Below are 42,026 nucleotides of genomic sequence, written 5' to 3' on the forward strand. Positions count from 1 at the left end.
CAGCAGTTCGGGAGCGGCTCGGCATCCCGGTCGGAAACACCGTCGTGCTGTACGCGCCGACCCGCCGGGAGTACGTCCGGGGCGGGCATGTCGACCGGCTGGATCTGGCCCGGTTCGCCGAGGATCTCGGACCGGAGCACACGCTCGTCGTACGGCTGCATCCGTCTCTCGCGACCGGTCCCGCGCGGGGGATGGGGCTCGCGGATCTGCATCGGCGTGGGGTGCTGATCGACGCGACCGATGAACTCGCCGTGGAGCATGTGATGGTGGCGTCCGATGCTCTGGTCACTGACTACTCGGCCCTGATGTTCGACTACGCCAATCTCGACCGGCCGATCGTGCTGCACGCCGATGACCGGGAGGCTTACGCGGCCAGCCGGGGAACGTATTTCGACGTCACCGCCGCGCCACCGGGTCATGTATCCGGTTCCTACCGGGAGTTGGCGTGGCTGTTCGCATCGGGTGCCTGGCGGGACGACGACTCGACGCGGCTGCGGGGTGAATTCCGGGCGCGGTACTGCGAGTTCGACGACGGGATGGCCGCCGAGAGGGTCGTACGGACGCTGCTTCTGGGGGAGGCCGACTGGCTTCCGCAGACCGGGGCCGGTGCGCGGGTCCCCTCTCCGGTCAGTGGTCACGACCAGTTGGCGTCCTCATGAGGCCGCGTACGTGGGTGTTGGTGCTGGCCGCGGTGTTCGCGGTGCTCCAACTCGCCAATGTCACCGGGCGGGCGACTCCCGACACGAAGAACTACCTGTCGTACGCGATGAGTCTGCGTGGTGCGAGCGAGCGGGAGTCGGCGGCTGTCGCCATCGACTACAGCTGTGCGAGCCAGGGGGCGAACGCGCGGCGCGAACAGAGCGTGAATCCGCTGAACTTCCATGGGAAGGACCCCGCCGCGCGGGTCGCGAAGAAGTGCCGGGACGCGGAGTGGCGGGGGGTGAACGCGCGGCTGCGGGCCGGGCAGACGGGTGGGTTCATCGCGCCGTTCACGTCGGAACGGTTCATGCGGATCTTCGAAGTGCGGCCCGGATACCCGGTGTTCCTGGTGCCGTTCGTGACGTTGCTCGGGCCGGTCTGGGGGATGTGGTCGGCGAGTGTCGTTCTCACGGTTCTGGGTGGGATTCTTGTTTTCCTGATCCTGCGCACCCTGTCCGTGTCGGTGCCGTTCGCGTTGACCGGGCAGGCGCTGTACTACGTGCTGCCGTGTGGGACGACCTCGATGCGGCCCATGACCGAGGGGCTGATGACTGCCCTGACGCTGGCTGCGGTGTGGGGGTGCGCGCTGGTGCTCAAGGGGCGGCGTACCCGGGCCGGACTCGCCCTGGTGGGTGGCTCGTTGGCGCTTCTCTTCACCGTCAAGCACTCGCAGTCCCTGTTCCTGGGGCTGTGTCTGGCCGGGGCGGGTGCGGTGGTCGTCGTAGGGCGGATGCGGCGTGGGCGGGCTCCGGGGCGGGGGTTGGTCGTGGTGGCCGCTTTGGGGGCAACTGCCGCGCTGGGTACGTTGGTTCTGGCGAGTGCGCTGCACTATCCGTCGCAGACCGACAGTCTTCAGGATCTACTCACCGATCACTATGCCCGGCCCGACCGCACGCGGCTGTGGCCCGAATTCCTGCACCTGGAAGCGAACTTCTGGGTGGAGTGGACTCGGCAGCAGTTGTGGCAGCCGATGCTCGTGGCTGCGCTGGGTGCGGGGGTGTGGGGGGCGGTGCGGCGGCCGGCGTTCGGGGTGTTTCTGATCGGGGCCGCGTTCACCGGGGTTCTTACGCAGGCCGCGCATCCCGATATCAGTGTGTGGGGTGGGCGGTTGATCGTGTTGGTGTGGCTACTGCCGGTGGTGGGGGTGCCGTTGTTGTTGGAGAGTGTCGTGCGGGGGAAGGTGGCTGGGGCCATGGCGGCGCCAACGCCGGTTCCTGGGCAGGGAGTTGGGCCTGGGCTTGGGGAGCACGCTCCGTCGGTGAGGTGACTTCCGGTACTGGGGCAGGTGACTTCCGGTACGACGAGATGGCCGGCGGCTTGTATGCCGCCGGCCATCTCTGTGCCGGGTCACGGGAGCGTCGTAGGGAGCAACGGGAGCGTCGTAGGGACTACTCGACGACGAGGTCGACCTCGATGTTGCCGCGGGTCGCGTTCGAGTAGGGGCAGACCTGGTGGGCGGTCTCGACCAGCTTGCGGCCGGTCGCCTCGTCCACGGTGTCGGGGAGCTCGATGCGCAGGGTCACCTTGAGGCCGAAGCCCTCGCCCTGCTTGCCGATGCCGACCTCGGCGGTCACGGCCGCGTCGGTGACGTCGACCTTCGCCTGGCGGCCGACGAGGCCGAGGGCGCTGCCGAAACAGGCGGCGTAACCGGCGGCGAAGAGCTGCTCAGGGTTGGTGCCCTGGCCGTTGCCGCCCATCTCTACCGGAATGCCGAGCTGAAGGTCGATCTTGCCGTCGTTGCTGACCGCGCGGCCGTCGCGGCCGTGGGTGGCGGTGGCTACGGCGGTGTAGATCGCGTCCATTGGAAACCATCCCTCTCGGAAGTCTTGGTGGGGGTGACCGGTCCGGGTGTCCGGGCCGCCTCACGACGACAAGTAGAGCACACAATTCAATTGCCCACAACTAAATCGTCTGCTCGCGCTATCCTGGGGGTATGACCACCACTCCCGCCGCCGCTCCCAGCACCGACTGGCTCCGCCTCGACCAGCAGATCTGCTTCTCCCTGAACGCCGCGTCGCGTGCCTTCGGCGGTGTCTACCGGGTGATCCTCAAGGATCTCGGGCTCACGTATCCGCAGTACCTGGTGATGCTGGTGCTGTGGGAGCACGGGGAGCTGCCCGTCAAGAAGCTCGGCGAGCACCTGCGGCTCGACTCCGGCACGCTGTCCCCGCTGCTCAAGCGGCTGGAGACGGCGGGTCTGGTACGGCGTGAGCGCAGCGTCCGTGACGAGCGGTCCGTGGAGGTGCGGCTCACGGATGAGGGGGTCGCGCTGCGCGAGCGGGCGGTCGAGGTGCCTCGGCGGATTCTTGGGGCGACCGGCTTTGACATCGATGAGATTCGGGCGCTGCGGGAGCGGCTTGATCAGCTCACGGGGGCGTTGGACTCGGCGACGCTGGACGAGGCATAGGCGCCAGCCGCATCGGCTGTGGGGGCATCCGGCGGATGTAGAGGGCCAGCTTCACTCGCCCTCCTACGTACTGCTGTCTTCGCGCGAACTCCCCGTCCACGACGTCCAGTTTGACCCGGTCGGTCGCGTCGCCGGGTACCCAGCGCGAGGGCAGCAGGTTCGACTGCGCGACGATCCAGACCCGGTCCACGCCTGCCAGCCGCGCCCGCAACTCCCCCGGCCCCACCTCACGCCCACTGAGCGTCCCCGACCTCGCGCCCGACTCCCCCAGCGCGAGATCCCGGGCCCCTACGAACGGCCTCGGATACGCCAGCGCCGTCACCCGCCAGAACGACGGCAGGAACAACACCGGGTCACCGGGGCGTAGTTCACGTCCGGCGAGGGTGGAGACCGCGGCGAGATTCTCGGGGCGGCGGGCCGCGTCACGGTCGTTCCGGTAGTCGGGGAGGCCGTGGAGGAAGGGGATGGTTACGGCTAGGGCGCCGGCGAGGGTGATGAGGTTGGCTCGGGCGAGAGATGGGCGGCTTGTGGCTGCCGTCGCGGTTCGGTTCCCGCCTCCAGCTGCGGCTTCGCCTCCGCCTCCGGCTCTCTCTCCGGCTCCGACTGCGGCTGCGGCTCGGACCTCGGCTCGGATCCCGGCTGCGGCTCCGTCTCGGGTTCCGACTGTGGCTGCGGCTCGGATTCCGCCTCCGGCTGCGGCTTCGCCTCCGCCTCCGGCTTTCTGTGCGGCTTCGTCTCGGGTTCCGAGTGTGGCTGCGGCTGTGGTCCTGTCTTCCGGTTCAGTTCTACGGTCGTTTCGCAGCCGGTGACTGGTCCCGCTCGGCGCGCCCACCAACTCGCGATGTCTCCCCGCCCTGGCTACGACCCGCTCGGCCTCCGCCCGCCGACCACTCGGCGCGCCCTGCCCCTCCAGCCACAGCCACCTCAGCGCCCCCACCAACCGGTCCGCCCCCGCCGCCACCAGCAGCGGTGCCCCGGCCAGCGCATACAGCACGTACCGCTCGTGGAACAAGGGCCGGAATTGAGACACCGTCAGCAGGAGTACCGGCGGTACCAGGAGCAACGGCAGGGCGACCGATGCGAGGCGGCCGGCGCCTAGGCCGAGCAGGATCAGGAGGAGGGAGGTCCAGAAGACGATGCCGGTCGGGGTGACGGCGAGGAAGTCGCGGGCGAGGCGTTCTGTCGTGTCCCAGTCCGGGATTCTCAGCCAGGCCACCTGGGCGGACTGGCGTTGGGAGATCCAGGCCAGGGGCAACAGGGTGCCCATCGCCACGCCCGTCGCACGGGCCCAGCCGAGCCATGTCGCCCTGGGGACCCGCGCCGCCGCCAGCGTCAGTGCGTGCGCGCAGAGCACCAGGACCGCGAACTCGTGCAGCAGAAAGGTCACGGCGAGGACTGCGCCGTACGGCCACCAGGGCCGGCCTTCCAGTGCCCGCACCAGGAGCAGCGTCGCCCCGGCCACACCGGCCGCGACGAGGGCGTAGGAGCGGCCCTCCTGGGCGTAGTGGCCGGTCAGTGGGGTGATCGCGTAGAGAAGGCCGGCCCAGAGGCCGACACGGGGGCGGGCCAGGCGGACGCCGAGGGCCGCGACGAGGCCCGCGGTCGCCGCCGCGCCGCAGACGGACGGCAGGCGGAGGGTCACCTCGCCGGGGTGGACGGTGAGGACGGCGTGCATGAGGAGGTAGTACAGGCCGTGCACCGCGTCGACGCCGTGCAGCAGGTGCCAGATCTGCGGCACCGTGCGCCTCCCGACCAGGAACGTGACGCCCTCGTCGCCCCACATACCGCCGCGATCGAGACCCCAGAGCCCCAGCGCGAGCATGACGGCCACCGGCACGACCACGGCCACGGTCCCCGTCCTGGTCCACCGGAATCGCCGCTTGTTCTCGTCCTCACCCTGGGTGTCCACCTGGCTGATTTTGTACTGTTAGCAAGCTCTTACCGACGATTGACGGTGTATTAGCATTCCTGCGGCATTCACCCGGCTTACGATCCGGCGTGATGAACGCCGTCCGCAAACACCGCTTCCTCGCCCTGACCCTCGCCTGGCTCGCCACCCGCGCGGGGATGCTGCTGCTCCTCGCGTACAACGGCCTCCCCCTGCTCGGCCACGGCGGGGTCGCCCGGGAGGTGTGGCGCCTGTACCGCCATTGGTACGGCGTCCTGTCTCACGGCGCGTTCCCGGCGCACGATCCGCTGTGGCAGTACCCGCCGGGCGCCGGTCCCGTCCTCCTGGCGCCCGCGCTGCTGCCGGACCTGACCTACTTCCAGGCGTTCGTCGTCCTCACCCTCGCGACCGACGCCGTGATCACCGTGGTCCTGGCCCGCGCGGGCACCCGCCCGGGCCACAGCCTGCGCGGCGCCGCGTACTGGATCGCCTGCCTCCCTCTCCTCCTGCACATGCCCCTCGTCCGCTACGACGTGCAGGTCACGGCGTTCGCCGTCATCTCCCTGTTGACGTTGTCGCGCTCCACGCGTGCGTGCGGCGCGTTCGCGGCACTGGGCGCGCTGGTGAAGGTGTGGCCGGCGCTGGTGCTGCTGGGGATGCCGAGGGGGCGGACGACGCGGTCGGTGTGGTCGTGGGCGGTGGGGACGGGGGTCTTGTCGCTCATGTCTCTCGTGGTCTTGTTCAACAATCCTTTTGCCTTCTTGCGTCAACAGGGCGGCCGGGGGGTCCAGATCGAGTCCCTCGGGGGTACCGCCCTCGGCCTGGCGACCCACGTCGGCTGGCCAGGCCAGGTGCACTACCGGTACGGCGCGATGGAGTTCACGGGGCGGTACGTCTCCGCCGTCGCCGATGTGTCCCTGGCGCTCACGGCGGTCGCCTTCGGGCTTCTGCTGCTGTGGCGGATCCGGGCCCGCCGCTGGACCGACGCGACGCCGTACGACGCCGCGTTGAGCGCCGTGCTGCTGTTCACCGTGACCAGCCGGGTGATCAGCCCCCAGTACATGATCTGGCTGCTCGGCCTCGCCGCCGTCTGCCTCACCTCGCGGCACACGACCCAGCGCGCGGTGGCCGCGCTGATCGTGGCGGCGAGCGCGGTCAGCTCCGTCGAGTTCCCCGTCCTGTACGTCGACGTCATCCACAGCACGTGGACGGGCTGCGCCCTGATGGTCGTACGCAATGGTCTGCTGGCCGCCGCGGCCGTCCTCTCGTTCGTCCGGCTGTGGCGGTCGTCGAGGCCGCTCCCGGCGACGACGCACACGCGCGTGCAGTCGCCCGGCCCCTACGGGGAGTCCCAGCAGTTGACCTCGGCGCACTCCGGCGCCTGATTGACTGAGGGCCGCGACGCGCGGGGGACGCAGCACCCGCGCGGGTCGAACGACATCCAGTGACGGAGGGGACGGCCGCACATGACCTGGCTGATCACCGGCGGCGCCGGCTACATCGGGGCGCACGTCGTAAGGGCGATGACCGAGGCGGGCGAACAGGCGGTCGTCTACGACGACCTGTCCACCGGCATCGCCGAGCGCGTGCCCGACGGCGTGCCCCTGGTGGTGGGTTCGACCCTGGACGCGGAACGGGTCGCCCGCACCCTCGCCGACCAGGACGTCACCGGAGTCGTCCACCTGGCGGCGAAGAAGCAGGTCGGCGAGTCGGTCGACCTGCCGTTGCACTACTACAGGGAGAACGTCGAGGGCCTGCGCGTCCTCCTGGAGGCGGTCACCACGGCCGGCGTCCCGTCGTTCGTCTTCTCGTCCTCGGCCGCCGTCTACGGCATGCCGGACGTGGAGCTGGTGACCGAGGAGACGCCCTGCGTCCCGATGTCTCCGTACGGCGAGACCAAGCTGGCGGGCGAGTGGCTGGTCCGCGCGACGGGCAGGGCGACGGGCCTGTCCACGGCCTCCCTGCGCTACTTCAACGTGGCCGGCGCCGGCGCCCCCGAACTCGCCGACACCGGCGTCTTCAACATCGTCCCCATGGTCTTCGAGAAGCTCACCGAGAACGCGCCCCCGCGCATCTTCGGCGACGACTACGCCACCCCGGACGGCACTTGCGTCCGCGACTACATCCACGTCGTCGACCTGGCCGAGGCCCACGTCGCCGCCGCCCGCGCCCTCCAGGCCTCCCCCGGCCGCGCCCTCACCCTCAACATCGGCCGCGGGGAAGGCGTTTCGGTCCGCGAGATGATCGACCGCATCAACGCGATCACCGGCTACGACCGCCCCCCGACCGTCCACCCCCGCCGCCCCGGCGACCCGGCCCGCGTCGTCGCCTCCGCCGACCGCATCACCACCGAACTGGGCTGGAAGGCCAAGCACGACGTCGACGACATGATCACGTCGGCTTGGGAGGGGTGGGTGCGGTTGCATCCGGGGGCGGCTCGGGCGTGATGAGTGCGATCCGATGAACTCCGGTCTGATGAACTCCGGCCCGGCGGGCAGCTGTTGATGAACTCCGGCCCGGCGGGCGGCCGTTGATGAACTCCGGCCCTGTGGGCGGCTGTTCCCGATCGGAGCGTGCCGTGGGCGCCGTCCTCGGCTCCGCCGTCGGCGACGCTCTCGGCGCGCCCTTCGAGTTCGGTCCCGAGGGCGCGCTCTCCGCCCGGTTTCCGGTGGCCGGTCACGGCGGCGAGATGTGCGGGGGCGGCGGCTGGGACCCGGGCGAGGCGACCGACGACACGCAGATGGCCGTACTCGTCGCGGAGTCGCTGTTGGAGTGCGGCGGGCTCCAACTCCCGGACATGTTCCGGCGGTTCCGGCAGTGGGCTGCGGCCGGCCCGAAGGACATCGGTCTGCAGACCGAGGCCGTACTGACCAGCGGCGACCCCTGGGACCTGGCCGCCGCCGTGCACTTCCAGACGAGCCAACGGGGCGCCGGGAACGGTGCGTTGATGCGCGCCGCCCCGTCGGCCGTCTTCTTCGCGCGCGTGGGACGCGACGCCACGATGGACGCCGCCCGCCGCATCGCCGCGCTGACCCACGGCGACCGCGCGGCCTGGGAAGGCACCGCCGTCTTCCACGAGTTGGTGCGCGTCACACTGGACGGCGGCGACCCGCTCGACGCCGTCGAGGAGACCCTGCGTTCCGTCCACGCCGACCACCAGGAGCGCTACGGCGTCGTCCTCGCCCCGGACTGGCATCCCGACCTGGCGACGGAGTTCAACGGCGCCGTCTGGCCCTGCCTCGCCTCCGCCGTCTGGGCCCTGCGGACCACGTCCTCCTACGAGGACGCCGTACGCGCCGCGATCGACCTCGGCGGCGACACGGACACCGTCGCCGCGGTGACGGGCGGACTCGCTGGTGCGGTGTACGGGAGTGCGGCGATCCCTGCGCGCTGGACCGAGGCTCTGCACGTACCGCTGCCGGGGTTCGGCGGGCGGGTGCTGCGGGCGGCCGAACTCGGGGAACTGGCGCGGCGGTTGGACGACTCGGACGGCCTGGGCGGCTTGGGCGACGGGGGCGGCTGACTCACCGGCCGGCCGAGCGGCGCTCGCATCGTCGCCGTCGGCCAGGGAGACGAGGGCCTGGGAGACGGCGGGTGCGGCGGAGCCCTACAGCGCCTTGAGACCCTCCGTCGTCGCCCGGGCCAGTGCCCCCAGGTAGCCCTTCGGCAGCTTCGGGCTGCGGATCACCACGGCGCGCCAGTACAGGGGGCCGGAGATCAGGTCCAGGGCCAGGTCCTCGTCCATGCCGGGGCGGATCTCGCCGCGCCGTTCCGCGGCCGCGAGGATCTTGCTGGCCACGCCCTCCTGGCCCTCGCGCAGTGCCTTCTGCATGGCGTCTGCGATCTCGGGGTTGCGGGCCGCCTCGGCCTGGAGGTCCGGGATGATCTGCGAGGCGACGGGGTGACGCAGGGCCCGTGACGTCACCTCGTACAGCATCCGCAGGTCGCCCTCCAGCGAACCGGTGTCCGGTGTCGGCAGCCCCATCACCGCGATCGCCGACACGACGTCGAGCACCAGGTGCAGCTTCGAACGCCAGCGGCGGTACACCGCCGTCTTGCCCACCCCGGCGCGGCGCGCGATCCCCTCGATCGACATCCGGGCATACCCGACCGCCGCCAACTCCTCGAAGACCGCCGCCCGAATGGCTTCGGTCACATCCTCGCGGAGTACGGCCGCCCCGGCGGGGGTGCGGCGGCGCTGACGTGTCTGGGGCTCGTCGGCGTTCGTCGTCATAGCCCAAGCATAGGGGCGTTGCGACGAAACGGTTGCGTTCCGACGCGGCGTGTGTGGGGCGCGTTGCGACGAAACGGGCTCGTCGTTACGCGGGCGAGGCGCATCGGTGGGCGAGGTGGGCGCGGTGAGCTAGGCGGGTACAGCGGGCGGGGCGGGCTGGCGTTGCGGCGCAACCGCCCCGTCGTCGCGACGCACCCGGCCCGTCGTCGCGACGGAACCCACTCGTCCGTACGACGCAACCGTTCCGTCCCCGCGACGGACCGGGCCCGTCCGCGCGACGCAACCGGCCCGCCCTGACGCCGAAACCGTACCGACGCAGCCACAGCAACCCCGCCGTCAGCCACCTCACACCCGCCCCTACCCAGACCGTATCGACGCAACAGACCCGTCCCCGCCCAAAACCTAACGGCCTCATCACATCCGTCACGACGAAACGGTTGCGTTCCGACGCCGAATCGGCCTACGCTCACGTTGCGACGATACGGTCCCGTTCCGACGTAAGAGAACGTAAAGAGAAGCGTAAGGAAACGCCGGGCGACGGGACACGGCAGCCGGACGCACGCACCCCCTCCCCCCGAGCGAAAGCAGCGGATGTGAGCCAGGTCCTCCACACACCGCCCCATTCGCCGGCCCCGGCCGACGAAGAAGACCTCGCGGCGCTCGCCGCACGCCACGGCCTCACGGTCAGTGGCGCCCGCCCCTCCCTGCGCGAGTACGTCCGCCAGCTGTGGGAGCGCCGGCACTTCATCACCGCGTTCGCCACCGCCAAGCTGACCGCGCAGTACAGCCAGGCGAAGCTGGGTCAGGTCTGGCAGGTGATGACGCCGCTGTTGAACGCGGCGGTGTACTACTTCATCTTCGGCATCCTGCTGGGCACGAAGCGCGGCGTCCCGGACTACATCCCGTTCCTGGTGACGGGCGTGTTCATCTGGACGTTCACGCAGAGCTCGATCATGGCGGGCACCCGCGCGATCTCGGGCAACCTCGGCCTGGTCCGGGCGCTGCACTTCCCGCGGGCCGCGCTGCCGATCTCGTTCGCGCTGCAGCAGCTCCAGCAGCTGCTGTTCTCGATGGCCGCCCTGGTCGTGATCCTGCTCTGCTTCGGTGTGCCGATCAGCTTCTCCTGGCTGATGGCGGTCCCGGTGCTGTTCCTGCAGTTCACGTTCAACGCGGGCGTCTCGATGATCATGGCCCGGATGGGCGCGAAGACCCCGGACATCGCGCAGCTGATGCCGTTCATCCTGCGCACCTGGATGTACGTCTCCGGCGTCATGTGGAGCATCGACAAGCTGACCAGCAAGGACCACCTGCCGCACTTCGTCACGCTGGCCCTGGAGACCAACCCGGCGGCCGTCTACATCGACCTGATGCGCTACTCGCTGATCGACAGCTTCCACTCCAGCCAGCTCCCCCCGCACGTGTGGCCGGCGGCGACCGCCTGGGCGCTGATCGCCGGAGTCGGCGGCTTCATCTACTTCTGGAAGGCTGAGGAGACGTACGGCCGTGGCTGAGCAGACCATCGAGTACCACACCGAGCGGACCCGCGTGGCCGCCGACAGCACGATCCCCACCGTCGTCTGCGACGGCGTGGACATCATCTACCGGGTCAACGGAACCGGCGCCGGACGAGGCTCCGCGACCGCCGCCCTGAACCGCATGATGCGCCGCGAGAAGGCCGAGAAGGCGGCGGGTGTCCGCAAGGTCCACGCCGTCAAGAAGGTGTCGTTCGTCGCCTACAAGGGCGAGGCGATCGGGCTCATCGGCACCAACGGCTCCGGCAAGTCGACCCTGCTGAAGGCGGTCGCCGGCCTGCTTCCGGTCGAGAACGGCCGTATCTACACCCACGGCCAGCCCTCCCTCCTCGGCGTCAACGCGGCCCTGATGGGCGACCTGACCGGCGAGCGCAACGTGTACCTCGGCGGCCTCGCCATGGGCATGTCCCGCGAGCAGGTCAAGGAGCGCTACCAGGGCATCGTCGACTTCTCCGGGATCAACGAGAAGGGCGACTTCATCACGCTGCCGATGCGGACGTACTCCTCCGGCATGGGCGCCCGGCTGCGGTTCTCCATCGCGGCCGCCAAGGACCACGACGTCCTCCTGATCGACGAGGCGCTGGCGACGGGCGACCGGTCCTTCCAGCGGCGTTCCGAGGAGCGGATCCGCGAGCTGCGCCAGCACGCGGGCACGGTCTTCCTCGTCAGCCACAACAACAAGTCGATCCGCGACACCTGCGACCGCGTGCTGTGGCTGGAGCGCGGCGAGCTGCGGATGGACGGGCCGACGGAGCAGGTCCTGGAGGCGTACGAGGCCTTCACGGGCGGCGCCGACAAGCCCAAGGACGCAACTCCGGCACCGACCCCGGCGGGCACGGCCGCCTGACGGATCCCCGGGCTGCCTAGAGGTCCTCGTCCTGGAACACCCACGTGCGGTAGACCAGGAAGCGGAACGCGGACGCGAGCACGATCGACAGGGCCTTCACGGCATTCGCCTCGAGCGGACCGTGGAGGCCCAGTCCGTGGTAGCCGACGTAGAAGAGGCCGCTCTCCATGGCCACGCCGATGACGCTGAAGACGAAGAACAGGGCGATGCGGCGGGCGCCGGGGGCGTCGCGGTCGCGGTAGGTGTAGTAGCGGAAGCCGAGGTAGTTGGCGCCCATCGCGACGCAACTGGCCAGGACGGTCGCGAGCATCGCGGGCCAGCGCAGGCCGTGCAGCAGGGCATTGAAGACCGCGAAGTTGACGAGGACGCCGCTGCCGCCGACGATCCCGAATTTCACGACTTCCAGGACGACCTTGCGCACCGGCCGGACGGGCTCGGTCACGCGTTCCTCGGTGAGGTTCAGAGTCACGTCTCCAGGCTTAGCCGGGCAGAGTAAGCACTCCCCCTGATTACCCCTAAGGCACCCCATGAAAAGGCGCCCCGAGCCATTGCGGCCCGGGGCGCCCTCGTCGTAGTGGCGACTTCTCAAGAAGCCGCTTCTTAAGAAGCCACTGCTGAAGAAGCGGCTTCTTAAGAAGGGTCGTAGCGACTACTACTCAGGGACTACGAGTGCGTCCGCAGCAGCGTTCGCATCGTGCGCATGGCCACTGACAGGTTGGCCAGGTCGAACGTCTCCGAGCCCTGGATCTCGTCCAGGGTCGTGCGGGCCCGGCCCAGGATCGCGGCGTTCTTCTCCTGCCAGGTGATGAAGCGCTGCTCGGGGGTCGAGGCGCCGTTGCCCGCCGCGAGGATGTCGGCGGTCAGGGCCGCGTGGGCCGCGTAGAGGTCCTCGCGGATGGAGGCGCGAGCCATGGACTGCCAGCGGTCCGCGCGGGGCAACTCGATGATGCGGTCCATGAGTTGGGTGATGTGGAGGCGGTCGGCGAGGTCGTAGTAGACCTCGGCGACGTCCATCGGGTCCTTGCCCGTGCGGTCGGCCACCGAGACGATGTCGAGCGCCGGGAAGGCGGAGGAGAAGCCGGCCACGCGCGTGGCGAGTTCGGCCGGGACGCCGGCGCCGGTCAGCTCGTCGTAGATCTGCTGGTACCAGTCCAGGTCCGCGCCGCGCAGCAGCTTGGGGAGCTGGGACCAGACCTGCTCGACGCGCTCGCCGAAGAACTCGACGGTCTCGGCGAGTTGGAGCGGCTGCGGCCGGTTGTTGAGCAGCCAGCGGGTGCCGCGCTCGCACAGGCGGCGCGAGTGCAGGCGGATACGGGTCTGGACGGGCGCCTCGACGGTGTTGTCGAGGGCCTCCACGCCGTCCCACACCTCGGCGGCGTCGAAGATCGCGCGGGCCGCGGTCTGCGCCCGGACGATCTCCTCCAGGGACGCGCCGGTCTCCTCACGGAGGCGGTGCAGGAAGCTCGTGCCGCCGGTGTTGACCGTGTCGTTGACGAGGACCGTGGTGACGATCTCGCGGTGCAGCGCGTGGGTGTCGATCTGCTCGGCGAACTTCTCGCGCAGCGCGGTCGGGAAGTAGGCGTGCAGCAGGGTGCGCAGGTACGGGTCGTCGGGCAGCGTGGTGTGCAGCAGCTCGTCGGAGACCGTGATCTTCGTGTAGGCGAGGAGGACGGCCGTCTCGGGGCCGGTCAACCCCTGTCCCTGGGCGAGCCGTTCGCGGATCTGACGGTCGGTGGGCAGGAACTCCAGCGCCCGGTCGAGGTGGCCCTCGCGGACCAGCGTGCGCAGGAAGCGCTGCTGGGCGTGGAGCATGTCCTTGGACTGGGCGAGCGCGTTGGCGATCGCGGTGTTCTGCGCGTAGTTGTTGCGCAGGACGAGCGCGCCGACCTCGTCGGTCATCTCGGCGAGGATCTTGTTGCGCTGCTTGACGGTCATGTCGCCGTCGGTGACCAGGCCGTTGAGCAGGATCTTGATGTTCACCTCGTGGTCGGAGGTGTCCACGCCCGCGCTGTTGTCGATCGCGTCCGTGTTGATCTTGCCGCCCTGCTGGGCGAACTCGATCCGGCCGAGCTGGGTCAGGCCCAGGTTGCCGCCCTCGCCGACGACCTTGACCCGCAGGTCGGCGCCGTCCACGCGGATCGCGTCGTTGGCCTTGTCGCCGACGTCCGCGTGGGACTCGGTGCTGGCCTTGACGTACGTGCCGATGCCGCCGTTCCACAGGAGGTCGACCCGCGACTTGAGGATCGCCTTCATGAGGTCGGCCGGCGTCATCTTGGCGACCTTGTCCTCGATGCCGAGGGCCTCGCGGACGTGGGCGTTGACCGGGATCGCCTTGGCCGTACGCGGGAAGACGCCGCCGCCGGCCGACAGCAGGTCGGTGTTGTAGTCGGCCCAACTGGAGCGCGGGAGCTCGAACATGCGGCGCCGCTCGGCGTACGAGACGGCCGCGTCCGGCGTCGGGTCGAGGAAGATGTGCCGGTGGTCGAAGGCGGCGACCAGGCGGATGTGCTCGCTGAGCAGCATGCCGTTGCCGAACACGTCACCGGACATGTCGCCCACGCCGACGACCGTGAAGTCCTCGCTCTGGGTGTCGACGCCCAGCTCCCGGAAGTGCCGCTTGACGGACTCCCAGGCACCGCGCGCGGTGATGCCCATCTTCTTGTGGTCGTAGCCGGCCGAGCCGCCGGAGGCGAAGGCGTCGCCGAGCCAGAAGTTGTAGCTTTCGGCGACCCCGTTGGCGATGTCCGAGAAGGTCGCGGTGCCCTTGTCGGCGGCGACGACCAGGTAGGTGTCGTCCTCGTCGTGCCGGACGACGTCCGCCGGAGGGACGACCTCGCCGGCCACCAGGTTGTCGGTGATGTCGAGCAGGGCCGAGATGAACATCTTGTAGCTGGCGATGCCCTCGGCCAGCCACGCGTCCCGGTCCACGCTCGGGTCCGGCAGCTGCTTGGCGACGAAGCCGCCCTTGGCGCCGACCGGCACGATGACCGTGTTCTTCACCATCTGCGCCTTGACCAGGCCGAGGATCTCCGTACGGAAGTCCTCCCGCCGGTCCGACCAGCGCAGCCCACCGCGCGCGACCTTGCCGAACCTGAGGTGCACACCCTCGACGCGCGGCGAGTACACCCAGATCTCGTACGCCGGCCGCGGCGCGGGCAGGTCCGGGATGGCCTGCGGGTCGAACTTCATCGAGACGTACGCGTGCGCGTGCCCGCCGAGCGCCTCCTGGAAGAAGTTGGTGCGCAGGGTCGCCTTGATGACGGTCAGGAAGGACCGCAGGATGCGGTCCTCGTCGAGGCTCGCCACCTGGTCGAGCGCCGCGTCGACCTCTTCGAGGAGGGCGTCGACGATCTCACGCCCGGCGCGCTGCCGGTCCGGCGACATCCGCGCCTCGAACAGGGAGACGAGCAGCCGCGTGGTGTGGACGTTGTTGCGGAGGGTGTCCTCCATGTAGTCCTGGCTGAAGGTCGAACCGGCCTGCCGCAGGTACTTCGCGTACGCCCGCAGCACCATCGCCTGGCGCCAGTCGATCCCGGCGCTCAACACCAGCGCGTTGAAGCCGTCGTTCTCCGCCTGCCCGGTCCAGGTCGCGGCGAACGCCTCCTGGAACCGCTGACGTCCGTCGTCGCCGAGGTGGTCCCCGTTGCCGTTCTGCGACTTGGGCATCCGCAGCCCGAAGTCGTAGATCCACGCCGTCGTACGGTCCGAGCAGCGCAGTTCGTACGGCCGCTCGTCCACGACCTCGACGCCGAGGCGGCTGAGGACCGGCAGGACGGCGGAGAGGGAGACCGAGGCGCCCTTGCGGTAGATCTTGAAGCGGCGCTCGTCGGGGGCGGCACCGACCGGCTCGTAGAGGCTGAGCGCGAAGGCCTGCTCCTCGGTGAGGGCTTCGAGGTGGACCAGGTCGGCGACGGCCGCGCGCGGGGAGTGGTCCGCCTTGTAGCCCTCGGGGAAGGCGTTGCCGTAGCGGCGCACGAGTTCGGCCGCGCGCTCCTCGCCGCACTCGGCGTTCAGCGCCTCGCCGAAACCGTCGGCCCAGGAGCGGGCTGCCTCGACCAGGCGGGCCTCGATGCGGTCCTTGTCGGCGTCGGACAGCTCCGGCAGTTCGGTGCCCTGCGGGACGCGGACCACGAAGTGCAGCCGGGAGAGGATCGACTCGGTGTTCCAGGCGGTGAAGTCGACGCTGATGCCGTCGAGTTCTTCTTTAAGGATGTCGATGATCCGCAGGCGTACGCCCGTGGTGTAACGGTCGCGCGGGAGGTAGACGAGGGCCGAGTAGTAGCGGCCGTACTCGTCCTGGCGCAGGTACAGGCGCAGCCGTCGGCGCTCCTGGAGGTAGAGCACGGACGTGACGATGGACCGGAGTTCGTCGACCGGGGTCTGGAACAGCTCGTCGCGCGGGTACGTCTCCAGGATCTGCAGCAGGTCGCGCCCGTCATGGCTGTTGGGCGAGAAGCCGGCGCCTTCGAGCACCTCGTCGACCGTGCGCCGGATCACCGGAACCCGGCGGACGGACTCGGTGTAGGCGGCGGAGGAGAACAGGCCCAGGAATCGGCGCTCGCCGACGACCTCGCCGTTCTCGTCGAACTTCTTCACGCCCACGTAGTCGAGATACGACGGACGGTGCACCGTGGAACGGCTGTTGGCCTTCGTCAGCACGAGGAGCTTGTGCTCGCGGGCCTTGGCCCGGGCGTCGGCCGGGAGCCGCTCGAAGGACGGGCTCACCGGGTGGCTGTCCTCGCCGCCGTGCTGCGGGTCGGAGCGCAGGATGCCGAGGCCGGTGCCGGGGACGGCGGCGAGGGAGTCGTCCTCGCGGAGCTGGTACTCGCGGTAGCCGAGGAAGGTGAAGTGGTCGGCGGCCAGCCAGCGCAGCAGCTGACGGGCCTCCTCGACCTCGCTGGAGGGCAGGTCGGAGGCGGTCGGCTCGGTGGGCAGCTCGTCGGCCATCCGCAGCGCCGAGTCCCGCATCTTCTCCCAGTCCTCGACGGCCTCGCGGACGTCGGACAGGACGCGCAGCAGGTCGGCGGTGATCTGCTTCAGGTCGGCGCGGTCGGTCTCGCGGTCGATCTGGACGTGGATCCAGGACTCGGTGTGCGCGTCGTGCGGCAGCTCGCCGGCGGGCGGGGTGGTGAGCACCTCGATGAGCTTGCCGGTGAGGTCGCGGCGGACGACGACCTGCGGGTGGATGACGACGTGGATGCCGCGGCCCTGGCGGGTCAGTTCGTTGGTGACCGAGTCGACGAGGAAGGGCATGTCGTCGGTGACGACCTCGACGACGGTGTGGCTGCACGTCCAGCCGTTCTCCTCGACCGTCGGGGTGTGCACCCGTACGTTCGCCGTGCCCTGGGGTCGGGTCTCGGCCAGCCGGTAGTGGGAGTAGGCGGCTCCGAAGACATCGACCGGGTCGCGGTCGGCGAGGTCCTCCGGGGCGGTGTGCAGGTAGTAGCGCTGGAGGAACGCGAGCACGGTGTCCTGGTCCGGAGTGCCCTCGTCCGTCGTCCCGGTCGGTAGATGCGCCCCGACCGGGCTGTTCTCAGCTACCCGAGCAGCCCTTTCGAGCAACTCGGCCTTGGCTTCGTCCAGCTTGGTCTGCATTGTCCTCTGGCTCCTGTCGCGCGCCGTTGCGTGACGTAGAAGGAAGTTCGGTGTCTTCCCCTGCGGCTCGACGCCACGGCCCGGGTTCTCCGGTCTGCTCAGACGCTATGCCGCAAGGTGAGATGAGCGGTGGGTTATCAGCCATTTTCGGCACGCCCGACGAGTGTGACGCTGCTCTCTGCCGCGCCGGTACCGGGGGTGTGCACGGCGTCCTGGGAGCCCTGGGAGCTCCGTCCCGCCCGCGCGGGCCTGTCGGACAGGCCCTGAGAGGACCAGCGACCGCCGCCCGGTCACGGATGTGGTCCGTGGTCGCCGGGCGCGAAGCAGGGGCGACGATGCCCCCGCGAAATATCGCGCTGATCACGCCACAAGGCTATCTCTCCTCACCGGGGGCTCGTCATGAGCCGGTTGTGTACAAAACAGAGGGTGGAACTTTGACGTTATGCACAGGGGCGCAGAGCATGAAATCGTCGTATTCACGGGCAGTCGGGACGGTGACGATGCCGGAGCCGCGAGGGCCCTTGGCAAGAACCCCGGCGCGCGGCACGTTGCCCATGAGCCCACGGGCGGGTGAGTCCATGACGCCCGGCAAAGACGCATCCCACGGCCGCAGAGGAGCGCACCGACATGACAGCGAAGATCCTCATCGTCACCGGCGACGCAGCGGAGTCGCTGGAAGTCCTCTACCCCTACCAGCGCCTGCGCGAGGAGGGCTACGAGGTCCACATCGCGGCTCCCGAGCGCAAGAAACTCCAGTTCGTCGTCCATGACTTCGAACCCGGCTTCGACACCTACACCGAGAAGCCCGGCTACACCTGGCCCGCCGATCTCGCCTTCTCCGAGGTCGATCCCGGCCAGTACGCGGCCCTCGTCATCCCCGGCGGGCGGGCCCCCGAGTACCTCCGCAACAATCCCGAACTCCGCAAGATCCTCAAGTCCTTCTTCGACACGGACAAGCCCGTGGCCCAGATCTGCCACGGCCCCCTGCTCACCGCCGCGATCGACGGCCTGCGCGGCCGGCGCGTCACGGCGTACCCGGCGCTCGAACTCGACATGCAGTCCGCCGGCGCGACCTTCCAGGACGCCGAGACGGTGGTCGACGGCACGCTGGTCTCCGCTCGGGCGTGGCCGGATCACTCCAGCTGGATGCGGGAGTTCCTGACGGTGCTGCGGGCGAAGGCGCCGGTGACGTGACCTCGGCGGTCGGCATGACGGGACGGGGGTGTGCGGCGTCTCTTGAGTACGAGGCTTCGTGAGCCGGTGCTCTTGAGGTGCCGCCGCCCGTCAGCCGCTCGTTCCGCAGCGCGTCACGCCGCCAGCCGCTCCGCCTCCGCGACGGCCTCCGCCAGCGAATCCACCACCGGTACGCCGACCACTTCGAGGCTGGCCCGGCTGTGCGAACCGCCGGTGTAGAGCACGGCCCGCGCGCCCACGTGCAGGGCGGCCACCGCGTCGTCGGCGGCATCCCCGATCACGACGGTGCGCGCGGGGTCCACGCCGGTCAGAGCCCCGAGGTGCCGCACCATGTGCTCGGCCTTGCTGCCGCCGGAGGGGCCGGTGCGCCCGTCGACCCGTATGAAGTGCGGCTCTATCCCGAACTCCCTTACCAGCGGGACGAGTTCGTCGTGGCCGTACATGCTGAGGATCGACTGGCTGCGACCCGCGGTCCGCCACCCCGCGAGCAGGTCCGCCGCGCCCTCGGTAAGCCCGCAGACGACACGGTGCTCGGAGTAGTACCGGTGGAAGGTCACGTCCATGACCTCCCACTCGGCGTCGGTGGGCAGCCGCCCCAGCAGCCGCTCGTAGAACTTGGGCACCGGCACGCAGTACAGCGCCCGGTACTCCTCCATCGTGATCGCCGCGAGCCCCAGCTCGGCGAAGGCCGCGTTCGTCGCGCCGATGATCGCGTCATTGTCGTGGAACAGCGTGCCGTTCCAGTCCCAGACGATGTGCGTGCTTCCTTGCATCCCCATGCAAAAAACGTACCCGCCGCCACTGACAATCAAGAGAATCGCAGGTCAACGGGCATATACGGCCGCCCGACCACTGCCGAACGGGCTCAGTCGCCCAGCCCGACGAGGTTCGGGATCTCCTGCGTCGCGTACCAGAGCAGCTCGTGGTCCTCGGCCCCGTCCACGACGAACTGCGCGTCGTCGTCCCCGTGATCGGCCGCCGCGAGCGCGTCGGCGGCGGCGCTGACGTCACCCTCCGCGTCGTCCAGATCCACGTGTACGGCGGCCGCCTTGGCCAGCGCCACGGTTCCGGCGACCCGCACCTCGCCCAGCGCCGCCGGGTCGAGTCCGCGGTCGGGGTCGCCCTGCGCGGTGCCGTCGGGCACGTCGACGGCGACCACGACCCGGCGCCGGGGCGCGTCGGGGTGGACTGCCAGCAGCCGCAGCGAGGCGAGCGCGGCCCGGTTCAGCGCCGCGTACTCCAACTCCTCGATGTCGTCGGAGAGGTACCACTCGCGCAGCGCGGGCGTAACGGCGTACGCGACGAAGGGTCCCGTCCCCAGCTCACCCGTCTTGTACGCCTCGGCGAGACCGGGGAGGGTCAGGGGGACGTAGACGCGCATGGCTGACCGCTTTCGTCGTTCGGTTCCGTAGGTCGGTTCCGTGGTTCGTGGAGCGCCTCGGGAGACGGTTCCGCGGACGGTGCCACGCCTCCGGGAGGGCCTCCAGGATACGTGCGCGGGTCCCCTATCGAGTCCCCACCCGCACCCCTGAGAGCGTCCACCCCACGCCGGAAATTCACCCTCCATGCCCTTGCGGCGACGGCTTCGAGACCCTCCAAATCACCCGGATAAGTGAACATTCCGACCCCTCCGACGCGCACCGCCACGTCCTTGCTCCCCCTGCCCATGGCCCCGTACAAGATCCCCACCAGCAAGTTACTTCCCGGTACATTCCGGGCCGATCCAACGGGGACCCCCATGCACAAGGTCATGACCAGGACCGCCCAGCACACCCCGACCCGCCCCCCGACCCGCCGCGACCCCCGCCGCCCCGGCACGGGTGCCCCTCGCGGACAGGGCGGGGGCACGTCCCGTACGGCGCCGGCTCAGACGGTCGACCGGGGCTCAGCCCCTACGGCCCTTACGCGGACGCCGAGCCACCGCACAGCCCCTGCGACCCCAACTCCCGTGGCGGACCGAGCCGAACCCCGCACCGCACCCACCCAGGCCGCCCGCAGCCGTGTCCCACAGCCCCGGCCCACCGATCTGTTCGCCGACCGCCTCCTCGCCGTGCTGAGCGGCCAGAAGCCCGTCCACTGGATGCTCCGGCACACCGCCGGCCGCGCCTACGACGACCTGGCCCGGCTCGCCGAACACGGCCCCCTGCGCGCCACCCGCGGCACGCGCCCGGTGGTTCGCGACATCGGCTACTACGTCGCCCGCGAGGGCGCCGTGGAGGCCTTCGCCCGCATCGGCGCCGGCGACCAGGTACGGGCCATGGCCTTCCGCCTGGAACGCGGCGCGGACCTCCGCTGGCGCTGCACGGCGGTGGAACTGGGCGGCCCCCGCGCGCAGCACCCGGACGACGACTGAGGACGTCTGACGGCGGAGCGGGGGCTACGGCAGCTGCGGCGGCTGCGGCGGACCGGGGCTGTGGAACTGAGGCTGGGGCCGGTGCCGAGGTTGTGGGGCCGGCGCCGGGACGTGGGGCTGGGGCTGGGGCCGGGGTTGTGAGGCCGATGCCGGGACTGTGGGGGGCCGGTGCCGGGGCAAGCGGGCAGGCAGCCGCCCGCCGCCGCGCCGGGGCGCCCCCGTCAGCGCCGGTCAACGCCCCAGCCGCACCCCCGCACCCCCGCACCCCCGCACCTGCCACAACCCACCACGCGCCCGCACACACGCCGAAGGGCCGGGAACCTTAACGATGCCCGGCCCTTCAAGATCTCCTCGCGGGAAGCGGCGACCCCGACAAGCTCAACCCCTCACTCAAGGGGCCGCCCGTCACAGCTCACCGCTCAACTCGCGGAGCGACCGTCACTTCTTGCGGCGGCTGCCCCGGCGACCCTGCTTGCGGCGCTCCGCGCGCGTGAGGCCGTCGGCCTCGGAGCGCACCGGCTCGTCGTCGCTGGTGAAGTCGCCCTCGACGATGCCGCCCTCGCCGTCCACGGACGGCGCGGAGAAGTGCAGCCGGTCCGGTCGCTGCGGGGCGTCGAGGCCCTTGGCGCGGATCTCGGGACGGGCGCTCGCCTGCGCGGGCACCGTGTCCTCCTTGTCGAGGGAGGGCTTGTCGTCCTCCACGAGGACCTCCTCGACCTGCTGCTCGACCTGGACCTCCAGGTTGAACAGGTAGCCGACGGACTCCTCCTTGATGCCGTCCATCATGGCGGTGAACATGTCGAAGCCCTCGCGCTGGTACTCGACCAGGGGGTCCTTCTGGGCCATCGCGCGCAGGCCGATGCCCTCCTGGAGGTAGTCCATCTCGTAGAGGTGCTCGCGCCACTTGCGGTCCAGGACCGACAGCACGACCCGCCGCTCCAGCTCACGCATGATCTCGGAGCCGAGCTGCTCCTCACGGCCCGAGTACTGCTCGTGGATGTCGTCCTTGATGGACTCGGAGATGAACTCGGCGGTCAGACCGGCCCGGTCTCCCGCCGCCTCCTCCAGCTCGTCCACGGTGACCTTCACCGGGTAGAGCTGCTTGAACGCGCCCCACAGACGGTCGAGGTCCCAGTCCTCCGGGAAGCCCTCGGCGGTCTCCGCGGTGATGTACGCGTCGATCGTGTCGTCCATGAAGTGCACGACCTGGTCCTGGAGGTCCTCTCCCTCCAGGACGCGGCGGCGCTCGCCGTAGATGACCTCGCGCTGCCGGTTGAGGACCTCGTCGTACTTGAGGACGTTCTTGCGGGTCTCGAAGTTCTGCTGCTCGACCTGCGACTGGGCGGACGCGATCGCGCGCGTGACCATCTTGTTCTCGATCGGCACGTCGTCCGGGACGTTCGCCATCGACATCACGCGCTCGACCATCTGGGCCTTGAACAGGCGCATCAGGTCGTCGCCGAGGGAGAGGTAGAAGCGGGACTCGCCCGGGTCGCCCTGTCGGCCGGAACGACCGCGCAGCTGGTTGTCGATACGGCGCGACTCGTGCCGCTCGGTGCCCAGCACGTAGAGACCGCCGAGGTCCTTGACCTCTTCGAACTCGTCCTTGACCGCCTGCTCGGCGTTCTCCAGAGCACCGGGCAGGGCCTGGGCCCACTCCTCGATGTGCTCCTCGGGGTCGAGGCCGCGCTGGCGCAGCTCCGCCTCGGCGAGGTCGTCGGGGTTGCCGCCGAGCTTGATGTCCGTACCGCGGCCGGCCATGTTGGTCGCGACCGTCACGGCGCCCTTGCGGCCGGCCTGGGCGATGATCGGCGCCTCACGGTCGTGCTGCTTGGCATTCAGCACTTCGTGCTGGATGCCGCGCTTGGCGAGCTGCTGCGAGAGGTACTCGGACTTCTCGACCGACGTCGTACCGACGAGGATCGGCTGGCCCTTCTCGTGCTTCTCGGCGATGTCGTCGACGACCGCCTCGAACTTCGCGACCTCGGTGCGGTAGATCAGGTCGGACTGGTCCTTGCGGACCATCGGCCGGTTGGTCGGGATCGGGACGACGCCGAGCTTGTAGATCTGGTGGAACTCGGCGGCCTCGGTCATGGCCGTACCGGTCATGCCGGAGAGCTTGCCGTAGAGGCGGAAGAAGTTCTGCAGGGTGATCGTGGCGAGGGTCTGGTTCTCGTCCTTGATGTCCACCCCTTCCTTCGCCTCGATCGCCTGGTGCATGCCCTCGTTGTAGCGGCGGCCGGCGAGGATACGGCCGGTGTGCTCGTCGACGATCATGACCTCGCCGTCGATGACGACGTAGTCCTTGTCCTTCTTGAAGAGCTCCTTCGCCTTGATGGCGTTGTTCAGGTAGCCCACCAGCGGGGTGTTCACCGACTCGTAGAGGTTGTCGATGCCCAGCCAGTCCTCGACCTTGGTGACACCGCCCTCGTGGATGGCGACCGTGCGCTTCTTCTCGTCGACGTCGTAGTCGCCCGTCTCCTCCAGGCCCTTGAGCGGGTTGCCGGCCTCGCCCTTCTTCAGGCGGGTGACGAGCTTGGCGAAGTCGCCGTACCACTTGGTGGCCTGGTCGGCCGGGCCGGAGATGATCAGCGGCGTACGGGCCTCGTCGATGAGGATCGAGTCGACCTCGTCGACGATCGCGAAGTTGTGGCCGCGCTGCACCAGTTCGTCCTGCGACCACGCCATGTTGTCGCGCAGGTAGTCGAAGCCGAACTCGTTGTTCGTGCCGTACGTGATGTCGCACGCGTACTGCTCGCGGCGCTGGGCCGGGGTCATGTTGGCCAGGATGCAGCCGACCTCGAGGCCCAGGAACTTGTGGACGCGCCCCATCATCTCGGAGTCGCGCTCGGCCAGGTAGTCGTTCACCGTGATGAGGTGGACGCCGTCCCCGGAGAGGGCGTTCAGATACGCGGGCAGGGTGCCGACCAGGGTCTTGCCCTCGCCGGTCTTCATCTCGGCGACGTAGCCGAGGTGGAGGGCCGCGCCGCCCATCATCTGCACGTCGTAGTGACGCTGGCCGAGGACGCGCTTGGCGGCCTCGCGCACGGTGGCGAACGCCTCGGGGAGCAGGTCGTCCAGGGTCTCACCATCGGCGTAGCGCTGCTTGTACTCCTCGGTGAGGGCCTTCAGCTCGGCGTCGGAGAGGTCGACGAAGTCCTCTTCGATGGAGTTGACCTGGTCCGCGATGCGGTGCAGCTTGCGCAGGATCTTGCCTTCGCCTGCACGCATGATCTTCGAGAGGACGGACACGGGGGTTGGTCTCCTTGCCGGTCGGGCCTGGGACGGTCGGTTTCCAATGACATGACTGAGCAACGGCCATCGTATGCGAGGACCCCGCCACGCCGGGAGCCTGCCGGGGACGCCGACCGTCCACTCCTTCAAATCTGCTTCAAAGGGGACAACGGCCGGGGGTCGCCGATGGTGCCGCGCCCCTCCGAGGAATTGCGCGAAATGTGATCACCCGCTCACGCAGCGCAAAAGTGTGGCGTCCTTGTGCGCCCCCGAGCAGAATCGGCCGATGGAACCCGTCACGCTCACGACCGACCGTCTCCTCCTGCGCAGCGTCGGCCCGCAGGACACCGATGTCGTGTATTCCGCCGCCCAGGACCCCGAGATCCAGCGCTGGACGACGATCCCCTCGCCCTACCTCCCGGAGCACGCGCAGAGTTTCACCGAACAACTGGTCCCGGAGGGCTGGGAGAACTGTTCGATGTTCACCTTCGGTGTCTTTCTCTCCGGACTCCCCGGACTCCCCGAAGGGGAGTTGGTGGGCATGCTCGCCATCACGATGCGCTCCCTGGGCGTCGGCGAGGTCGGCTTCTGGGCCACCAAGGAGCACCGCGGCAACGGCTACATCACCGAGGCCACCGTCGCCGTCTCCCGCTGGGCCTTCACCCGCCTGTCGATCGACCGTGTGGAATGGCGCGCGGAGGTCGGCAACAAGGGCTCCCGCGCGGTGGCCGAACACGCCGGTTTCACCATCGAGGGCACGCTCCGCTCCGCGCTCAACAACAAGGGCGTACGACGGGACTGCTGGGTGGGCTCCCTGCTGCCGTCGGACCTTGGCCTGCCGTCGACCGCGCCGTACCTGCCGACCCAGCCGTAGCGCGTCCGTAGCGGGACGAATCCCCAGCTCAGCCCGCGTTGTCAGTGCCACCCTCTATCGTGCGGAGGCATGACGAGTGCCCCGCGCCCCACGACCGACCTGTCGGCAGCCGACGCCCGCCGCATCGCCCTGCGCGCCCAGGGTTTCCTCGGCGCCCCCGACCGCCGCGGGGGCGTGCGCGGCGTGCTCCGCCATCTCGGCGCGGTCCAGCTCGACACCATCTCGGTCCTCGCCCGCTCCCACGAACTCATCCCGTACGCCCGCCTCGGCGCCGTCCCCCGCAAAACGGTCGAGGACGCGTACTGGACCCAGACCCACGCCTTCGAGTACTGGTCGCACGCCGCCTGCATCCTCCCCGTCGAGGAGTGGCCCCACTTCGCGTTCCGCCGCCGCGCCTACCGCAGCCGCCCGCACTGGAACCACGACCTCCCGGACGGCACCTACGACCAGGTCATCAAGCAACTCCAGACCGAAGGCCCGCTCACTTCAACGGAGTTGGGCGGCGCGAAGCGCACCAGCGAGTGGTGGGACTGGTCCGGCGCCAAGGTCGCCGTGGAGCGCGCGCTGATGTACGGCGAGGTGGTGTGCGTGGAGCGCCGCGGCTGGAAGCGGGTGTACGACCTCGCCGAGCGCGCGATCCCGCAGCCGCTGCTGCACGACGAACTGGATGACATGGAGTGCCTCCGCCGCCTGGTCAACCTTGCGGGCGTCTCCCTCGGCGTCGGCACGCGCGCGGACATCGCCGACTACCACCGCCTCAAGGGCGAGCAGGTCGACGCGGTGATCGCCGACTCGGGCCTGGTCCCGGTCACGGTCGAGGGCTGGGGCAAACCGGCCTGGGCAGACCCGGCAGCCCTGGAGACACCTGTGCGCGGCCGCCACCGCACCACACTCCTGTCCCCGTTCGACTCCCTGATCTGGGAACGGGCCCGCACAGAGCGCATCTTCGGCTTCACCCACCGCCTGGAGGCCTACGTCCCCAAGCCGAAGCGGATCTACGGCTACTTCGCGATGCCGGTGCTCGCCGGAGGCCGACTGGTCGGTCGCGTCGACCCCGCGCGCGAGGGCCGCACCCTGGTGGCGAAGCAGGTCACCCTGGACGGCGTGAAGGCCGTCCCGTCCGTCGCCCAGGCCCTGGTCGAGGCCGCGAGCTGGGTGGACTGCACGGACGTACGCGTGGAGCGGGTGGACGCCCCCGAGCTGCGCGCACCCCTCGCCAGGGAACTCGTCCGTCTCCTGGCGTGAAAGGTGATGGGTAGGGCGGTGAGGGTCAGCGGATCTCGAGGATCTTCTCCCGCATCGCGTACACGACCGCCTCCATCCTGGAGTGCAGCTGCAGCTTCTCCAGGATGTTGCGCACATGGTTCTTCACGGTGTTCTCGGAGATGAACAACTGCTTGGCGATATCGCGGTTGTTCATTCCGGTGGCGACGAGTTTGAGAACCTCCAGCTCACGGTCGGTGAGCCGGGGCGCGGGCACCAGTCGGCGCTCGTCGGTGCGCTGGATCATCGACTTGAACTCGGTGAGCAGTTTCGACGCCATGGAGGGGCTGATCTGCGACTGCCCGTCGGCCACGGCGCGAATCGCGGTGGCCACCTCGTCGGTCGAGATCTCCTTGAGGAGATAACCCGTGGCGCCCGCCTTGATCGCGTCGTAGAGATCGGCCTCTTCGTCGCTGATCGTGAGCATGATGATTTTCGCGCTGGGCGCCACCTCCTTGATGGAGGTGCACGCCTCGATCCCGCCCCGCTTAGGCATACGTACATCCATCAGGACGATGTCCGGCAGCAGGTCCGCGGCCTTGTCCACGGCCTCGGCACCGTCGCCCGCCTCACCGACGACCTGGATGTCCTCCTCGGCCGCCAGCACGATCTCCAGGCCGCGGCGGAAGAGGGCGTGGTCGTCCACGACAAGGACTCTGATCGGCTCCTTGCGTGTCGAGCCCGCTTCCGGGCCCATGCCGACGACGCCGCCGTCGGCATCCCCGACATGCATCGGTCCGAAGCTGTCCGCCATCGTTCCTCCCCCTGAAGGCTGTGGCCTGTGGTCCTGTGCCATCGCCAACCCAAGGCAGCGGCCCACCGGTTGGGCCTGTACGGCCATGATTCCATGCCCGGACGACAGTGCGGTCACGGAGCGGGGCGCGAAGTGGTCGCACACCGGTGCCCCTGGGGGCGCACACGCGCTCCAGGGGCACCGGCTCAGCTGTCTGCCGGGTGGGTCAGCCGCCCAGCGTGCCGCCGGCCGCGGGCGGTTGCGCCTGCGTGACCATGGGGTCCGTGCTGAGGTGGATGACGCCGTAGTCGTAGGCGTGCCGTCGGTAGACGACGCTCGGTTCCTTGGTCTCGGAGTCGACGAACAGGTAGAAGTCGTGTCCGACCAGTTCCATCTCGTAGAGCGCCTGGTCGAGGGACATCGGAGAGGCGACGTGGGTCTTCTCGCGGACGACCAGGGGGCCTTCGCCCTTGACCTCCAGCGAGCCGATCTTCTTGGTGGGCACACCGTCCGACTGCTCGTCCGGGACGGCGTGGCCGTTGCCGTTGAGCGTCGCGGCGCCCGGGACGTGGTCGGGGACCTCGGCGGCGGTGAGCCGGCGGGCACCGCGGCGGGTGTTGCGCTTGTCGTGCTGCTTGCGCAGCCGGGCGTCCAGCTTCTCCGCCGCGAGGTCGAGCGCCGCGTACGGATCGTTGGCCGATGCCTCCGCCCGGATCACCGGACCGCGGGAGCGGAGCGTGATCTCCACTCGGTCACAGCGGTCGGCCTGTCGGGGGTTCGGCTCCTTGGACACCTCCACGTCGAGGCTGATCACCTTGCCGTCGAGCTTCTGGATCTTCTCCAGCTTCAGCTTCTCGGCCACGTGCTTGCGGAACCGCTCGGGCACCTCGGTCTTGCGGCCCTTGACGACGATGTCCACGCAGAACTCCGTTCCCGGATCGCTCCGCTTCGCTGCGGAGCGTCTCCCTTTCGCACCAGGCTCCGGTCACCCCGGACCCTCGGACTCGGTGACTTCCACCTCCTCCTCCCCCATGGGCAAGATCTCCACCCCATGGCCGCGGGTGATTGCAGAAAACCCGCAGCACGGCATTCGGATAGGAGAGGTGCGGCCTGCGCCTTTCTCTCACAACCGAACATATCTCGCCCGGACGGATGTCGTCACCCTCTACTGCGGCGTACCTCCGTTCAGGTGAATTGCCCCTGTCATTACCTGCAACGACGCAAGTTCACGGTCAGTTCCGGTTTATTTCGAAGGAATCTGGCGATGCCGCGATCACCGCCGCGCAGATCAGGTCACCAGGGCCGTTCACCTCCACGATTCCCGGTGCACTGAGTGCCATGTTCCTCCCGTTCTCCATTGATCTCTCGGTGTGTTCCTCTCTGCCTTCCCTGGACGCACGCGCATACACAGCGGCAGTCGCGCCAACTTCCCCACCGCCCGCGATCGCCTCCCGCACGGCCCGCGCCGCCTCCCTCAGGGAGGCCCCGGTCGTCATCAGGTCGTCGACAAGCACCACCGGCCCACTGGCGAGCAACCGCGCACCACCCGGAACGACCTCCAGCGCACCAGCGAGATTCCCCATCCGCTCCCGCGAGTTGAGCCCCGACTGATCGGCCACCCACCGCCGCTGCCGCAACACGGCCACCACCCGGGCCGGCGTCCCGGTCCGCCGCAACTCCCCCGCCGCCGCGAGCGCGATCCGCCGCACCGGATCATGCCCCCGAGCCCGCACAGCCGCCCGCGCGGACGGCACGGGGACGAGCAACACCGGCGCGGGACCTGGACTCCGGGCCTGGACGTGGCGGACATGTAGGTCCCGCCCGACTTGAGCCTGCGGCTGGCCGACCTGGTCCTGGCGCCGCCTTGCTTGACTCTCCGCGGTCTGCCGGACCTGCCCGGCCTGTGTCTGTCCCGCCTGCCCGACTTGGCTGACCTGCCCGGCCTGCGTCGGTGCCTGCCTGGCCTGCGCCGCCCGCTGTCTCGCTGCGTGAGTCTGCACAGACTGCCCGGCCCGCCCCGCCTGTGCCGGCCCCGCCGTCCCGACCTGGCCGGCCTGTGTCTGTGCCTGTCCCGCCTGCCCGACTTGCTCGGCCTGTGTCCGTGCCTCCCCGGCCAGCGTCTGCCATCGCCCTGCGTGAGTCTGCACAGGCTGCCCGGCCTGCCCCACCTGCGCCTGGGCGTGTCCCTCCATCCCGACCTGCGTCTGCCGCCGCCCTGCGTGAGTCCGCTCAGCCTGCCCGGCCTGCCCCACCTGCGCCTGCGCGACCTGCGCGACCTGCGCCTGATAACGGCCGGGCTGCGGCTGTTGCCCTGCCTCGACCTGCCCAACCTGAACCTGTCGCGTCTGACGCCGCCGCGCCTGCGCCTGCCGTGTCTGAGTTCCCCCGACCGGCTCGTGCCGTGCCTGCAGCTGCCTCGTGTGAGTCTCCCCGGCTTGCATCTGACCTGTATGAGACCGCCCGTCCTGCATCCCTCCGAACCCCTCAGCCGCTGGCAGTCCCGCCTGAGCCATGCCGCACCCGGCCACTACTGACCGCACGGCCTGCACCGCGTCAGGCTCTGGAACTGCCGGGTGGACGCTCGGCACCACATCGGCCCCAGCGACTGCCGACGGCCCGGCCCCCGCCGCATCAGCCCCCGAACTCGTCAACCACCCAGCCTCAACCGCATCCCGCCACGGAACCGTTGATGAACCGCCCTCAGGTCGTCCAACGTCACGAGGTGCCGCAACGCCTGCCAACGGCCCGCCCCCGCCCGCACCTACCCCAGAGACCCTCAACCGCCCAACCTCCGCCGCATCACCCCCACGAACAGCCACCCGCCCACCCCTCACCGCACCCGCAGAAGACACGCCCCGCAAGTCATCAAGCCCCCCAACCCCTCCGGATCGCACCCGCACCCCACCAAGCCCCTCGCCCACAGACGGCACACCCCCGCAAACCCCCACCCCACACTCCCGCAACCCCACCCGCACAGCCCCCGCCAGCGCCACCCCCAGCGGCCCCGCAAGAGCCAGCGCGCCCCGCTCCTTATGCGCGAGGAGCGCCGCCCGCACCTCGTCCGCATACGGAGCCGCCGCGTACGTCGCCGGCAGCCCGGCAGGCTCCGGTGTCGGTCGTACCCGGCTCGGTACGGCCCCGTTCAGGGCGGCGCGGCACTCCGGGCAGAGCACCGTGCGAGGCCTCCCGCAGCCTCCGCACTCGGCCGGCAGCACCAGGTCCGTGAGATCCCGCCACCACCCCCGCATGCCGACCACTGTGCCAACACCCCGGCCGACCGGCCACCCCTGTGGACAACGGCCTGTGGACAACTCCCCGCAACCGTCAACAGCCGTCACCCACACGAGTGCAGACCCACCCCGGAACACGCGAACGGCCGCCTCCACCGAGCCTCAGCCCGACCGAAGACGGCCGCTTTCAGTCCGCCACGTCAATGCCTCGAAGCACCAAGGCAACCAGCACGCATGCCTCGCCTCGACGGGTCAACGCCTCACCCCGGATAGACCGGCGCCGACCCCGTCTTGACCACCTTCTGCCACTGCGCCCCGGTGGGCAGCCGTACGATCCCGTCCTCCGAGTAGGCCACCAGCGGCAGCTTGTCGTCCTCGGACGCGGCGATCTCCTTGACCCCCGTCAGGGCCGCGGGCGCCGGGCCCTCCGGCGTGGAGCCGTCGACCTGGACGTACCGCATCTGCACCACGCCCTCGTGCTCGCGCCCCACCACCACGAGCCGGCTGTCCCCGGCCCACGACATGGCGGTGATCTCCTCCAAGTCCGGGGTGACGGAACGCAGTTCGAGCACCGAGATCGCCGGCTGCTCGCCCACCGCCCCACTGCGCTGGATCCGCCCGATCAACAGGGACCGCTTGCCGTTCTTCTCCACGACGAGCGCGATCCGCACCCCGTCGGCGGCCACCCGTACCGACTCGATACGGCCGTCAAGACCCGGCGTCTCCACCGCTATCGGCTGCCCCGCGCCCTTCTGCAGCAGGAGCACCCGGGGCTTCTTCGGGTCCCGGTCGGCCACCCAGAGGTCGCCCTGCGCGTCCCAGCTGGGAGCCGTCAGCCGGTCGTCCTCGGTCTTGCCCTGGCTGGTCAGTACGGGGTCACCGAGCGAGGCACCGGACACCATCGACCCTACGTAGAGCGACTTTCCGTCGAGACCGACCCCGGCCCCGGTCTCCTCGTCGCGCGACACCGCGACCGACCGCAGCTGCTTGACGCCCTCGCCCAGCGCGCCCGGCACCGGATCGGCGTGCATGCCGTTGCCGGGCATCCGTACCACCCGGTGCTTGTCGTCGAGGAAGTACAGGTACCCGGGGCGGCTCACGGCACCGTGTGACGCGAGGGTGTCCGCGCTGCTCTCGTTGTAGACGCACAGCTGGGAGCCGTCGGCGGCCTGCAGCTCGACCTTGTCCACCGTGGGCGTCATGGTCTGGAGCGTGTAGAGGATCTGCGTCGCCATCTCGTCGCACCGGGTGAGCCCCACGCGCGAGGCCTTCTGGTTCAACGGGACCGTCAGCTTGTTCTGGTCGTCGGGCGACAGCGAGGTGACGCCCTTGCGCAGCGTCGTCCCGCTGGGGAAGCTCGACCGGACCACGGGCCCGAGCCAACTGGTCGGCCCGTTGAGAAGCGAGCGCACCATCTGCGTCATCGGGTCCACCCGCCGCCGTACGAACACGGGGTCGGCGACCGCGATCGGCTGGGAGTCCGTGCCGGCCGACGTGTTGGACGCGAAGTAGTACTTGTTGACCGACATGTAGTTGCGCTGGAAGTCCGACTCACCCATGACGACGCCCTGCGGCAGCTCGTCGATGCGCCACTGGCCGCTCTTCGTGTCCTTCGTGAGGTGGACGGCCTTGGTGTACTGCCCGTCCGCCGGCGCGTACGCCTGTTCCGAGTCCACCGTGGCGACCCGGTCACCGGTCAGCGTGTACGTGAAGGTGCCGGTGTCCTCCCGGCCGACCGGGGGACGGACCGGCTCCGTGCTCGGCCCGTCGGCCAGCACCGTGGTGGACAGCTCCGGCTGCCAGTCCCGCGCGGCCTTCGCGGACAAGTACATGCGCGCCGTCTTGTAGTTCGGATCGTCGCTGGTCAGAGCCTCCAGGAAGCCCTGCACGATCTCCCCCTGCGACGCGTCCTCCCTCGGCGGCATCGCGAAAACGCGCACCTGGGTGTCCTGTCGAGGCGTCGACTCGACCCCCCGGAGATCCCCGCTGTCGGGCATCGAGGCACACCCCGCCAGCACTACGACGCCCATCGCGACGTACGCCGCCGCGCGTGCCGGCTTCCGCCGGGCGCCCCCCGCGCGGTCAGCGCCCACGAGATGCCTCCCCCTGCTTGTTCGAGTCCTCCGGCACGGCGGCCGGGTCCGAGCTGCCCGCGGCCTCGCTCCGGGCCTGTTCCGCGGCCGGCCGGTCCTCCTGGCGCCGGGTGCCACCGGTCGGCCGGGGCACCACGCGCGCGCCGTTGCCGGGCAGCGCCGTCGGGTCCGCCGTGGCGGTCGTTGCGCCCATCCTCGGGGCGATCGGGGTCCGCGCGGGTATCGGCGACCCCTGGTCGGCCATCGGCTGCACCGGGACCGTCGCGCGCTTGTCACCGCCCCCGCTCGGCAGACCGGCGTCATTAAGTCCACGATTACGGCGTGAGTCCTTGGGCTCCAGGGGTATCGGCGAGCCCCGTAGCGGTTCGTCCGCGGTCCGCGGCAGCGTCAGCCGGAACTGCGAACCGCCGCCCGGCTCACCCCACGCCTGCAGCCAGCCGCCGTGCAGCCGCGCGTCCTCCAGGGCGATGGACAGCCCCAGCCCCGTACCACCGGTGGTACGCGCGCGTGCCGGGTCGGCCCGCCAGAAGCGGCTGAACACCCGGGTCGCCTCACCGGGCTTGAGCCCCACCCCGTAGTCGCGCACCGCGATGGCGACCGCCCCGCCCGCGGTGGCGAGCTTGACTATGACGTCCTTGCCGTCCCCGTGCTCGACGGCATTGACGACGAGATTGCGCAGCACCCGCTCAACGCGCCGGGCATCGGCCTCGGCGACCACGGGCTGCTGGTCGCCGACGACCCGTATCTGCGTGCCCTTGCGCTCGGCGAGCGGCTCGGCGCCGCTGAGCACCCGCCGTACGACCTCTCTGAGGTCTATCGGCTCGGCCTCCAGAGCCGCCGCGCCCGCGTCGAAGCGGCTGATCTCCAGCAGGTCCGCGAGCAGCGTCTCGAACCGGTCCAGCTGGTCGGCCAGCAGTTCGGCCGACCGCGCGGTCATCGGATCGAAGTCCACGCGCGCGTCGTGGATGACATCGGCGGCCATCCGTACGGTCGTCAGGGGCGTGCGCAGTTCGTGCGACACGTCGGACACGAACCGCCGCTGCATCCGCGACAGGTCCTCCAGCTGCTGGATCTTCAACTGGAGGTTCTGCGCCATCTTGTTGAAGGCCTCGCCGAGCCGCGCGATGTCATCCTCACCGGTGACCTTCATGCGCTCCTGTAGACGCCCGGCGGACAGCCGCTCGGCGATCCCGGCGGCCATCCGCACCGGCGTGACGACCTGCCGCACGACGAGCCAGGCGATGGCCCCCAGGAGTACGACGACGAAGAGCCCGGCCGTGGCAAGGGTCCCCTTGACCAGGCTGAGCGACTTCTCCTCCTGGGTGAGCGGGAAGAGGTAGTACAGCTGGTAGGGGTCACCGTTCGGGTCGTTGACCTGTTTGCCCACGACCAGCGCCGGCTGCGACTCCTTGCCGTTGCTGTAGATGATGCGGGTGTAGCTCTGGGCAGCCGTCGTACGGTCGTTGACCCGCGCGCGCAGGTCCTCGGGGACGCTCGCGGACGGGTCGACGTACCCGGAACCGCGCGGGCTGCGTCCGCTGCCGCTGTCCATGCCGGCGGGCAGCGTCACCACGTCGAAGGCGCCCTGGCCGCCGCTGGACAGCGACGACACGAGATCGCTCATCCAGGAGATGACGTTCTGGGAGGAACCGTCGTCGGTCGCGGAACCGTCGGCTGCGGCGCCGCTGCCCGCCTCGTCGGCCCGCTGCTTGGCCACGGCGAAACCGCCCGTGGCCTGGCTCTGCGAGGCCTTCACCTTGGCGTCCAGCAGGCCGTTGCGCACCTGGCCGATGACGACGAAGCCCAGCAGCAGGACGACGCCCAGCGACATCAGCAGGGTCGTGACGACGACCTTGAGCTGGATGTTGCGCCGCCACAGCCGCATGACGGGCAGCAGCGGCCGCCGCACCCAGCGCATGAACAGGCGGAGCACCGGGCTGCCCTGGACTCCGCCCTGCAGCAGCCCGCCCTCCAGCAGGCGTCCCCAGCGGGAGCCCGCCGCCTTCCGGCCGACAGGCCGCCCCGCGCGGGCCCCGGACCCCCCGGGCGCCGAAGCGGCACTGTCCCTGGACATGTCAGCTCGGTCCCGCCTTGTAACCGACCCCGCGGACGGTCACCACGATCTCCGGCCGCTCCGGGTCCTTCTCGACCTTGGAGCGCAGCCGCTGGACGTGCACGTTCACCAGCCGGGTGTCCGCCGCGTGCCGGTAGCCCCAGACCTGCTCCAGGAGCACCTCACGCGTGAACACCTGCCACGGCTTACGGGCCAGCGCGACCAGCAGGTCGAACTCCAGCGGGGTCAGGGCGATCGACTGCCCGTCCCGCTTCACGGAGTGACCGGCCACGTCGATGACCAGATCGCCTATGGCGAGCTGCTCGGGCGCCGGCTCCTCCGACCTCCGCAGCCGCGCCCGGATCCGGGCGACCAGCTCCTTCGGCTTGAACGGCTTCACGATGTAGTCGTCAGCGCCGGACTCCAGGCCCACCACGACATCGACGGTGTCGCTCTTCGCCGTGAGCATCACGATCGGCACCCCGGACTCCGCCCTGATCAGGCGGCACACCTCGATACCGTCCCGTCCGGGCAGCATCAGGTCCAGGAGCACCAGGTCGGGCTTGCTCTCACGGAAAGCGGCCAGCGCCTTGTCGCCGTCGGCTACGAAAGACGGCTCAAAACCTTCACCACGCAACACAATGCCGAGCATCTCGGCCAGTGCGGTGTCGTCATCGACGACAAGGACTCGTCCCTTCATAAACGACATCATCCCATTAACTAAATCGTTACCTGTCGTGACCTGTCACACAGCTCTGCCAGCGCCTCCGCCGTCACGGGCGAAACAGCGCCTTCTTCGGTGACGATCGCCGTCACCAGCTCGGGAGGCGTCACGTCGAACGCCGGGTTGTACGCCTGGGTCCCCAGGGGTGCCACCGGAATCCCGCCTCCCGCTCCCGACACCGTCACTTGGGGTGACGTGATCTCCGTCACTTCAAAGCCGGGGCGCTGCTCCACCTCGATCGATGCCCCGTCCGGCGTGTCCGGATCCACCGTCGTCACCGGCGCCACCACGATGAACGGCACATGGTGATACCGGGCGAGCACGGCGAGCGGATAGCTCCCCACCTTGTTCGCCACCGAACCGTCGGCGGCGATCCGGTCCGCCCCGATCAGTACCGCGTCCACCTCCCCGGCCGCGAACAAAGAGCCCGCCGCGTTGTCCGTGAGCAAGGTGTACGCCATTCCGTTGCGTGCCGCCTCATACGCCGTCAGGCGAGCACCTTGCAGCAACGGACGCGTTTCGTCCACCCACAGCCGCCGCAGCCGCCCGTCCCGGTGCGCCGCGAGCGCGACCGCGAAGGCCGTGCCCTCACCGCCCGAGACCAGCGCCCCGGTGTTGCAGTGCGTCAGAATCCGGTGCCCGCCGCCGGGCAGCAGCTCGTCCAGCAGGGCCAGCCCGTGCGCGGCCATCCGCGCGCTGGCCTCGGCGTCCTCCCGGTGCAACCGCCGCGCCGCCGCCAACGCGGCCCCCGCCGCCCGTTCGGCACCGCCTCCCTCGGCGAGCGCGGCCCGGTGCGCGGCCTGGGCCCTGCGCACGCCGACGGAGAGGTTCACCGCGGTGGGCCGGGCGCCCGCCAGCGCGATCGCGGCCTCGTCCACGTCGAAGCCCCGCGCGGCGGCGAGCGCGACGCCGTACGCCCCCGCGATGCCGAGCAGCGGTGCCCCGCGCACCGCCAGCGAGCGGATCGCGTCCACCAGCGCGGACGCGTCCGTGCACACCAGCTCGACCTCCTCGGCCGGCAGTCTCGTCTGGTCGAGAAGGACCAGCACAGGTCCCTCGGGGGGCTCGTCCCATCGGATCGCGGGTATCTCGGTCGGCCGGCCGTCCTCGCCGGATTGCGCGTACTGATCAGCCATGCGGTCAGTCTGCCCCGTATCCGGCGGACAATTGAAGGTGTGCAGCCCATACCGCGGCCGGTCACCGCTCGACCACCCCATGGCACGATGGCTGCCAACCTGCCGCCGCGCCCGCGGACGGGCACCGTGAAGGAGCGACGATGAACGACACTCCGGGCTGGGCCTCGCCCGGATCCGCCCCGCCCGACGGGCCCGAGCCCGGCGCCTCCGATCCCGCCGAGCCGGCCGACGGCCCCGGTCCCGCACAGCCCGCGGACCAGCAGGGCACGGACCCGTCGGGCTCCGGCCCGCAGTGGTCCAAGGAGCAGCCGCCGGCCGCCCAGTGGTCCGCGCCCACCGGCGCCCCCGGCCAGGGCCAGGCACCACCGCCCCCACCGCCCGGCCCGGGCTGGGGCGGCGGCCACCCCGGCGGCCCGGCCGGCCCTGGTGGATACGGCGGCCAAGGAGGCTACGGCGGACCCGGCGGTTACGGCGCTCCCGGCGGCTGGGGAGCCGGCTGGGGCGGTCCCCCGCCTGCGGCCAAGCCCGGCGTCATCCCGCTCCGCCCGCTCGGCGTGGGCGAGATCCTCGACGGCGCCGTCTCCACCATGCGCACCTACTGGCGCACGGTCCTGGGCATCTCGCTCACCGTCGCCGTCGTCATGCAGACCATCGTCGTCCTCGTCCAAGGCTTCGCCTTCAGCGACCTCTCCAGCACCAACGCCCTCGACGACCCGAACGCCAGCGCCTCCGAAGTCACCCGCGCCATGAGCGAGGCCTTCCTCAGCACCGGCGTCGTCTACCTGGTCGTCCTGATCGGCACCGTCGTCGCCACCGCCCTGCTCACGGCCGTCACCAGCCGCGCCGTACTCGGCAAGCCGGTCACCGCCGGAGAGGCCTGGCGCGACGCCCGCCCCCAGGTGCTCAAGCTCTTCGGCCTGATCTGCCTGCTGATCCTGATGGCCGTCGTCCTGATCGGCGTCCCCACCGTGCCCGGCATCCTCGTGGCCGTCACCGGCTCCGAGGCCGCGGGCATCGCGCTCGCCGTCGTCGGCGGCCTCGCCGGCTGCGTCGCCACCCTCTGGCTGGCGATCCGCTTCTCCCTGGCCTCGCCCGCGCTCATGCTGGAGAAGCAGGGCATCATCAAGTCGATGAGCCGCTCCGCGAAGCTGGTGCGCGGCTCCTGGTGGCGCATCTTCGGCATCCAGCTGCTCGCCCAGATCATCGCGAGCATCCTGTCGTCCATCCTCGTCATCCCGTTCGCCCTGATCGCCGGCCTGTTCAGCGGCGACGGCCTGGGCGGCCTCGTCGACGGCACCGGCGGCTTCGGCTGGACGTTCCTCATCATCAGCGGCCTCGGCTCGGTGATCGGCCGCATGATCGCGTTCCCGATCACGGCGGGCGTCACCGTGCTCCTGTACATCGACCAGCGCATCCGCCGCGAGGCCCTCGACCTCGACCTGGCCCGCGCCGCCGGCGTCCAGGACTACGGCACCGCCGCCCCCGGCCCCACTCCGGGGAGTTGATGCGGTGAGCCTGGCGGGGGGAGTTCTCACAGCGGTTCCTACGGCGCTGCCACGCGCCGTCGATTCGGTCGCGGGAGCGCTATCGCGCGCCCACGGCACGGTCGTCCAGTCGTCGGCCCTCTCGGGCGACGAGCCGCCGGTGACGATCCCGCGCGACCCCGCGCGGGAGGCTGCCCGGCGTGAACTGTCCAAGCAGATGTACCACCAGAACGACCCCAGCCTCGTGCAGCGGGCCCTGGACGCCATCTGGCACTGGGTCGACAAGCTGTTCAACAGGGCATCGGAGGCGGCACCCGGCGGCACACTCGGCCTGGTCGTCGTCATCCTGGCCGTCCTCGCGGTCGGCGCCGCCCTCTGGTGGCGCCTCGGCACCCCGCACCGCCAACCCGCCTCCGCCGCCGCCCTGTTCGAGGACGGCCCCCGCGGCGCCGCCGAACACCGCGCGGCCGCCGAGGCACACGCCGCCCAGGGACACTGGAACCCCGCCGTGCAGGAACGCATGCGCGCCATCGTCCGCGCCCTGGAGGAACGGGCCCTGCTCGACGCCCGCCCCGGCCGCACCGCCGACGAGGCCGTCGCGGAAGCCGGCCGCGCACTGCCCTCGCACACCGCCGAACTCCGCGCCGCTGCCGCCCACTTCGACGACGTGACGTACGGCGGACGCGGCGCGAGCGAGCAGTCGTACCGACGCATCGCCGAACTCGACCGCGACCTGGAGCGGACCAAACCCGCCCTCACGAGCAGCGCCCACAGCACGGCCCACCACACCAGCCAGGGGGCCGCCGAATGACCGCGGAGGCCACGCTTCCCACCACCTCGGCCTCGCCGACCGCCCGCCAGGTGTGGACCCGCGCGCGGGGCATCCTCCTCGCTCTCGTGATCCTCCTGGCCGCCGCCGTCGCGATCGCCGCGATCCGCTCCGACGAACGGCACGGCGACCTCGACCCGCGCTCCGCCGACCCCTACGGCAGCCGCGCCGTCGCCGAACTCCTCGGCGACCGGGGCGTGTCCACGCGCGTGGTCACCACCCTGGCCCAGGCCCGCGCCGCGGCCGGCCCGGACACCACCCTCCTGGTCGCCGTCCCCGACCTGTTGACCAACCGTCAACAGTCCGGCCTGCACGCGGCGTTCGCGAACTCCGGCAGCCGTACGGTCCTCGTCGCCCCCGGTCCCGCGTCCCTGCCCCGGCTCGCCCCCGAAGTCACCGCGGACCCGGGACCCAGCATCGGCTCGACGCTCTCCCCCAACTGCCTCCTCCCCGCGGCCCAACGCGCAGGCGACGCGGAGACCGGCGACTACCGGTACACGACCACCGCGGCCGACGCCGACGAGTGCTACGCCAGCAACAACATGCCGACCCTGCTCCGGCTGCCGGACGCGTCCGGGGGCGGCGACACCGTCGTCATCGGCTCGCCCGACATCTTCTTCAACAAGCGTCTCGACAAGCAGGGCAACGCCTCGCTCGCCCTCCAACTCCTCGGCTCCCGCCCTCATTTGGTCTGGTACCTCCCCTCCCTGACCGACACCTCGGCCACCGACTCCGGCAGCCAGAGCTTCTTCGACCTGCTCCCCTCGGGCTGGCTCTGGGGCACCCTGCAGCTGTTCATCGCCGCAGCTGTCGCCGCCCTGTGGCGGGCACGCCGACTCGGCCCCCTGGTGCCCGAAAAACTCCCCGTGGCGATCCGTGCCTCCGAAACCGTCGAAGGCCGCGCCCGCCTCTACCGCAAGGCCAACGCCCGCGACCGCGCGGCCAACGCCCTGCGCTCCACCACCCGCACTCGCCTCGCCCCCCTCGTAGGCGTCCCCGTCTCCCAGGCGCACGCGCCCGAAGCCCTGCTCCCCGCGCTCTCCGCCCACCTCCACGGCGACGGACAGACCCTGCACGCCCTCCTCTTCGGCCCGCCGCCCAGCGACGACACGGCCCTCATCGCACTTGCCGACCAACTCGACGCCCTCGAAAGAGAGGTACGCCGTTCATGATGGACCCGACCACTGACAACGCCGGGACCACGGGGGACGCGGGCACCGCCCGGGCCTCCCTCGAATCCCTGCGAGCCGAGATCGCCAAAGCCGTGGTCGGCCAGGACCCCGCCGTGACCGGCCTCGTCGTCGCCCTCCTCTGCCGCGGACACGTTCTCCTAGAAGGAGTCCCTGGGGTCGCCAAAACGTTGCTCGTCCGCGCCCTCGCATCCGCGCTCGAACTCGACACCAAGCGCATCCAGTTCACCCCGGACCTGATGCCGAGCGACGTCACCGGCTCCCTGGTCTACGACACCCGCTCCGCCGAGTTCCGCTTCCAGCCCGGCCCGGTCTTCACCAACCTGCTCCTCGCGGACGAGATCAACCGCACCCCTCCGAAGACCCAGTCGTCCCTCCTGGAAGCCATGGAGGAACGCCAGGTCACGGTCGACGGCACCCCGCGCCCGCTCCCCGACCCGTTCCTGGTCGCCGCGACGCAGAACCCCGTCGAGTACGAGGGCACGTACCCCCTCCCCGAGGCCCAACTCGACCGCTTCCTCCTCAAACTGACGATCCCTCTCCCCTCCCGCCAAGACGAGATCGACGTCCTCACCCGCCACTCCGAAGGCTTCAACCCGCGCGACCTGCACGCCGCCGGCCTGCGCCCCGTAGCGAACGCGGCCGACCTCGAAGCGGCCCGCGCGGCCGTCGCCAAGACGACGATCTCCCCCGAAATCACTGCCTACGTAGTCGACATCTGCCGCGCCACCCGCGAATCGCCGTCCCTCACCCTCGGCGTGTCCCCGCGCGGTGCCACCGCCCTCCTGGCCACCTCGCGCGCGTGGGCGTGGCTCACGGGCCGCGACTACGTCATCCCGGACGACGTGAAGGCCCTGGCACTCCCCACCCTCCGCCACCGCGTACAGCTGCGCCCCGAGGCCGAGATGGAGGGCGTGACGGCGGACTCCGTCATCAACGCGATCCTCGCCCACGTCCCGGTCCCCCGCTGATGGCCCTCACCGGACGCGCCGCCCTCCTCGCAGCCCTGGGCTCCCTCCCCGTAGGCATCTGGGAACCCAGCTGGACGGGCATCCTGGCCGTCAACGCCCCCCTGGCGCTGGCCTGCGCCTGCGACTTCGCCCTGGCCGCCCCGGTACGCCACCTGAGCCTCACCCGCTCGGGCGACACCTCAGTACGACTGGGCGAATCCGCAGACGTCACCCTGACGGTAACCAACCCGTCCCGCCGCCCGCTCCGCGCTCGCATCCGCGACGCCTGGCCCCCCAGCAGCTGGCTCCCCGGCACCGAATTCGCCGCCTCCCGCCACCACCTGACGGTCCCACCCGGCGAACGCCGCCGCCTCACCACCCGCCTACGCCCCACCCGCCGAGGCGACCGCCACGCAGACCGAGTGACCATCCGTTCCTACGGCCCCCTCGGCCTCCTCACCCGCCAGGGCACCCACGCGGTCCCCTGGGCGGTACGCGTCCTGCCCCCGTTCACCAGCCGCAAGCACCTCCCGTCGAAACTCGCCCGTCTGCGCGAACTCGACGGCCGCACCAGCGTCCTGACCCGCGGTGAGGGCACGGAGTTCGACAGCCTGCGCGAATACGTCCCCGGTGACGACACCCGCTCCATCGACTGGCGCGCCACCGCCCGCCAGACCACGGTCGCGGTACGCACCTGGCGCCCCGAACGCGACCGCCACATCCTCCTGGTCCTCGACACCGGCCGCACATCGGCGGGCCGCGTCGGCGACGCCCCCCGCCTCGACGCCTCCATGGACGCCGCCCTGCTCCTCGCAGCCCTGGCCTCCCGCGCCGGCGACCGCGTGGACCTCCTCGCCTACGACCGCCGGGTCCGCGCCCTGGTCCAGGGCCGCACGGCACGTGACGTACTCCCGTCGCTGGTCAACGCCATGGCGACACTCGAACCGGAACTCGTCGAAACAGACGCCCGAGGCCTGGCAGCCACCGCGATCCGTACGGCACCCCGCCGCTCCCTGATCGTCCTGCTCACCAGCCTCGACACAGCCCCGGTAGAAGAGGGCCTGCTCCCCGTACTCGCTCAACTCACCCAGCGCCATACGATCCTGGTGGCATCCGTGGCAGACCCACACATCGCCCGCATGGCCACGGCCCGTGGAAACACAGAGGCGGTCTACGAAGCGGCCGCCGCCGCACGCGCCCAGACCGAACGCGACCGCACCGCAGAAAAACTCCGCCGCGCCGGCGTCACCATCGTCGACGCGACACCGGACGATCTCGCACCGGCACTCGCGGACGCGTATCTGGCTCTCAAGAGCGCGGGCCGTCTGTAATACAGCGGGCCCTGCTTGAAAAAGCAGAGCCCTTTACAGAATTCAGAGACCCTTAAATGCAGAAAACCCCCGTACCGATTTAACGGTACGGGGGTTTTCGCAATATTTGTTCGGCGGCGTCCTACTCTCCCACAGGGTCCCCCCTGCAGTACC

The 42,026-nt window shown here is 70.3% G+C and carries 33 protein-coding genes and 1 pseudogene (1 of these 34 running past the window's edge); 18 read left to right on the top strand and 16 right to left on the bottom strand.

Annotated features, from left to right (window positions below; genetic code table 11):
* Positions 1–659, top strand: the 3' portion of a protein-coding gene (locus ACIBK4_RS45890) for a CDP-glycerol glycerophosphotransferase family protein (RefSeq protein ID WP_399005325.1). The gene continues 1,564 nt to the left of window position 1, outside the view; the window shows 659 of its 2,223 coding nt (coding positions 1,565–2,223); the start codon falls outside the window, past its left edge; the stop codon is at positions 657–659.
* Positions 656–1,966 (top strand): hypothetical protein, encoded by a 1,311-nt coding sequence (locus ACIBK4_RS45895; protein WP_399005327.1) that lies wholly within the window; start codon positions 656–658, stop codon positions 1,964–1,966. The genes ACIBK4_RS45890 and ACIBK4_RS45895 overlap by 4 nt, the downstream gene beginning before the upstream one ends.
* Before the next feature lie 121 nt (positions 1,967–2,087).
* On the opposite strand, the gene ACIBK4_RS45900 is transcribed toward ACIBK4_RS45895, so the two are convergent.
* Positions 2,088–2,501: an organic hydroperoxide resistance protein gene (locus ACIBK4_RS45900; RefSeq protein ID WP_033287195.1), complete on the bottom strand. Its 414-nt coding sequence runs from the start codon at positions 2,499–2,501 to the stop codon at positions 2,088–2,090.
* A 131-nt stretch (positions 2,502–2,632) separates the two neighbouring features.
* Between ACIBK4_RS45900 and ACIBK4_RS45905 the strand changes: the two genes are divergently transcribed.
* The gene (locus ACIBK4_RS45905; protein WP_399005329.1) at positions 2,633–3,106 is read left to right on the top strand and encodes a MarR family winged helix-turn-helix transcriptional regulator; all 474 of its coding nucleotides are present in this window, start codon (positions 2,633–2,635) and stop codon (positions 3,104–3,106) included.
* On the opposite strand, the gene ACIBK4_RS45910 is transcribed toward ACIBK4_RS45905, so the two are convergent.
* On the bottom strand, positions 3,066–4,928 hold the full coding sequence (locus tag ACIBK4_RS45910) for a hypothetical protein (protein WP_399005396.1): 1,863 nt from the start codon (positions 4,926–4,928) through the stop codon (positions 3,066–3,068). The two genes, ACIBK4_RS45905 and ACIBK4_RS45910, sit on opposite strands and share 41 nt — an antisense overlap.
* Before the next feature lie 179 nt (positions 4,929–5,107).
* On the opposite strand from ACIBK4_RS45910, the gene ACIBK4_RS45915 reads away from it, so the two are divergent.
* The 3 genes from ACIBK4_RS45915 (at position 5,108) to ACIBK4_RS45925 (ending at position 8,517) form a co-directional block, all read left to right on the top strand.
* The gene (locus ACIBK4_RS45915; protein ID WP_399005331.1) at positions 5,108–6,379 is read left to right on the top strand and encodes a glycosyltransferase 87 family protein; all 1,272 of its coding nucleotides are present in this window, start codon (positions 5,108–5,110) and stop codon (positions 6,377–6,379) included.
* A gap of 81 nt (positions 6,380–6,460) precedes the next feature.
* A complete protein-coding gene (gene galE, locus ACIBK4_RS45920; protein ID WP_399005333.1) occupies positions 6,461–7,441 on the top strand; it encodes a UDP-glucose 4-epimerase GalE in 981 nt (326 codons plus the stop codon).
* Between the two features lie 86 nt (positions 7,442–7,527).
* A complete protein-coding gene (locus ACIBK4_RS45925; protein ID WP_399005335.1) occupies positions 7,528–8,517 on the top strand; it encodes an ADP-ribosylglycohydrolase family protein in 990 nt (329 codons plus the stop codon).
* Positions 8,518–8,601: 84 nt separating this feature from the next.
* On the opposite strand, the gene ACIBK4_RS45930 is transcribed toward ACIBK4_RS45925, so the two are convergent.
* Positions 8,602–9,228 (bottom strand): TetR/AcrR family transcriptional regulator, encoded by a 627-nt coding sequence (locus ACIBK4_RS45930; RefSeq protein WP_328682918.1) that lies wholly within the window; start codon positions 9,226–9,228, stop codon positions 8,602–8,604.
* A gap of 593 nt (positions 9,229–9,821) precedes the next feature.
* Here ACIBK4_RS45930 and ACIBK4_RS45935 point away from each other — a divergent pair.
* On the top strand, positions 9,822–10,739 hold the full coding sequence (locus tag ACIBK4_RS45935; protein WP_399005337.1) for an ABC transporter permease: 918 nt from the start codon (positions 9,822–9,824) through the stop codon (positions 10,737–10,739).
* Positions 10,732–11,607 carry an ABC transporter ATP-binding protein gene (locus ACIBK4_RS45940; protein WP_399005339.1) on the top strand — a complete coding sequence of 292 codons (876 nt, stop codon included), beginning with the start codon at positions 10,732–10,734 and terminating at the stop codon, positions 11,605–11,607. Before ACIBK4_RS45935 ends, ACIBK4_RS45940 begins: the two co-directional genes overlap by 8 nt.
* Before the next feature lie 16 nt (positions 11,608–11,623).
* On the opposite strand, the gene ACIBK4_RS45945 is transcribed toward ACIBK4_RS45940, so the two are convergent.
* Positions 11,624–12,076, bottom strand: coding sequence for a GtrA family protein (locus ACIBK4_RS45945; protein ID WP_366432352.1), 453 nt, complete (start codon positions 12,074–12,076; stop codon positions 11,624–11,626).
* 194 nt (positions 12,077–12,270) lie between these two features.
* Positions 12,271–17,202 (bottom strand): NAD-glutamate dehydrogenase, encoded by a 4,932-nt coding sequence (locus ACIBK4_RS45950; protein ID WP_399005341.1) that lies wholly within the window; start codon positions 17,200–17,202, stop codon positions 12,271–12,273.
* Positions 17,203–17,829: 627 nt separating this feature from the next.
* Between ACIBK4_RS45950 and ACIBK4_RS45955 the strand changes: the two genes are divergently transcribed.
* Positions 17,830–18,396 carry a DJ-1/PfpI family protein gene (locus tag ACIBK4_RS45955; protein ID WP_399005344.1) on the top strand — a complete coding sequence of 189 codons (567 nt, stop codon included), beginning with the start codon at positions 17,830–17,832 and terminating at the stop codon, positions 18,394–18,396.
* A gap of 113 nt (positions 18,397–18,509) precedes the next feature.
* Here the strand turns inward: ACIBK4_RS45955 and ACIBK4_RS45960 are convergent, their stop codons facing one another.
* Entirely contained in the window at positions 18,510–19,175 is a 666-nt protein-coding gene (locus ACIBK4_RS45960; RefSeq protein WP_399005346.1) for an HAD family hydrolase, read from the bottom strand.
* A gap of 86 nt (positions 19,176–19,261) precedes the next feature.
* A complete protein-coding gene (locus ACIBK4_RS45965; RefSeq protein ID WP_399005348.1) occupies positions 19,262–19,777 on the bottom strand; it encodes a DUF6912 family protein in 516 nt (171 codons plus the stop codon).
* A gap of 357 nt (positions 19,778–20,134) precedes the next feature.
* Here ACIBK4_RS45965 and ACIBK4_RS45970 point away from each other — a divergent pair, with 357 nt between their 5' ends.
* Positions 20,135–20,749 (top strand): Rv3235 family protein, encoded by a 615-nt coding sequence (locus ACIBK4_RS45970; protein ID WP_399005350.1) that lies wholly within the window; start codon positions 20,135–20,137, stop codon positions 20,747–20,749.
* Between the two features lie 438 nt (positions 20,750–21,187).
* Here ACIBK4_RS45970 and secA read toward each other — a convergent pair whose 3' ends face one another.
* Positions 21,188–24,001: a preprotein translocase subunit SecA gene (gene secA / locus ACIBK4_RS45975; protein WP_399005352.1), complete on the bottom strand. Its 2,814-nt coding sequence runs from the start codon at positions 23,999–24,001 to the stop codon at positions 21,188–21,190.
* A gap of 268 nt (positions 24,002–24,269) precedes the next feature.
* Here secA and ACIBK4_RS45980 point away from each other — a divergent pair, with 268 nt between their 5' ends.
* Positions 24,270–24,857 (top strand): GNAT family N-acetyltransferase, encoded by a 588-nt coding sequence (locus ACIBK4_RS45980; protein ID WP_399005354.1) that lies wholly within the window; start codon positions 24,270–24,272, stop codon positions 24,855–24,857.
* 69 nt (positions 24,858–24,926) lie between these two features.
* Positions 24,927–26,102 carry a winged helix-turn-helix domain-containing protein gene (locus ACIBK4_RS45985; protein ID WP_399005356.1) on the top strand — a complete coding sequence of 392 codons (1,176 nt, stop codon included), beginning with the start codon at positions 24,927–24,929 and terminating at the stop codon, positions 26,100–26,102.
* Positions 26,103–26,127: 25 nt separating this feature from the next.
* On the opposite strand, the gene ACIBK4_RS45990 is transcribed toward ACIBK4_RS45985, so the two are convergent.
* From ACIBK4_RS45990 to ACIBK4_RS46000, 3 genes are all read right to left on the bottom strand, one after another.
* Complete coding sequence (locus ACIBK4_RS45990; RefSeq protein ID WP_033287181.1) at positions 26,128–26,874, bottom strand: response regulator transcription factor; 747 nt, start codon at positions 26,872–26,874, stop codon at positions 26,128–26,130.
* Positions 26,875–27,079: 205 nt separating this feature from the next.
* Positions 27,080–27,772, bottom strand: a complete 693-nt coding sequence (gene hpf / locus ACIBK4_RS45995) for a ribosome hibernation-promoting factor, HPF/YfiA family (RefSeq protein WP_019056767.1) — start codon at positions 27,770–27,772, stop codon at positions 27,080–27,082.
* Positions 27,773–28,085: 313 nt separating this feature from the next.
* Entirely contained in the window at positions 28,086–28,562 is a 477-nt protein-coding gene (locus ACIBK4_RS46000; RefSeq protein WP_399005359.1) for a ComF family protein, read from the bottom strand.
* A 426-nt stretch (positions 28,563–28,988) separates the two neighbouring features.
* Between ACIBK4_RS46000 and ACIBK4_RS46005 the strand changes: the two genes are divergently transcribed.
* On the top strand, positions 28,989–29,387 hold the full coding sequence (locus tag ACIBK4_RS46005; protein ID WP_399005361.1) for a hypothetical protein: 399 nt from the start codon (positions 28,989–28,991) through the stop codon (positions 29,385–29,387).
* A gap of 413 nt (positions 29,388–29,800) precedes the next feature.
* Here ACIBK4_RS46005 and ACIBK4_RS46010 read toward each other — a convergent pair.
* The 5 genes and pseudogenes from ACIBK4_RS46010 to mtnA all read right to left on the bottom strand — a co-directional run.
* A pseudogene (locus ACIBK4_RS46010) lies at positions 29,801–30,101 on the bottom strand (ComF family protein); the annotation flags it as partial.
* A gap of 242 nt (positions 30,102–30,343) precedes the next feature.
* On the bottom strand, positions 30,344–32,176 hold the full coding sequence (locus ACIBK4_RS46015; protein ID WP_399005363.1) for an LpqB family beta-propeller domain-containing protein: 1,833 nt from the start codon (positions 32,174–32,176) through the stop codon (positions 30,344–30,346).
* Positions 32,166–34,250, bottom strand: coding sequence for an MtrAB system histidine kinase MtrB (gene mtrB / locus ACIBK4_RS46020; protein ID WP_399005365.1), 2,085 nt, complete (start codon positions 34,248–34,250; stop codon positions 32,166–32,168). Before mtrB ends, ACIBK4_RS46015 begins: the two co-directional genes overlap by 11 nt.
* 1 nt (position 34,251) lies before the next feature.
* Positions 34,252–34,941 carry a two-component system response regulator MtrA gene (gene mtrA / locus ACIBK4_RS46025; RefSeq protein WP_187284748.1) on the bottom strand — a complete coding sequence of 230 codons (690 nt, stop codon included), beginning with the start codon at positions 34,939–34,941 and terminating at the stop codon, positions 34,252–34,254.
* A gap of 8 nt (positions 34,942–34,949) precedes the next feature.
* Entirely contained in the window at positions 34,950–36,089 is a 1,140-nt protein-coding gene (gene mtnA / locus ACIBK4_RS46030; RefSeq protein WP_399005368.1) for an S-methyl-5-thioribose-1-phosphate isomerase, read from the bottom strand.
* Between the two features lie 140 nt (positions 36,090–36,229).
* Between mtnA and ACIBK4_RS46035 the strand changes: the two genes are divergently transcribed.
* The 5 genes from ACIBK4_RS46035 to ACIBK4_RS46055 are packed head-to-tail and all read left to right on the top strand — an operon-like array spanning position 36,230 to position 41,873.
* Positions 36,230–37,594 (top strand): hypothetical protein, encoded by a 1,365-nt coding sequence (locus tag ACIBK4_RS46035; RefSeq protein WP_399005370.1) that lies wholly within the window; start codon positions 36,230–36,232, stop codon positions 37,592–37,594.
* Positions 37,595–37,598: 4 nt separating this feature from the next.
* Positions 37,599–38,384, top strand: a complete 786-nt coding sequence (locus ACIBK4_RS46040; RefSeq protein WP_399005372.1) for a DUF4129 domain-containing protein — start codon at positions 37,599–37,601, stop codon at positions 38,382–38,384.
* Positions 38,381–39,574: a DUF4350 domain-containing protein gene (locus ACIBK4_RS46045; RefSeq protein WP_399005374.1), complete on the top strand. Its 1,194-nt coding sequence runs from the start codon at positions 38,381–38,383 to the stop codon at positions 39,572–39,574. Before ACIBK4_RS46040 ends, ACIBK4_RS46045 begins: the two co-directional genes overlap by 4 nt.
* A complete protein-coding gene (locus ACIBK4_RS46050) occupies positions 39,574–40,563 on the top strand; it encodes an AAA family ATPase (protein ID WP_399005398.1) in 990 nt (329 codons plus the stop codon). The genes ACIBK4_RS46045 and ACIBK4_RS46050 overlap by 1 nt, the downstream gene beginning before the upstream one ends.
* Positions 40,563–41,873 carry a DUF58 domain-containing protein gene (locus tag ACIBK4_RS46055; RefSeq protein ID WP_399005376.1) on the top strand — a complete coding sequence of 437 codons (1,311 nt, stop codon included), beginning with the start codon at positions 40,563–40,565 and terminating at the stop codon, positions 41,871–41,873. Before ACIBK4_RS46050 ends, ACIBK4_RS46055 begins: the two co-directional genes overlap by 1 nt.
* Positions 41,874–42,026 lie beyond the last annotated feature (153 nt).

The organism is Streptomyces sp. NPDC050528 (genome assembly GCF_044457795.1).
GTDB lineage: Bacteria > Actinomycetota > Actinomycetes > Streptomycetales > Streptomycetaceae > Streptomyces.

What these genes read in the sequence shown, in the direction of transcription:
- ACIBK4_RS46035 (WP_399005370.1), top strand. Translation starts at nt 36,230, where the DNA reads ATGAACGACACTCCGGGCTGGGCCTCGCCCGGATCCGCCCCGCCCGAC.
- ACIBK4_RS45985 (WP_399005356.1), top strand. Translation starts at nt 24,927, where the DNA reads ATGACGAGTGCCCCGCGCCCCACGACCGACCTGTCGGCAGCCGACGCC.
- ACIBK4_RS45965 (WP_399005348.1), bottom strand. Translation starts at nt 19,777, where the DNA reads ATGCGCGTCTACGTCCCCCTGACCCTCCCCGGTCTCGCCGAGGCGTAC.
- ACIBK4_RS45960 (WP_399005346.1), bottom strand. Translation starts at nt 19,175, where the DNA reads ATGGGGATGCAAGGAAGCACGCACATCGTCTGGGACTGGAACGGCACG.
- ACIBK4_RS46045 (WP_399005374.1), top strand. Translation starts at nt 38,381, where the DNA reads ATGACCGCGGAGGCCACGCTTCCCACCACCTCGGCCTCGCCGACCGCC.
- mtnA (WP_399005368.1), bottom strand. Translation starts at nt 36,089, where the DNA reads ATGGCTGATCAGTACGCGCAATCCGGCGAGGACGGCCGGCCGACCGAG.
- ACIBK4_RS45910 (WP_399005396.1), bottom strand. Translation starts at nt 4,928, where the DNA reads ATGCTCGCGCTGGGGCTCTGGGGTCTCGATCGCGGCGGTATGTGGGGC.
- mtrA (WP_187284748.1), bottom strand. Translation starts at nt 34,941, where the DNA reads ATGATGTCGTTTATGAAGGGACGAGTCCTTGTCGTCGATGACGACACC.
- mtrB (WP_399005365.1), bottom strand. Translation starts at nt 34,250, where the DNA reads ATGTCCAGGGACAGTGCCGCTTCGGCGCCCGGGGGGTCCGGGGCCCGC.
- ACIBK4_RS45955 (WP_399005344.1), top strand. Translation starts at nt 17,830, where the DNA reads ATGACAGCGAAGATCCTCATCGTCACCGGCGACGCAGCGGAGTCGCTG.
- ACIBK4_RS45900 (WP_033287195.1), bottom strand. Translation starts at nt 2,501, where the DNA reads ATGGACGCGATCTACACCGCCGTAGCCACCGCCACCCACGGCCGCGAC.
- ACIBK4_RS45905 (WP_399005329.1), top strand. Translation starts at nt 2,633, where the DNA reads ATGACCACCACTCCCGCCGCCGCTCCCAGCACCGACTGGCTCCGCCTC.
- ACIBK4_RS45915 (WP_399005331.1), top strand. Translation starts at nt 5,108, where the DNA reads ATGAACGCCGTCCGCAAACACCGCTTCCTCGCCCTGACCCTCGCCTGG.
- ACIBK4_RS45990 (WP_033287181.1), bottom strand. Translation starts at nt 26,874, where the DNA reads ATGGCGGACAGCTTCGGACCGATGCATGTCGGGGATGCCGACGGCGGC.
- ACIBK4_RS45970 (WP_399005350.1), top strand. Translation starts at nt 20,135, where the DNA reads ATGCACAAGGTCATGACCAGGACCGCCCAGCACACCCCGACCCGCCCC.
- ACIBK4_RS45930 (WP_328682918.1), bottom strand. Translation starts at nt 9,228, where the DNA reads ATGACGACGAACGCCGACGAGCCCCAGACACGTCAGCGCCGCCGCACC.
- ACIBK4_RS46055 (WP_399005376.1), top strand. Translation starts at nt 40,563, where the DNA reads ATGGCCCTCACCGGACGCGCCGCCCTCCTCGCAGCCCTGGGCTCCCTC.
- ACIBK4_RS45925 (WP_399005335.1), top strand. Translation starts at nt 7,528, where the DNA reads ATGAACTCCGGCCCTGTGGGCGGCTGTTCCCGATCGGAGCGTGCCGTG.
- ACIBK4_RS45980 (WP_399005354.1), top strand. Translation starts at nt 24,270, where the DNA reads ATGGAACCCGTCACGCTCACGACCGACCGTCTCCTCCTGCGCAGCGTC.
- galE (WP_399005333.1), top strand. Translation starts at nt 6,461, where the DNA reads ATGACCTGGCTGATCACCGGCGGCGCCGGCTACATCGGGGCGCACGTC.
- ACIBK4_RS46050 (WP_399005398.1), top strand. Translation starts at nt 39,574, where the DNA reads ATGGACCCGACCACTGACAACGCCGGGACCACGGGGGACGCGGGCACC.
- ACIBK4_RS45950 (WP_399005341.1), bottom strand. Translation starts at nt 17,202, where the DNA reads ATGCAGACCAAGCTGGACGAAGCCAAGGCCGAGTTGCTCGAAAGGGCT.
- ACIBK4_RS45895 (WP_399005327.1), top strand. Translation starts at nt 656, where the DNA reads ATGAGGCCGCGTACGTGGGTGTTGGTGCTGGCCGCGGTGTTCGCGGTG.